Raw genomic sequence first — 41,138 nt, forward strand, 5'->3', positions numbered from 1 at the left:
TGGAACAGGCATCTTGCCTGTTGCTAAAAATGTTAATTTATTGTGGAACAGGCATCTTGCCTGTTGCTAAAAATGTTAATTTATTGTGGAACAGGCATCTTGCCTGTTGCTAAAAATGTTAATTTATTGTGGAACAGGCATCTTGCCTGTTGCTAAAAATCTTGTTGACAAAAGAAATAATTCAAATAAAAGAGATCCAAAATGACAAAAATATAGTAAAATAGTAGATTGTGATTAATCTAAGGATATCAACAGATTATGGCTAAGAAGAGCATGGTCGAGCGCGAGAAAAAGCGCCAGAGACTCGTAGACAAGTACGCCGACAAGCGGGAAGACCTGAAAGACCAGTTTGACCAAGCTACCAATCAGATGGACAAAATGGCGATTCACCGCCAACTACAACAGCTACCCCGCAGCAGTTCGCGGACTCGCTTGCGGAACCGCTGCTGGGCAACTGGACGCCCCAGAGGTTACTATCGTGACTTCGGACTGTCTCGCAACATGATGCGAGAAATGGCTCACGAAGGTCTTTTGCCCGGTGTTGTGAAGTCTAGCTGGTAGCACGAAGAAAGAAGGAAGGCACGACACGGATGATGACACGGATACACGGATGATGTTTTTCTGAAATTGTCGTGTTTCTGGAGATTTATTCTAAAGAAAAAGGAAGAAGGAAGAAGGAAAAAAAACTTATAAATAATCGGCAAGATTATGTTTGGGGTTGATTCTTGTTTCAGACTTATGAGTTAAATTTTCCTCCTTCTTGCTTCACTGGCCACAGCATTTATCGATGCCTAGACTATCGAGTAACAAGTCGCTGACGGCATTGGCGATCGCAAATTCGCCGTAGAAGCTTTTAGAAAAATCATAGGCCTGCATTTCGGTGACGATCGCAATTACGAGGCTGCCCACGTCATTTTCGCCTTCCATACGCTGGCGAACATAGATTTGGGCAGCTCTTTTAGCTATTTGCTGGTTGGCTGCTTCTGGGATAAACTCGGAGTCTAGCCATGCCAGCAGCGTTTGTTGGAGCCATTGGCCTTCTTGTTCGGGGTTTTTGGCGGGCGGTAAGGTAATAGGTTCAATGGTTTCAGACATGATTATTCCTAATTGCTAATGTTGACTTTGAAAAGTTAACTGAGAAATGACAACTGATAAATATATGCAATATGATATACCGACAATTATACAAGGATATGCCCAAGGCTACTTCTTGATGGCAAATGACGGCGAGGAAAGTTTGGGGTGGTATTCCAGCCGACAGCGGGCGCTGATTCCCCTGGATGAAAGATTTACCTATCCGAAATCCCTGCGTCGCCAAATCAATCAAAATCGATTTTCGGTGGCTGTGAACCGCGATTTTGGGGCGGTGGTTGAGGGTTGTGCCGATCGCGAAACGACTTGGATTTCTAAGGAGCTCAAGAAGATTTACTGGGGTTTGTATGAGGCCGGTTGGGCTTACAGCTTCGAGACTTGGTGCGGGGACGAATTGGCGGGCGGTATTCTCGGATTGTCGATCGGCGGTGCGTTTATTGGGGAGTCGATGTTTTACCGAATTCCCGATGGTTCTAAGGTGGCGATGGTGAAGTTGGTGGAGAGATTGCGCGATCGATCTTATCTGATGTTCGATGCTCAAATGAACAATCCGCACTTGGAAAGATTCGGAGCTTATACTGTTAAGGAAAAACTGTATAACACTCTTTTGCAAGCAGCTTTGAAGCGCCGCTGTTTCCTATTTTGAATATTAGGTCAGTAGGGAAATGGCATTGCCATTTTAGGCTCGAATAGTGGGTTCAAACAATAGTATAATTAAGCTCATATACTTCTCGGAGACAACCACAATGCAAGTCACAACCGAAGAAATTATTTATCCATCCAGCGACGGTCAACCAATGGCAGACAGCACAATACAATACAAATTAATTGTCACAATCAAAGAAGGTTGCGAATCGCTGTTTGAAGATGATCCCAACGTGTTTGTAGCCGCCGATTTACTTTGGTATCCGGTTGAAGGTAGACCAGATATTTCTCAAGCGCCGGATACGATGGTGATATTTGGTAGACCAAAAGGCGAGCGACGTTCCTACATACAATCTCGCGAAGATAATATTGCTCCCCAAGTCGTCTTTGAAATTCGCTCCCACAACGATAGTAACACAAAAATGAACAAGAAACTTTCATTTTACTATCGTTATGGAGTCGAGGAGTATTACCTTTACGATCCAGAAAGAAATCAGTTAGAAGGTTGGCAAAGAATTGAAGGAATCTTAGAACCGATTGAACCGATGGAGGGATGGATAAGTCCCAGACTGGGAGTGCGGTTTGAGTTGCCAGAAGAAGGGTTAGAAATCTATCGCCCTGATGGAGAAAAGTTTCTTTCCTATTCCGAAATAAATGCAGAGCGGCTATTAGAGCGACGGCGCGCCGAACAAGAATTTCAGCGTGCAGAAGAAGCCTCGCAGCGCGCAGAAGAAGCCTCGCAGCGGGCCGAACAAGAAGCTCAAAAAGCGGAACGTTTAGCCGCCAAACTGCGCGAATTGAACATCGATCCTGATAGCATCTAAGCTCGAACTAGGAGAATAAACCCGGTTTGTCAAAGAAATCGGGTTTCTGGGGATAGCAGTTATTTACTTTTTTCAGGGCGAACGGGGATATTTGGCCGATCGCCCCCCAGCTCAAATTACCTATACTACAATATATAATACAGATATTCGAGCCAAAATCCTTGGCGCTCAGAAAAATCAGAATCGAAGCCCCTTGAATGTGTAAAAATACTGAAGCAAACATTACTAAACCCTGCACGGAGCAATTGTTGTGGATTCCAGATATAACCCCCAATCCATAGAAGAAAAATGGCAGCAGACATGGGCTGAGCAAAACTTAGACCAGATGCCAGAAGATACCCAAAAGCCTAAATTTTATGCCTTATCCATGTTCCCCTACCCGTCGGGAAACCTGCACATGGGCCACGTCCGCAACTACACAATTATTGATGTAATTGCCAGACTCAAGCGAATGCAAGGCTATCGGGTATTGAATCCGATGGGGTGGGACGCTTTTGGTTTGCCCGCAGAAAATGCCGCCATCGAGCGCGGAATTCCCCCGGCAAAATGGACGTATGAAAATATTGCCCAAATGAAAGGCTTATTTCGCCGTCTCGGCATTTCCTTTGATTGGACAAAAGAAGTTACAACTTGTTCTCCCGATTATTATCGGTGGACTCAATGGATTTTCTTACAATTTTTAGAAGCAGGATTAGCATATCAAAAAGAAGCGGCAGTTAATTGGGACCCGATCGACCAAACAGTCTTAGCAAACGAACAAGTAGATAACGAAGGACGTTCCTGGCGTTCCGGTGCCAAAGTCGAGCGCAAATTATTGCGGCAGTGGTTCCTCAAAATTACCGATTACGCCGAACAGTTATTAAACGACTTAGACAAATTGCCAGATTGGCCAGAAAGAGTCAAATTAATGCAAGCTAACTGGATCGGCAAATCAGTCGGCGCTTACTTAGAATTTCCGATTGTCGGAATGGATGAAAAAATCGCTGTTTTCACCACTCGCCCAGACACAGTTTACGGCGTCAGTTACCTTGTTTTAGCGCCGGAACATCCACTAACTCAGCGCGTGACAACCGCAGACAGAAAAGCGGCCGTAGAAACCTTCATCAAAGAAGTCGCCGCCCAAAGCGAGATCGATCGCACAGCCGAAGACAAACCAAAGCGCGGTATCCCCACAGGCGGCAAAGCAATCAACCCTTTCAACGGCGAAGAAATTCCCATTTGGATTGCCGATTATGTATTGTACGAATACGGCACCGGCGCAGTTATGGGAGTACCCGCCCACGACACGCGAGATTTCAAATTTGCCAATCAATATCAACTGCCAATTAAAGTAGTAATTGTGGATGATGATGAGCTGCCATTGAGCGAAGCTTACACCGAACCAGGAATTATGATTAATTCCGAAAGCTTCAACGGCATGGATTCAATTAAAGGCAAAGCAGCGATTATTCACCATGCCGAAAATGCAGGTTATGGCAAAGCCCGCATCCAATACCGCTTGAGAGATTGGTTGATTTCTAGACAGCGTTATTGGGGCGCTCCGATTCCCGTAATTCACTGTCCCACCTGCGGGACAGTACCCGTACCCGCATCGGATTTGCCCGTATTGTTGCCGGAAAATGTACAATTTACTGGCAAAGGTTCGCCCTTGGCAAAGATGGAAGAATGGGTAAACGTTCCTTGTCCGAGTTGCGGGACTGCGGCGAAGCGGGAAACAGATACGATGGATACTTTTATAGATTCTTCGTGGTATTTCTTGCGCTATCCCGATGCTCAAAATCAAGAGCAAGTCTTCGATACGGCAAAGACAAATGATTGGATGCCCGTAGACCAATATGTCGGCGGCATCGAACACGCAATCTTGCACTTGCTGTATTCGCGGTTCTTTACCAAGGTTTTGCGCGATCGGGGTTTGATCAATTGTGACGAACCATTTAAACGCCTGTTAACTCAAGGCATGGTGCAAGCAATGGCCTATAAAAATCCTGTTACTGGCAAATACGTTCCCCCAGCAGATATAGACCCCACAAATCCCAAAGATCCTCAAACTGGCGAAGCTTTGGAAGTCTTCTACGAGAAGATGTCCAAATCAAAATACAATGGCGTTGACCCCTTGCAAGTTATGGGCAAATATGGGGTAGATACGGCGCGGATGTTTATTTTATTCAAAGCGCCCCCAGAGAAGGATTTGGAGTGGGACGACGCTGATGTGGAAGGGCAATTTCGCTTTTTAAATCGCGTTTGGCGCGTGGTTACAGAGTTTGGTGCACCCCCCCCTGCCCCCCCTTCGCAAGGGGGGGAGAAAGAGGTTTTAAGTAAACCTGAGAAGGATTTGCGGCGGGCGATTCACACTGCAATTAAGGAAGTGAGCGAAGATTTGGAGGGCGATTATCAGTTCAATACTGCTGTTTCGGAAATGATGAAACTCAGCAATGCTTTGAATGATGCTAAATGTAAAGATTCGCCAATTTATGCAGAAGGAATTAACACTTTGATTCGCTTGTTAGCGCCTTTTGCGCCGCATATTGCTGATGAATTGTGGCACAATACTGGTAACAGTGAATCGGTGCATACGCAAACTTGGCCGAGTGTGGATGCTTCTGCGTTAATTACCGATGAAATTACGCTGGTAATTCAAGTTATGGGCAAAACTCGAGGCACAATTCAAGTGCCTTCTGGTGCTGATAAAGCTGCGTTGGAAAAGTTTGCTCGCGAGTCTGAATTGGCTAAGCGTCACCTTGAAGGTAAGGAGATTAAAAAGGTAATTGTGGTGCCTGGAAAGTTGGTTAATTTCGTGGTAGCTTGAGGGTAAAAATCGCTACCTGTAGGCAAGCTATCGTTTCTACACAAACACAACCTAATCCCCTTTAAACACTATCGGGCAACTATTATTTACTATAAGAGTAGACAAGTTGCCCTTTTTTTACTAACTTTAAGGGAATTTTAGGATTGTTTAGCGGCTCGTTTCTTAGCCTCACCTTTTCTTCCCATTCTTTAAATTTAGGTTCCAGCATTTCAGGTGTAAGTTTATAAATCTCTTTGAGAGTTATGCCTTCATACAGTCCAATATACCAAGCTTCTACTCGGCGATACTTGTCAAGTATAATTTCATTCAAATGATGGTGAGTAGTGACCCCACCGCTTCTATTGAGAGCAATATTTATTGTTTTAAGTTCGTATTCTTTTCCTTCAGCATCAATAGCATCGTTTCCTTCACGTCCAGGCGATATCCGCAGCCCTAAAAGAATTAATAACTGTAAAGTCTTTCCCCCGTTATCTTGAAAAATATCCGCAATACCATATTCACTAGCCAGATTTTGCAATTCTTGGATGCTTTTCATAGCATTTTCTAGCCGTTTAGCATCTGAAATGCGTTCTGCTTCCGTGGTAACAGCCTCTTCAACAGGCTCTACAACTGACGGAGAAACTGGTTCAGCTATTAGGGTGTTAATGAGAGCTGTACTTTCGCCGCTTTGGCTAAAACTGATTAAATAAGTAGCGGGTACATCGAGCGCTTCAGCTAGAGCGAAAATAACTTCAAAGGATGGCGATCTTTCACCGCGTTCCAATAAGCTGATATAGTCAGTAGTCTTGTCTATGAGTTCTGCTAACTCGTCCTGTGTCATCCTTTTTTCTCTGCGTAACTGACTTACCTTGACTGCAAATTGTTGTCTGGCTTCTTTGTAATTCATACCCCTCACAATTCATAAAAACGAACTGAAAGTTCGCTTTTTGAATGGTACGAAGAATTTATACACAAAACAACGAACTGAAAGTACGGATTTAGTAACACTGAGAGTACGGATTTTGATATAATGACAGTAGGCTGTGTCTTTTGTACCTTAAACTAATCTAAATTAAGCATGAGTAACATTTTGCCCGCTCCAATTTACACCACCCAATACGGTCAATCTTATTTGGGAGATTCTCTTCATCTCCTGAATAGTCTTGCTAGCAATTCTATAGATTTGGTGATTACATCCCCTCCTTTTGCATTGCAACGCCAAAAGAGTTATGGAAATGAGGATCAAGATTTATATGTTGATTGGCTGCTGGGCTTTGCTCCTGAAATTAAAAGAGTTCTTAAGGATACTGGAAGTTTTGTTATAGACCTTGGAGGTGCTTATCAGAAAGGAATACCTGTACGGTCGCTGTATAATTACCGCGTACTTATTAGGTTATGTGACGAATATGAATTTAAACTTGCTCAAGAGTTTTTCTGGTTTAATCCTTCAAAACTTCCATCTCCTATAGAGTGGGTGAATAAAAAGAAAATCCGGGCAAAAGATTCTGTGAATACTGTTTGGTGGCTTTCCAAAACGAATCAACCTCAAGCGAATATTACTAAAGTCAAAGTAGAGTATTCTGAGAGAATGAAAAAACTTTTGAAAAATGCTGATGAATTTTACACGCCCAAAGAACGTCCTTCCGGTCACAATATTAGCGATCGATTTGCCAAAGATAATGGAGGTGCTATTCCATCTAATTTGCTAGAAATTTCTAATTCTGAAAGTAATTCTCAATACTTGCGTTGGTGCAAAGAGTTTAATGTTAAGGCGCATCCGGCACGTTTTCCCCAAAGATTACCGTCATTTTTTATAAATTTTCTTACTGAACCGGGAGACTTGGTAGTAGATATTTTTTCTGGTTCTAATACTACGGGTTTTGCAGCAGAAGAATTATCAAGAAACTGGATAAGCTTTGAAAAAGAAAAACAATATGTTGCTGCATCAATATTTAGATTTTTGCCTCAAGAATCTTTTGGGCAAGCGGATACAATATACAACCAATTGTTAACTGAGGAAGCATCAGGATTGATTTTACCTCAAAATAGGCTAGTTTTTGAAGTTAATAATTATTGTTTTTAATTTGGCTAAACAGCCAAAATTTTATTTGAGTTACCACAATGCTCGAAATACAAAATAGATACAGACATTGTTTGAAGTTGCTATTTTTAATAGGAAAGATTTGGGCGATCGCCTACATTGCTTCCTGTATACTCTTGTTTTTTCTGCAAACTCGTTTGATCTTTCAGCCAACACCTACAATCGCCAAAACACCGGATGCTTTTAACATCCCTTACCAAGAAGTTTGGTTGCCAGTTAAGGGTCGATCGCGCAAAATTGAAAAACTTCACGGTTGGTGGCTGCCCGCCGCAAATCGAAAATCATTAGGAACTTTATTGTACCTGCACGGCAGGGGTTTGAACATCGGTGCGAATATCAGTCAATCTTACCGCTTTCGGCAATTGGGTTTTTCTGTATTGCTGATTGATTACCGGGGTTACGGCCGCAGTCAAGGCAGTTTTCCGAAGGAATCACAAGTATATGAAGATGCTGAAGTTGCTTATAATTATTTAGTTAAGCAGCGGCAATTGTTGCCTAGCCAAATTTTATTTTACGGTCATTCAATGGGAGGTGCTGTTGCTATTGAGTTAGCAATCAGGCATCCAGAAGCTGCTGGCTTGATTGTCCACAATTCGTTTACTTCTATGGTGGATATGGTGGAAAATAATGCTTATATGCGATTTTTTCCGGTGCGGTTGTTGCTGACGCAAAGGTTTGATTCTCTGGCTAAGGTCAAATCACTGCGAATGCCGATTTTGTTTGTTCACGGGATTGCCGATCGTTTTGTTCCTGCTACTATGAGCAAAAAGTTATATGCTAGTTCTCCTGAATATAAAAAAATTTTGCTAGTTCCTAATGCTAGGCACAATAATGGAGATGCTTTTTTTAATAATCCCGAATATCGCCAAACTATTGTGGATTTTGCCGAAAAAGTAATCGATCGAAAAAAACTATGACTTACGCACTCCGCCTTCATAACCGGGTTTTTCACCGCATCTGCTGGTTACAACAAAGTTTTTTCGTAAAAAACCAGGTTTCCGAGCACCCATGCGTATAGCGGTTCTCAATAAAATGAGGTACACACCGCTCACAACTGATGCCCTATGCCCTATGCCCTATGCCCTATGCCCTATGCCCTATGCCCTATGCCCGCGAGAGCACCTCATGTTACTGAGAAAGGCTATAAGTCCTATTTAATTGTTAGTTTCAAAAAGTAATTGCACGATCGCTCCGCATTCCAATTTTAATACAGATTGAGCGCTGCCGCCATTAACGGCAATTTCTACCCAACCGTCAGAACCAGTTATGGCAATTAAATCGCCCGGTTCGGTGTCGCTGTAGGTTTTACCGCTGGGGATGCGAATTGCATCAGAACTATTGCTAATTGTCAATGACCAATTGTTACCTATAATGCAATTATTCGGGATATTAGTAATTAGATTGCCAAAGCGATCGACATATTGAATGCAGCCTGCTGCACCTGTGGCTGTAACGGCACAATTTGGTATCTCTAACTCTACTAAACTTGCAGGGTCGATCGCCCCTCCCAAGTCTTCCAACGCCACCCCGTTGGCCAAGTGAGCGCCCGCTGCTGCAAAAATATCGCGACCGTGAAAAGTGCTGCTGGGTTGAGGTGTGCGCCAGTATTGAGAATTCGTGAGTTCGACAGAGGATCTCGCACTTTCCCGACTCAACACCCCGCTAAACAACCCGTTATCCGGCCCGACAAGAAAGCAATTAGCACATTTAATCGCAACAGGCCGTCTCTTGCTTCCCACCCCCGGATCGACGACAGCAATATGTACGGTTTCCGGCGGAAAATAAGCAAAAGCAGTCATCAAACAAAACCTCGCCGCCGCAATATTTTGAGAGGGTATTTGGTGCGTAATGTCAATGACTTTTAACTGCGGGTTAATTTGGGCGATCGCACCTTTCATCACTCCCACATAAACATCGCTTAATCCAAAATCCGTAAGCAGAGTTATAATTCTATTTTTAGACATATATCCAAAGGTAAAAATATGGTATCACAATGGGAAAACTTTCTGCAAAACTTGGGAGAATGGCACGGTTCCTTCACTCAGCTATCAACGCGAGGAGAGGTACTTCAAGATACTCCTAGCATTATTTCTCTCGAAGGCTTCAATGACAACAAAACAGTGCGATTGAAACTGCGTCGGTTTTCCCCAAATCCTAGCGGTGTCGGCGAACCGGAAGTCAGCGAACTTGTTCGAGAATATCAAAGTTTGGGACGAGATATCCTATTTTTTGAGAATGGAGCTTTTTCTCAGGGTACTATTCAACTAGCGCCTTTTTCAGAGTGCGGTGCCGAGTTGAGTTTTATCTACAATTATCGTCGGTTGCGCTTCCCTCTGACATACAATACCGACGGCAATTTATCCAAACTTATCTTAATTCGGGAAAAGCAGCTTGATAAAAATGTCCCCGAACGTCCGCCTTTAACTGTTGAAGATTTGCTGGGAGAGTGGGAGGGCGAGGCCGTGACAATGTATCCTGATTCGCGTTCTCCTGACTTTTCTTCTACCAATTTACAATTGCATTTAGAAAGTAGCGATCGCCTAGTGCACAAAATCACTTTTGGCAGTAATGCTAGTGTTATCACTTCTAGCGCCACCATAGACGGTTCAGTTCTGCACTTTAACGAAGGTGCTTCACCCGTGCAAGTTGTGCTCCTTCCTGACGGCGGTTCTTGCACTTTACCTGTCAAGATTGAATCCAGAAAACCTATATTTTTCGAGGCCGGTTGGTTGGTAGAACCTGACTTGCGGTTTCGGATGATTCGCAGTTACAATGAGCGGGGTGAATGGGTAAGTTTGACTTTAGTTAAAGAACGAAAAATTAGTCATTAGTAATTTAGTCATTAGTCATTAGTCATTAGTTAGTAGGGGCGGGTTTTACCCTAAATATTTATAGGTAACTCAGGAAATAGATAAACCCGCCCTTTGGATTTGATGCTCTTCCAGTCCACTTTACGGCGGAGGAAAGTTTATGTAGCAGCTAATTTTATTCGCCGGACTTTGTTTCCTGGGTTTGCGATTGAATCACCGCACTCCAATCATCATTGTTAACAGCCGCTTCCAAATCCTTAGCGCGTTCGCCGTCATTTTTGGCTGCTGTTTCTAACTCTTTGGTAAGACTAGAATCTGCCATTGCTTTACGCAATTTCAGCTTCTTTTCCTCATAAGCTTTTTGTTCCTCAGCAGACATTGCCGATCGCGCTGCTTGGCCTACCGTAGCCGCCCACATTTCGCTTTCAGCATCGTTTCCAGGCGGAATGCTGCCAATTTCTGCTATCCAAGCATCCCGCAAACTTTCCATTTCTTCCCGCTTCGGGAATTTGAAAGTTTGCACGCGCAGGAAAGCACAATTTTCTGCGCCATTTTGGGCGATGTGACCGTTGATTGAAAGCAGGATATTTCGCGAATAACCTACATACTGAGTGTTGCGGGAAGTGTCCATTACAGCGTAAACGCCGGCGACTTTCGCGTTAGTTGCCAAATCGCGCCATGTATCGATCGAGATTACTTGCGTACCGTCATTTTCTAATTCAGAAAGAGTCGCTGCTGCGCTGTGTTCTGAGTCGGAACTGTATAAAAAGTTGTGCAGTCCTTCATGGGCGACAGGTACGTTTTGATGTTCAATTGCTACGTCTCGATCGGCATTCACTTGATTAGCTTCCATTAAACTCAATTCCTCAAAAAATGTCAACTTTACTCATTAAATCTCACTTTCAAGGGCGGGTTTTCCAACCCACCCCACAATAAAGTTCTCTTTGTGGAACAGGCATCTTGCCTGTTCTATTGTTTTTTTTGCCCTTATATAGCAATCCTAAATGAGATGTAGGGGTAGTGCTAAGAGTGCCTACCCCAGCATCATGGGGGCAACCACGGGGGGTTTGCCCCTACAAGAATTACACAAATGATGCGAGGATTGCTATAGCGGTTCTCAAAAAAGTGAGGTATGCCCACGGAGGCCACGGAGGCCACGGAGGCCACGGAGGCCACGGAGGCCATGAGTACCTCATATGAGAGATCGAGAGGCTATATATACTTAACTTACGGCAATTTGTTGCAATTCCTCGTCAGTCAATTTAACTTCGAGCGCCTGCACAGAGTCCTCAATACTCGATACTTTGGTCGCACCGGGAATCGGAACGATGCAAGGCGATTGGGCCATCAACCAAGCTAATACTATACAGTAAACTGAAACGTTTTTTTCTGCTGCTAATTTGGCGATCGCGGGCATATCTTGCAAGCTGGTGACGCGGCGGCTTCCTCCCAAAGGACTCCAGGGAAAAAATGTCAGTTTTTCGGTTTCGCAATATTCCAGAACCCCGTCTGATTCCGGCTGTCTGTGCCACGGATTGTACTGATTCTGCACGGAGACAACTTCTACTGTATCGCGGGCACGTTTGATCTGCTCTACAGAAAAGTTGGACAATCCAATAAATCGAATCATTCCTGCTTCTACTGCTTCTTTTGCAGGTGCTAGGGCTGCTTCGATGGTATAAGCGGGATCTGGCGAGTGGTACTGCCAAAGGTCGATCGGTTCCTTGCCGCCCAATGCTTCAAAACTTTCCCGAATTGTCTTGCGTAAATGGTGGGGGTTGCCATTGCGCGTCCACGCACCTTGAGGCCGCATTAAGCCGCCTTTAGTGGCGATAGTAACGGCGCGAGTATCTCCGGTGTACTGTTCCAAAGCTTTGGCAATCAACTGCTCGTTGTGGTGTTTATCAGATTGATCTTGGCAGTAGGAATCTGCTGTGTCAATTAGGGTGACACCCAAATCGAGGGCGCGGTGAATTACCGCCATTGATTGATCTTCGGGGGGCCGGCCGCTTAAGGACATTGGCATACATCCAAGACCGATCGCGCTGATAGTAAAATTACTGTTACCCAGTTTTTTTCTTTTCATTGGTTTGCCTTCTTGTGCGTGGTTTATTTCCAGTTTACATTTCAAGGATAGGTTGAGATATTACATTTATTTAACTATCTATCTAAGTAAATAGACAAAAATATTTTTTAGATAAGCTGTTTTGCCTTGAAAATGTATATTTCACTTCTCTATTCCCCAGGTGTCAAATCCTCTCCCTCTCAAACATAATAGACAATCTAGATGTGCAGCCGCTTACCTACCTACTTAACTAGCTGGAAGCGCTGGTGTAAAAGCGGAGTGCAAATTGCCAGAAGTAGCGGGAGAAAAATAACAGCCCGATCGCCAATATTCCCGCCCCTGCGATCCAAACGATTTCACCTCTCCCCAGCATGGCTTCTGCAGGCACAGTCGTCAAGAAGGCAACGGGAACTACGAAGGTGAAGAAAAATCGATAAGCTGCGGGATAAGCTGCCATGGGAAATCTACCCGCTTCTAACAATCCTTTGAGGACTTCGGTAACATTGTAAATTTTGACAAACCAAATGCTGGTGGCCCCTAACATAAACCATATACTGTAAAGAGTAATAGTTCCGAAGAACAGCGGTATTGCTGTTAAAAAATAGTTGCCGATTGCTACTCCCAATTTGTTTCCAGCATACAACAGCAATACGATGCCCAAGATTAAATCTGGCATTCCCCAAGGCGAAACTGTGTTTGCAGATAGCCAGAATTGGGAACTGATGGGTTTGAGGAGTACGAAATCGAGAGTACCTTGCTGGACTCGATCGACAATACGGCTGAGATTAGGTGCTAGAAACGTTGACGAAAACCCCTGCAAAACCGTAAAAATGCCGAGTACAACTAAAGCCTCTTCCCATTTCCAGCCCGAAAACGTGTAGCCGGTACGGTAGAACAAAAATAGCCCAAACAAGCTGCCAGTAAGATTTCCGAGGCTGCTGATGGTCGCGAGGACAAAGTTGATTCGGTATTCTAGTTCCGCTGCGATCGCCGCACCCCAGAACATTTTCAGTACGTGCAAATATCGTCCCATGTTTATAGCCATTTTTTGCCGTGTAAATACTTAAATTCCCATATTGTAAAGCTTGTGTGAAGTTAACTGCTGTACTGGCTACTCATTTCACTATAACAATAAATTATTGATACCGCTTGCCTACGTAGTTTTACTGACAAACTGTATTAAGTTATTTAACCAATTTTAAATATAAATTACAATTATTAATTAAAGTCAATCTTAAGCCCATATATTTTGGCAATTATTAAGCCGAATTCATGTCTTCACACAAAGCCTCGCTTGATACATTGGAAATACTAATATGTTACAAGTTTTAATATTATAAATATTTCAAAAACATCTAGCCATACCCAAACGCAACACTTAGGATGGGGCATACGTACTCAAAAGGAATACGTAATCAGGAATGCGTAATTATACGCACAAAAGAGGGATCGAGGAATTGACCTAGCTAACAACACGTAAGGAAAAAAAGACATGGATGCTTTAACATTATCGAGACTGGGCGTCAAGCACACCAAGAGTGCAGTAGCCGAATCGCTGCGGATCAATACAGGATACGACGTGACAAGCCCAGTCACTTTTTACGGGATTGTCAACGAGCGCTGCAATGTTAAATGCCGCCAGTGCGAGTATTGGCGACTCAAAGAATATAAAGACGAAATGACGATCGAAGAATGGCAAAATGCCCTCTTGAGCGTCAAAGACTTTGTGGGCGAATTTTCAATCAACTTTAGCGGCGGCGAACCTTATATTAAAAAAGGTTTTCTAGACTTGCTGGCCTTTGCGAATAAAAATGGCATTCACGCCGGCGTCACCACCAACGGCTATTGCATGACCAGGGAAAACGCAGCCAAAACTGTCGCTGCTCGTCCTTTTAATGTGAATATGTCCGTTGACGGGCCGAACGCAGAACTGCACGATTATTTGCGGGGTCAACCCGGATTGTTCGATCGGCTTTCTAAAGGAATCGGCTATCTGCGCGAAGAACAAGAAAAACAGAACGTCTTGTTTCCGATCAACGTCAAACCGACAATGAACCGACTCAATTTCCGCCACCTCCCGGAAATAGTCACCTGGGCTCAGGGAATTGGGGCGACGACGGTGAACTTCCAATCCGTCAACCGCTGGACGCCAGAAACATACGAGGAATTGTGGATTGAAAAAGAAGACATGGAGGAATTTTCACAAGTAATCGAGCGGCTAATTGAAATGAAGAAGAACGGCGCTCCGATTATGAACAGCGATGAAGTGTTGCGATTGATGATTCCTCACTTTGCCGAAGAAACAGCTCCTGATTCAACTCGTCCTTGTCGCGTTGGACTGCGAAATTACTGGATTGATACGCGCGGCGATGTGAAATTGTGCGATGAGTTTCCGGTGATTGGTAATGTGAAAAACGCCAGCGCCCGCGAGATTTGGTACGGCGAAAAAGCTCAGGAAGTCCGCCGCGATACTTTGAATTGCGGCAAGCTTTGTCTGATTACTTGTGTTTCGCAGAAGACGATTTTGGACAAGGTGAAAATGGGGATGAAGTTATTAAAGAATTGAGGTTTGACCAGTGTTAATATTGCTTCTGTTCATGGTGGCCGGGTTTTATCAGAAACCCGGTTTTTTGTTTAATGAATTGTATTCCTGTTCGGTTGGGCTAAAGGATGCGGGAATGCCGTTTCCCTACGAATACAATGTTTTGTATCAGTCGTAGGGTGGGTGACGGTGAAAAATCATTGCACCGCAGCCCTTTACTAAGCTGTTCTGCATTTAAATTGTCTGTCAAAAAACAATCTAACTCTTGTGGGGTGGGCGTCCCGCCCGCCCTGAATATGCAATTTAAAGGCGCGACAGCTTATTGACTCTCACGCACCGCTTTACCTGGGCAATATTTTTCTTACCAGCCGCAGGATTCTGGGGGATATTTTTCTCGCCAGCGGCAGGCTACCCAGTATCAGCAGGCCGAATATTAAACCGAAAAGCAAACTCCAGATAATCGTCGCGGTGAAGGGATGAAGCGGGAGGGAAAAATCGGGTTGCTATTTAATCGGTGTATCTTTGATTAGGGGATAGCTGACCCAAAAGATTTGTCCGCCGCCGATCGCAGTTCCGACAAAAATATGATATTCTCAAGTTGGCGAGATCGCTTTTTCTCTTTGTCTTCCTTCTTCCTGCCGATTTCCATTTGTTCTCGCTCGCGCTAACATTCCCTCTCTTGCTGCTCCCGGTTCAATTCCACCTGTGCGATTGCCACCATCCCGCGAATTGTGGATGTTGTGTGCTGGAACAAATCTTGATTAGGAATCAGGTAGTTTAAGTATTTTTCAATATCCCTTTCCATGCCAAAAGAGCGATCGACCTTCCCAGACACAATAGCGAGCGCATTGCTTTTACTCAATCAGTATTGAAAACATCCTGCAAGTTACGATAACCACTAATAACGCGCAAAATCTCAATACCATCACCAACTATTTGATAAAAAATGATGTATCCCATCAATGGCACACCACGTAAACTGGGAGAAAATTGTGAATACGATCGCCCCAAATATGGAAACTGTGCAATCTGCTGACATTTTTTACCAAATCCTTCCACAAAGCGCTCTCCTGCATCCACGCTTTGCGCCAAAAAGTAATCGGAAATTTCGGATAAATCTCGACTCGCTTCGAGCGTAATAAGCAAGCGATTCATGCTCTTAATTCTCTGGCTTTTTTCACTTTATCTCTAAGTTGAGCTAATACATCGTCTGGATTGAGCAACTCACCCCGTTGTGCTTGTTCTCGTGCTATATCGATTTTCTTCCCAGTTTCTTGTACCCACGCTAAATAGTTTGGGTTGTTGCCGTCATCGGATAAAGTAACATCATCGATTAATAACAGCAAGGCTGTGTTAATTGCTTCTTCAAGGGAGGGATATTGACCGTGCTTTACTAAAGCTTCAAGGACTTGGGTTTGCTCTTGGCTCAAGGTGATTTGCATTGTTACCTCGGATGGGGGCAAGGGTTGGACAATACTTCTACTGTATCGTATTTTATTACAAAAATGCGTGAAGCGAAGCTATCCCGTAGGGAATCGCTCTTGACTGTGGCAGATAGAAAAAGGCGATCGCCCGCGCATTGAGAAATAGAAATAAAGGATCTCGTCCTTTCCATATCAAAAAGAGCGATCGCCTGGGGGTTGAATTAGTAGGTTAGTCGATCGCACTAGCTCTACTTTTTGCCCAAAAAATGCCATTACCAACTAAAAGTTAAAATCTGTCTCGATCGGCAACTACTTACCGCGCCCTGGCTTACAGTCTGCAAAGCCCAACGCTAAGCGAGTCGATCGAGACAACTGGCGATCGCCATTTCCACGACAGCTTCGATGGGATACTCAATAGCCGCCGCGCGGGTAATGAGGGCGATGCGGATGCGATCGGGTAGGTAAGCGAGGATGGATTGAGCGTCAGCCGGAATTTGGCGGGCTGCTTGCGGTTGTCCGTCGCTCATCAAGATTGGGAGCGATCGCAACTGAGCGCTGCTAATCTGAAGGATGCTATTATAGATTAACAGTTACCAAGAAACTGGGTCTAAAGCCCCGTCCTTATAGGACGGCTTTAATTATAAGTAATATGAATAATTATTAAATATACAGACTTGTAAGTAAAAGTTTTAGCAAAAGTGAGAGACTATTCCAATGATAGTTTTAGAGTTTAAGTTGAAGGGCAAAGCGGAACAATATCGAATCATAGACGACATGATTCGGACGGCTCAATTTGTCCGAAATAAAACTCTTAGACACTGGGTAGACAATCAAGGAATTAAGTTAGTAGACCTGTACAAACAATGCGCCGTGATGGCGAAAGAGTTTGAATGGGCAGGCAAGCTTAATTCGATGGCACGTCAGGCTTCCGCCGAACGTGCCATTTTTGCTATACAACGTTTCTTTGCTAATTGCAAAGCTAAGAAACCAGGAAAAAAAGGCTACCCGCAGTTCAAGAAATACACCCGATCTGTGGAATATAAAACTTCGGGATGGGAGCTTTCTACCGACAAGAAATGTCTAACATTTAAAGACGGCTTTGCTGCCGGAAAATTCAAGTTAATTGGTAGTCGGGATTTGCATTTTTATGCGCCTGGTGAGATTAAACGAATCAGAATTGTGCGCCGCGCCGATGGATACTACGCCCAATTTTGCATCAATGTGGAGAGGAAAGAGGAACTTGTTCCGACTGGTAAAGCCACTGGGATAGACGTTGGGTTAAACCACTTCTATGCTGATAGCGACGGCGAAACAGTTCCTAATCCTCGGTATCTCAGAAAAAGCGAAAAAGCTTTGAAGAGATTGCATCAGCGAGTTTCTCGGAAAAAGAAAGGTTCCAAGAACCGAAAAAAAGCGATTAACAAGTTAGGAAGAAAGCACCTGAAAGTCAGTAGGCAGCGTAAAGACTTCGCCATAAAGACGACGCCCGGCGTGGTAAAATCTAACGATTTTATAGCCTACGAAGACCTTCAGGTGCGGAACATGGTGAAAAACCATAAGCTCGCTAAATCAATTAGCGATGCAGCTTGGTCACAAACTTGATCATTATTTGGAATATTTTGGAAAAGTGTATGGCAAAACAGTTATTGCTGTTCCACCACAGTACACTTCCCAGGATTGTTCAAACTGTGGCAATTTAGTTAAGAAAACCCTGTCAACTCGAACCCATATTTGTGATTGTGGTGCGGTATTAGATCGCGACCATAACGCCGCAAAAAACATCCTAGCAAAAGGGTTGAAGCAAACAAAAATCAATTTAAATACGGTGGGGCACACCGGAATTCACGCTGGGGGACAGACCGATCTCTACTTGCTGGTGGTAGCAAAACAGAGATAAGTTCGACTGGCTGATCCAAGAATCCTCGTGCCTTTAGGCCGAGGAGTGTCAATATGTCTTTATAGGTAAATGACATGAACGCTAAAGAATTGCTCCTTAAAGAAATGGATAATATCCCCGAATTTATATTAGAAGAAGTTTGGGATTTTCTGCAATTTCTCAAAGCAAAGTATGATAAAGATAAGTTAGAAGCAAGCCTGCTGAGTGAATCTTCTTTGCAAAAAGACTGGTTAAGATTAGAGGAGGATGAAGCATGGCAGAATTTGTAAAAGGTGATGTGATAGTTGTTCCTTTCCCATTTTCAGATTTAACACAAGCCAAGCGCCGACGCTCTAGTAATAGCAACTTTGGCAGGAGACGATCTAATTCTTTGTCAAATTACTAGCCAGACGCTCGCCGATCGCTATGCTATTAGCCTTCAAAGTAGTGATTTTAGTGAGGGTGGACTTAACCAAACTAGCAACATTAGACCTAATCGCTTGTTTACCGCTGAGCGAGAAATTATACTTTATAAAGCTGGTAAGCTTAAACCTGAGAAGTTGAACGAGGCGATCGCCAAGATAGTTGAAATTCTTCACCAGTAATTCTCTATTGTCCAGCGTTCCTCAGCTCAAAATGCTGTTTGACTACATTGTGTTGTGCGATCGCCTGCGCGTTGAGAAAAAGACATAAAGTGCGATCGACCTTTCGATGTCAAAAAGCGATCGCACTCACACTCTCAACCAAAGATCGCCCCTCTCATTCCACTCATGGCGATCGCCCCATCACCTATAATTTTAATTAACATCCTGTCCCTCCCTTAAGCAGGGCTGGGGGGACAGGATGGGAGGGGAAACGAGACTTAAAGCGATCGATAAACGCGATAGTTAATTTCAGGGAAAATATTATCAATCTCCTCAACCTTCTCCAACCAACCCGAATCAACTTTCCCTTCTTTCACTTCATCGTAAAGCTTGTGAAAGCGCATTAAGTGCGATCGAGTCCGGCGCACTGCATAGGGCACCATCGTCCCTGTACGCATGATAAATGCCCAGTCAGAAGATTGAGCTAGCAGCACTTCCCGCGCCGCCTGGTTCAAAGCGCGCCACTGCAATTCATCCGCAGGTTCCATGCTTCCCAACTCAATCATCCGTTCCGCAGCTTTGTGCAAGTGCGGGTAAATCCAAGCATTGGTATCGTTGAGCCAATATTCGTGGAAACCCCGGAAACCCCAGCTAGACTGAGACGGGCGGCACACTTGCTGAGTCGGATTTCCCCGCAAATAATCGGCTAAGTGCGTCATCTCGTAGGTATTTTGGTCGTACCAACTCTTGCGGAACAGGTAATCTAAGAACCAAGGCCCTTCGTACCACCAGTGACCGAAAAGTTCGGCGTCGTAAGGCGAAACAATAATCGGCGGACGCTGCATAATCCCGTTGAGGTGTTCGACTTGGCGTTCCCGGTTGAAAGCAAAGTTGCTGGCGTGTTCGGCTGCTTTTTCCCTTGCCCAGTATGGATCGTACAACTGTTTATCGCCTAAACCCAATCCGCGACCGGTGATTTTGTGATATTTAATCCCGGTATTTTTCCGCTGGCCGTTGGGCATTATGTAGGGCTTAATGTAATCGTAGTCAGCTTCCCAGCCCAAATCTTTGTAGAATTCGCGGTATTCGGCTGCCCCTGGATAGCCGACTTCGGAAGACCAAACCTGCTGCGAGGATTCGTGATCCCTGCCGAAGGCTGCGACTCCGCATTCGGTGAAAATTGGGGCGTAGCTGCCGTAGCGGGGACGCGGGCGGGCGTAGAGGATGCCGTGACCGTCTGTGAGAAAGTAGCGGAGGCCTGCGTCGGCTAACATCCGCTCTAAGCCTTCATAGTAGGCGCATTCGGGCAGCCAAATGCCTTTTGGTCGGCGGCCGAAGTTTGCTTCGTAGTTGTCGCAAGCTACTTGAATTTGTGCCCAAACTGCTTCGGGGTACATTTTCATCAGCGGTAGGTAGCCGTGGGTGGCACCGCAGGTGATGATTTCGAGGTTGTTGGTATCTTGGTGTTCTTTGAAGGCTTTGACTAAATCTCGATCGTACTTTTCCCAAAAGTTGCGGACTTGAGAGAAATGGGCGGCGTAATGTTCTGCCAAGTAGCGGAGGTGCCCGTTTCCGCTGTTGTGTTCGATTTCGAGATCCGCTAATTCTTCGAGTTTAGCCAAGTGGTCGTCGAAGCGGTCTTGCAGCAAGGGGTCGCGCAGCATTGCCACCAAGGGCGGCGTCATGCTCATGGTAATTTTAAAGTCGATGCCGTCGCGCTTGAGCCCTTCAAAGACTTGCAGCAGGGGAATATAGGTTTCCGCGATCGCCTCAAACAGCCATTCTTCTTCTAAAACGTAGTCGCTTTCGGGGTGGCGAACAAAGGGCAAGTGGGCGTGGAGAACGAGGGCGAGGTAGCCAATAGTCATAATGATTTGGATGCCGTAGTTATTAACTGACGCCTGTTAGGGACAGCTTTAAAATATTTTAAGATTTTATGCTGAAACGGGACTCACAAAATGCCGTGTTTTTTTAACTCCTCGCTCCTGTTGTCCCCCGCTATAACTGTACCCAGTGTCTTCGGTGGGATGAAAGGCAGGGAGATTGTAGGTACGGAAATCTCCAAATCTTTATTTTTGTAGATATTTTACTGAAATGTTTATAATACAGTAAGGAGGCAATGAGATGCTGCATACTGCTATCAAGGTTCGACTTTATCCAACATTAGAGCAACAAGCCCTACTGTCTGGGCACTTTGGCTGTGCCAGATGGTGGTGGAACTATGGTCTAAATAAGTCAATTGAGACTTATAAAGAAACGGGTAAAAGCCTTGGTCAGTCAGCACTCAATGCCTTTTTACCAAAACTCAAGAAAACCGAAGAAAGACTTTGGTTGTCTGAATGTTACAGCCAAGTTTTGCAAGCAACAACGCTCAACCTCACAACCGCCTATAAAAACTTTTTTGCAGGTCGTGGTAGGTTCCCGCGCTACAAGTCAAAGCATGGTAAGCAATCGATTCAGTATCCTCAAAATGTCAAGGTACTTGATGGGTTTATTCAGTTTCCGGGCAAGGTCGGCAAAGTTAAAGCCAAGTTGCACAGGAACATAGAAGGAACAATCAAAACCGTAACGGTTAGTTTAAATCCTTCTGGGAAATACTTTGCCTCAATATTGACGGAGAGTGAAGGCGACAATCCGACTGTTTCAACGGTCGGCAAAGTAATTGGAATTGACTTGGGATTGACTCATTTTGCTATTACGAGCAATGGCTGCAAAGTCTCTAAGTATGATAACCCTAAGCATCTAGCCAAACACGAGAAAAACCTCAAACGCAAGCAACAAAAGCTAGCTAAAAAACAGAAAGGAAGTAATTCAAGGAACCAAGCTAAAAAGACGGTAGCTAAAGTGTACGAACGGGTAAGTAAATCCCGTCAGGATTTTCTACATAAGCTTTCGAGAAAGCTCGTCAATGAAAACCAAGTTGTCGTAGTAGAGAATCTTAATGTCAAAGGCATGGTACGCAATCACAATTTAGCTAAAGCCATATCTGATGTGGGATGGGGAACCTTTATCAATTTCCTAGCTTACAAGCTAGAGAAAAAAGGTGGCAAGTTGGTTGAAATTGACCGCTGGTTCCCCAGCTCCAAGCTCTGCTCTAATTGCTATTACCAGATTGATAAGTTACCGCTTGATATTAGGGAGTGGACTTGTCCTAATTGCGGTACTCGTCATGACCGTGATGGTAACGCCGCAACAAACATTAGATCCGAAGGCATCAGGATACTACAGACGGATGGAACAGCCGTTTTTGCTAACGGAGGGGAAGTAAGACCAAAGATTGGACGCAAGTCTGTTCTGAGGCATTCCTCTGTGATGTTAGAAGCCCACACTATAATCGTTTCGATTTAGTGTGGGTAGTTCACTGGCCTTTCTCTAACAAACTAAATGTCAGCAAATTCTGATTTTCTGCTTGCTGTCGGATTAGGGCTGCTGCTGTTTGAGAGTCTACTGCCTTTGAGAAAAAGAATCCCTGGGCGTACTCACATTTTAACCCTTTAAGTATAGATAGTTGCGAGGCTTCTTCGACTCCTTCGGCTACTACATCCATGCCTAAATTGTGGGACAAAGTAACGATCGACCGCACAATTTCTGTCGGATCAATGCCTCCTTTACTGAAATCGAACTCACCTCCCATCCTGCTAACAAAAGAGCGGTCTATTTTTAAGGTATTGGTGGGGAAGCGGTGCAGGTAGGAGAGCGAGGAATAGCCGGTGCCGAAGTCGTCAATGCACAAGTGTATGTTTCTGGTTCTGAGCTGCACCAGCATTGCTGTTACTGATTCGGAATTTTCTATGAGTACGCTTTCGGTAATTTCTAGTTTTAAACTGCTGCCGTCGAGGTTAGTTTCTTGAAGAACTTGGTCGATGTATTCGATTAAATCTGGCTGAGAAAACTGTTTGACAGAAATGTTGACGCTAACGCTTAAGGGGGGGTTGCTGGGAAATAGCTGCTGCCACTGGCGGATTTGGTGGCAAGCTGTGCGGAGTACCCAGCGGCCCAGGGGTACGATCAAGCCGGTTTCTTCGGCAATGGTGATGAATTCACCGGGGGAAACTAAGCCTCGTTCTGGATGCTGCCAGCGCACTAGGGCCTCAAAACAGGTAATTGTGTTATTGGCGATCGACACGATCGGCTGGTAGTGAATAATAAACTGGGGCGCTGCGGATAAGGGAGGTAAGGCTGATTCGGGGGATGGGGCCAAGTCTTCTTCTCTGGCCGGGTCTCTAATTGATTCGATCGCCCGCCGCAGGTCGTTTTCTAGCTGCAACAGGCGCAAAGCGTGGGCGTGCATGGAACTGTTGAAAACTTCGTGTCGGGCTCTGCCGAGTTCTTTGGCGCGGTACATTGCTGTGTCGGCGTCGCGCAGTAGGGTTGTCGGTTCCAGGTATTCGCCAGAACTCAAAGCTATGCCGATGCTGGCGGTGATAAATACTTCGTGTCCGTCTAGAAGGAGAGGGGAGGTGATTTTCTTTTGCAGGCGGTTGACAATGGTGGTAGCTTCATTGATGCCCTCGATGTCTTCTAGCAACAGCACAAACTCGTCTCCTCCGAGGCGGGCCACTGTATCTCCGGGCCTCAGACAAGCTTCCAGACGCCGCGCGATCGATACTAGCAGTTGATCCCCGATAGCGTGGCCGAGGGAATCGTTGACTACTTTAAATCTATCTAAATCGAGAAACAGCACGGCAAACAAGTAGTCTTTGCGCCGTTTGGCCAGCCTCAGAGCGTGTTCGAGCCGATCGGTAAATAGCGATCGATTGGGCAATCCGGTGAGGGCGTCGTGAAAAGCATCGTGCAGCAGTTGTTCTTCGGCGAGTTTGCGCTGAGTGATGTCGTGACAGTTAATCACGATTCCCTCGACTGCGGGATCGTACAGCAAGTTGGTGGCTACAGCTTCTACATAACACCAGGAACCGTTGCGGTGGCGGACTCGGTACTCAACTGGGCACTGGCTTCTTTTGGGGTTTTCAATGGCTTTGTGGAGGGTTTCGGTGATCGTGGCGCAGTCGTCGGGGTGAACTATTTCTAAGGCGCTGCGCCCGATCGCCTGGTGGGGCGGGTATCCTAAAATTCGCTTAACCGAAGGGCTGATGTAGCGGAAGATTCCTTCGGCGTCGAGAATGATCGTGATGTCTGTGGCGTTTTCAATCAGCGATCGAAATCGCTGTTCGCTTTGGCGCAGGGCTGATTCTGCTTGTTTGCGATCGCTGATGTCGAGCGCTACTCCGTCTATAATTACGTCGCCATTTTCGTTTTTGGAAAATTTAGCGCTGTCTTGCACCCACTTGACCTCCCCAGATCTCAGAACGATGCGGTACTGGCGATCGCACGGCAAAAGACTCGCTCTCGATGCTGCTACGCCACTGTCAGACGAGCTTTTGTCCTCTGGATGGATGATTTCGGTCAATAGTTCCGGGTGGGAAATCACTTCTTCGGCCGCGAACCCAGTAACCTCGCGCACGCCCGGACTGATGTAGGGCATGGAGATTTTGCCATCTGGATGCAGCACGGTGCGGTAGACTGAGCCGGGAATGTTGGCTGCCATTGTGGCTAGCTGCTGCTGGATGCCGCAGACTTCTGCTTCGGCGCGCTTGCGTTCTGCAAGTTCGGTTTGGGCTTGTTGGTAGAGTTCGGCTTGGTGGATCGCGATCGCGCACTGATCGGCTATGGCTTTGAGTAGTGACAGTTCTTCTGCGCTCCAACAGCGCGCCCGATCGCACTGATAGAGGCTAATTCCTCCCAAAAATGACTGCTGGTAGAGCAGCGGGGCGATCGCGACGGAGCGAAACCCTACCAACCCTGCTGATTCTTGCAGGGACGGGCACAGGGTGGATAATTCGTCGATAATCAGGGTTTCCCCAGCCGCGAGTCCGGATCGGTAGTGCTCGGCCACTTTGCAATTTAGCCCGACAAACCCTTCTCTGTCGGATGCTTTGCTGATGTAGCGAACTCTGATGCCGCCTTCAGCATCTGGCTGCAAGATGGCGCAGGCGCTGATGTCTAGAGCTTCGTGCAGTTGATCTGCAGTGGTTTGGAGCACTTCGTCGAGTACAAGGGTGAAGCGCATGGCTTGGAGGATGCGGTTGACGATCGCTTCTCGCTGAGCTTGCCGCTGAATTTGGACGATCGCTTCTTGTTGCTGGCGCCGCATTTTGTATTCTTGGAGCGATCGTTCTAAGACTGTTGGCAACCTAAACAGCCGCCCTTTTAATACATAATCGGTCATTCCGGCTTTTATGCACTCAACGGCAGCTTCTTCTCCCAAACTTCCCGTTACTAAAATTAAGGGTATGTCTTGCCCTAATTCCTGCATTAATTTCAACACTTCTAAACCGTTGAAGCCGGGGAGGCGGTAATCTGAGAGTACAGCATCGTACTTGCAATTCTGGAGCAGTTTTCTGCACTCTGTTGCTGTTTCTGCCGTCTCGCACTTAAAATTTACCCCCCCCGCTTCTAAGGCGAGCACTATTAATTCCATATCTTCTGCCATGTCTTCGATAATCAACAAGTTTAATGTTGATTCCGCTACCATTTTTAGTAGATAGTTAGTCTGATTTATATCTAACATAAGGTATTGGGTAGGTTTTCAATTGGTTATTCGTGTTTTTGCTAGTAATTATTTAGACGGAATTTGGTGGTTAATTTTATCTCGATATTTTTAGTTATTTTTAGCAAAATCAATTATATACTCTCCTCGCAAGACCTTTATTTAGCACTGCCAGTCGAGGGCTGACCGAACCGATTGGGGATCATCCCAATTTTTAAAAGAGCATTTTTTAGGAGTACGAACATCTTGCACAGCCCGGCCTAGAGCTTTCGCTTCCATGCCTAACAGTGAACACTGCTGTCACACCAAAATTCTGATGCTCTCACCGATTGTGACTTATTTAAGTGTATAAGAGTTTTAAATTTAGAATTTAAAACTCTTATACACTTAACTTACGAATCTATATTACCGTTTGAGATTGTTTGCGCTAGTTTAAAGTAAAACGTGGCTCCTTGACTAGGTAGGCTTTCAGCCCAAACAGTGCCGCCGTGGCGGTGAATAATCCGCTGGACGATCGCCAAACCGATGCCCGTACCTTCAAATTCTCTCTGGGAGTGCAGCCTCTGAAAGGCTCCAAACAGGCGATCGGCATATTCCATCGGAAAACCCACGCCGTTATCCTTGACAAAAATCGTCCCATCAGGTAAACCCTCAATAACTATTGTAGCCGGAGTGCGTCCGCGGCTGAACTTGACGGCGTTGCTAATCAAGTTGCTGAACACCTGTTGCAGCAAGGTTGGATCTCCCATTACTGTCGGCAAATCTCCGACGGCAAATTCAACGCTGTGGGGAGTTTGGGCCGGATCTGCGACGGTTGGTGGTTTAGTCAATTTAATCGCATTTTGTACCAAACGGCTCAGATCGATCGGAATTTGCCTCAACTCGGTGCGAGTCACCCGCGACAGGGCGAGCAAACCGTCAATCAACAGGCTCATTTTTTGGCTACTGTCTTCAATTACTTCCATATAGTGAACTATTTTGCGATCGCTCAAAGCCTCCGTTAATTCTAGCCGCTGTTTCAAGGCTTCTACAAAACCTGAAATGTGTCGCAAAGGTGCGCGCAAGTCGTGGGAAACTGAGTAAGAAAAAGATTCTAATTCTTGATTGGCAGCTTCTAATTGCTCTGTCCGTTCTGACAAAGCTTGTTTTGTCTCTACCAACTCAGTGATATCGCGAGAAGTCCCAATTAAAGCATAAACCTCGCCCTCGATATTTCTCAGGGGAATTTTAAAAGTATCGTAGTAAGTAGTGTCGCCAGATATCACAAATTTATCCTGCAAGTGCAGAGTTTCCCCTGTTTCAAATACCTGCGAATTTTCCCTAGAGAATTTTGCGGCTATTTCTGGGGCGAAACATTCAAAAATAGTTTTGCCCTGCATCTCTTTTCTGCTATTTAATCCAGCAGTTTTGGCCACAGATTGGTTGACAAAAGACAGGCACATGTTCTCGCGCTCTACCACAAAAATGTGATCGGGCAAAGCATCAAAAAAAGTTTCTAATTCTGCGGTACGCTGCGCGACTTGAGCTTCTAAAGTTTCGTTGAGTTCTTTAAGTTCAGCTTCTACTCGTTTGCGTTCGGTAATATCTTGACCAATGCTGATACACCTGCCGTCCGAAAGACGAACATTGGCCCAAGAAGTGTCGATAATTCGCCCGTCTCTAACTTTTGTCTTGAAGTCGCTCCAGTTCGGATTTGCTGCTTCAATTTCATCCCAAACATATTGACGGTCTTCTGGCTGCAGATAAAATTCGGCCAAGATATCCCGGTTTGTGATTTCTGCCAAACTCCAGCCTAGCACTTCTTCCCAGTGGCGGTTTACCCAGTTTATTTGACTGTTTTTGTCCAAGAATGCGAGCATGACTGGCACGTTGTCGAATATAGTTTGCAGCAGTTCTTTTTGCTGTTTTAATGATTCTTCGGCTTGTTTGCGATCGCTGATGTCGAGTACGGAACCGATAAATTGTAAAATTTGTCCGTCTGGGGTTCTTTTGAAAATTTTAGAGCGATCGTGTACCCAGCGCCATTCCCCATTTTTGTGTTTGATTCTGTAGTCTCTGTCATCCGTTTCATAGGGATTCCTGCTGTGTTTGAGTCGCTCCATACCTGTAATTAGCTTTAAAATATCATCGGGATGAACTAAGTTAGCTACAGCGTCTTTACCCAAATCTCGCAATTCTTGGGGAGTGTATCCCAGCATGGCTGTGACCGATTCATTTGCATACATATTTTTGCTGTCAACTGCATCGTAAATGTATAGAAAGTTAGGTATAGTTGTAACAATACTCTCTAAAAGTTGCTGGTGTTTTTGCAACTCCAATTCTGCCTGCTTGCGCTCGCTTAAGTCCAGCACAAAACTGACGCCTAACTGCTTCGTTCCTTCTAAAAATGTGCTGCCCAGCAGCACGGGAACGCGGCTACCATCGGAGCGTATAAATTCTTTTTCAAAGGGAAGAACCGTATTTCTAGCCTTCAGTTCTGCCACTTTTTCTGTATCTAAACGCACGTATTCGGGCGGTGTCATTTCTTGCCAGTTAACTCTTCCGGCAAGCAGCTCCTCCCGCGTATAGTTGACGGTGTTTAAAAAAGCGGCGTTGGCATCTGTAATGCTGCCGTTAAGATCCCAAAAAATTAGACCGATCATGTTAGAATCAACTATGGCTTTAAATTTGGATTCGCTTTGTCGCAACTGATCTTCGACTTGTTTTAGTTCTGTGATGTCGCGGGAGATGGATAAAACTGTTTCTACTGAATTGTCTTCAGCAAATTCGGGAATGACTCGACAGTGGTAATGTTTTATGCCATCGGGAGTGGGAAACTCAAATTCTATGGTTTCTTGTTTGCCGCTACCCAAAACTTTCATAAAAGCCTCATCCCACAGGTCGCACAAGTGTGGTGGCATTCCTGATTCTCTGTTGCTTTTGCCAATCAATTCTGCGGGGGGTTTTCCGGTTGCTGATTCTACTGCGTGGTTGATGTAAATGTGGCGTAGTTTGCGATCGAACCGAGCGATAATATCGGTCGCATTTTCCGCTAGGGTGCTGAAAGCTTGTTCGCGCCGATGCAGTTCTTCTTGAGTGCGGTGGAAATCGGTTATGTCTCTGGCAAAAGATAGAATTGAAACTAATCTTCCCGATTCATCGATTAGGGCAGAATTGTACCATTCGCAGTAAATTACCGAGCCATCTTTGGTATAGTTGCGGTTGTGGCAAACATTGCGGGGTTCTCTGCTTTGTAACAGTTGATTTGTGACGGCGCACACTTGCTCGAAGTCTTCTTGATGAACTATTGACCATTCGTGCCAGTATTTGCCCATTACTTCTGCTGCACTCCAGCCAAATATTTGTTCTGCCATTGGCGACCACCGCACTACCCGAAATTCGCTGTCCCACTCTACCACTGCCATTGGTGAGTTTTCTAGATGAAATTCCCGCCGCGAGTTGGCTTTTTTTATTTGAGTTTGAAGTTGCTGCCGGAGTTGCTTTGCCTCGGCCAAGCGGTCGCTGAGTTCCTGTGTATTTGCTGAGCCCGCGTTGGCAATGTGAGCAATGGTTTCTGCTGTTTGTTTTTCGAGTTCGTTCCAAGCGAGTTCGAGGGCTGATTCCGCCGGCTCTACCTCAGTGATGCTGTTCTGAAACAGTGTGGCACTTTTAACTGGAATTTCACGCATAGTTTTGACACTTAGGCCAGTGTTACTTTGAGAATTCAAAATTAAAGCTTAAAAATTAAAAATATAGAATTTCCTGTTAAATTATACATTTTTAATTTTTAGTCTGTGCGTGGAGCCCGATCGTTGGAGGCGAGCGGCGTTATTAAAGACTGCCAGTAAAAGGATTTGGGGTGTAGATCGATCGGCAATTGTGGTGGATCGATCTAAAACTCTCCTGGGTAAGGAAAGGGTGCGGGCAGGAGCTGACCCTAAGTATATTTTTGCACAGACTTGTTGTTTGAGGGCGATCGAAAGGAGATCGGCGTGGATCGGGGCGTCGATCGCATCGCAACTCTGTAGCAGGGCATTGTGTGTGCCGCACGCTGTCTCTACTAAACGAAAGGCGCTTTTCCCGATTCCGGCAGGGGTTTAAACCAGCCCGAATGCGGGTGTGAGGGGCTTGTTGACACCAATGAAACCGCCCCTACCTACAAATACTCTCCAATCACTTTGGTCAATAAAAAGCTAAAATAAAATCTAAAGTTATTTCAGTCTTTTAAATCGCTTATGACTGCTGCTGCACCCTCTTCGATAAAAAACCAAACTCAGTACGAAGCCATTATCGGTCTCGAAACTCATTGTCAATTGAGTACGAATACTAAAATTTTCTCCAGTTCTTCTACAGAATTTGGCAATGCCCCAAATACTAACATTGACCCAATTTGTATGGGAATGCCGGGAGTGTTGCCAGTATTAAATCAAAAAGTTCTGGAGTATGCGGTGAAAGCAGGGCTGGCTCTCAACTGCTCCATCGCACCTTACAGTAAGTTTGACCGCAAGCAATATTTCTATCCCGATTTGCCGAAAAATTATCAAATTTCTCAGTTCGATTTGCCGATCGCTACTAACGGTTGGCTAGAAATTGAACTCGTGGATGAGACGGGAAATTCTACTAGAAAAAAAATCGGGATCACTCGCTTGCACATGGAGGAAGATGCCGGAAAATTGGTTCACGGCGGCAGCGATCGGCTCAGCGGTTCAACTTATTCAATGGTGGATTACAACCGCGCCGGTGTGCCTCTAATCGAAATTGTTTCGGAACCGGATTTGCGATCGGGCGCGGAAGCTGCCGAATACGGTCAAGAATTGCGCCGGATCGTGCGCTACATCGGTGTTGGCGACGGGAATATGCAGGAAGGTTCGCTCCGGTGCGACGTGAATATTTCGGTGCGCCCGGTTGGCCAAAAAGAGTTCGGCACGAAGGTGGAAATTAAAAATATGAACTCTTTTAATGCCATCGAACGGGCGATCGATTACGAGATCGAGCGGCAAATTCAAGCTGTGGAAAATGGCGAAACCATCATCCAAGAAACCCGGCTTTGGGATGAAAACAAGCAGTGTACTTTCAGTATGCGGATTAAGGAAGGTGCGAGCGATTACCGGTATTTCCCGGAACCGGATTTACCTCCGATCAAAGTTTCAGCCGAGCAATTGCAGGATTGGCAAGCTCAACTGCCGGAATTGCCGGCAATGAAGCGCAATCGCTACGAAACAGAGCTCGGTCTTTCTCCCTACGACGCGCGGGTGCTGACTGACGACAAAGCGGTGGCGGAGTATTTTGAAAAATCGATCGCCGCCGGTGCTGTGGCTAAACAAGCTGCCAATTGGGTGATGGGCGATATTACTGCTTATCTGAAAAATGAAAAGCTGGCGATCGCAGAAATTCCTTTCCAACCGCAGGATTTAGCCGAACTGCTGGGGTTAATTGAGGCCGGCACGATCAGTGGCAAAATTGCTAAGGATATTTTGCCGGAGTTGCTGGCAAACGGTGGTTCGCCTCAGAAGTTCGTTGAGAGCAAGGGTTTGATTCAAATTTCGGATACTGGGGCGATCGATCGGGCGATCGATGCCGTGTTAGCCGCCAATCCCAAGGAGCTCGAACAGTACCGAGCCGGTAAAACTAAGCTGCTGGGCTTTTTTGTCGGCAAGGTGATGAAGGAAACGGGCGGCCGAGCCGATCCCAAACTGACCAATGAGCTGCTGACGGCGAAGCTTAACGCCCCAGGCTAAGCAAGTCGTTAAGGGGATCGTGTAGCGGATACAGCGGCGGGCGATCGGTTTTTCCTGATCTCGCCATTCTCGCGGGATCGTAACTTTATAATTAATCTACATTTCTTTACAACATCTTCACGTTTGGGGGTAACACCCCTCATCCCGGTCGTGTTATATTGTGTTATGTAGATGCACCCTGATGGCAGAGAGAGTTACTTAGGTAGCTCTCTCTTTTTTTTGTCTTTTTTTTTCACGGACGTGAAAATACGGATGGGGGAGAGGGCAGGGCTGTTTCATTCTCAGATCAAAAGGAGGTTTTCTGTAGGGGCAGTGCTAAGAGTGCCTGCCCCAAACCCAAAAGGGGCAACCACGGGGGGTTTGCCCCTACAAGAAAATGAAACCGCCCTGGGGGAGAGGGGGATGGGCTATACCGATTCTCGATTACTGATTACCGATTAGCAATTACCGCTTTGAGTCGATTAATATCAACTTTAGTTATTAACTAATTTTGACAGTATGAGCGAACAAGCTAGCGAGCTAATCAAGCAGGGGATTTCGCAATATCAGGCGCGTCAATTTGAGGCGGCGCTCGGTTCTTGGCAGGAAGCGCTGGGGCTGTATCGCTCAATGGACGATAAGCGCCGATCGGGTGCGGCGCTGGGTAATATGGGCGTAGCTTACGAAGCGCTGGGAAATTATGCTCAGGCGATCGACTGCTACCAGCAACATTTGGTGTTAGCGCGGGAAATTGGCGATCGCCGGGGTGAGGCAAATGCTTTGGGAAATCTGGGCAATGCTTGCTGTGCTCTTGAGGATTTTTCTGGTGCTATTGATTACCAGCAACAGCGTTTGGCGATCGCGCGGGACACTGGCGACGGGCGCTCTGAGTTGGAAACTTTGGGTAATTTGGCGCTAGCTTACGATGCTAAGGGAGATTTGCCTGGTGCGATCGAATGCTATCACCAGCAGTTGTCGATCGCGCGCGCCAGCAAGGACGATCGCATTGAGCGCAATGCTCTCAAGAATTTGAAGGTTGCTTACAAGTATTTAGCAGATTACGAGAAGGCCGACGAGTACCGACAGCAGCAATTGGCGATCGTGCGGGAACTGTTTTTAATTGATAAAAATAAGAGTTTTGTACAACTTGCAGAAACAGTTGGTTTGAATCCGATTGAGGATTTTGCTGGGGCTAATTTAAGCGGTTTTGACTTGCACTACGCTGATTTTAACGGTGCGGATTTGCGCGAAACCAACCTCCGAGGCGCAGATTTGACTTTGGCGGATCTCAGCGGTGCTTTGCTGAGCGCTGCTATTTTAATTGATGCTAATTTGTGCAATGCTAATTTGCGGGATGCTGAACTCAGCAGCGCCAATTTGAGCGGTGCAGATTTGCGAACAAAGCTGCCCAGGGCTAATTTGAGCGGTGCAAATTTAACCGACGCTAATTTGAGCAGTGCTTATTTACCGAATGCGATTTTAGTAAATGCAAATTTGACAAATACTGATTTCAAAAATGCTGATTTAAGTGGTGTTAATTTGAGTGGTGCGATTTTAAACGGTGCTGATTTGACCCGCGCTGATTTGAAAAATACGGTGGTTAAAAATGCGAACTTTTCTGGTTGTGTGGGAATTTCGGAAGCCCTGAAGGTTGAATTGAGGACACGGGGCGGGATTTTTGAGTAGAATTGGAAAGGTTGGTAATTGTAGAGGGTAAGAAAAGCTATGACTGCCGTAACTGCAAAACGATTCTCGATCGCCGAATATCACCGTTTGGGAGAACTGGGATTTTTCGCCCCCGATGACCGAGTTGAATTGATTCGCGGAGAAATTATCATTATGGCTGCTAAAGGTACGTTTCACTCTGTTTGCAACTCGCTATTGCTTAAAAAATTGTACCCACTGCTGGAAGAACGAGCGATCGTGCGCGGTCAAGAGCCGATTATTTTGTCGGCTGATAGCGAACCAGAGCCTGATGTTGTTATTGCTTGCAATCGTTCTGATAATTATTTATCTTCTCACCCGCAGCCTGCTGATATTTTGTTGGTAATTGAGGTTTCTGATTCTACTTTGAAATACGACAGGAGAACCAAGTTATCTCTCTATGCTGAATCGGGAATTTCTGATTATTGGATATTTAATTTGGTAGATATTCAACTGGAAATGCACAGCGAACCTTATCAAAAACAAAGAGGTGGTTTCGATTATCGAGTCAAACGAGTGGTTTTGCCGAATGAGGTTGTGGTAATTCCAGGTTTCCCCGATTTGTCTCTCGATTTATCTGCGGTATTTCCGGCGCAGATGAGTGAGTGAAGGTGAGGAGTGCGTAGGCCGGGGCCGGGGCGTAGCCATCGCCCGGATTGATGATATAATGCACAAGTGCGATTGAACTCTTCACCAAAGTAGCACTATGACCGCTAAAACTCTCGCCCCACCCGAACAAATTGTCCAGCTATCGGGTATCAGTTGGCAAACCTACGAAAATTTGCTTGCCGAAATCGGCGATCGGCAAATTCGACTGACATATAATCGCGGCAATCTGGAAATTAGGGTACCTTCTCCAGAACACGAACGCTTCAAAACAATAATGGGTCGATTTGTGGAAACCTTAGCGGAAGAATTAGAGGTGAGAATTGAGCCTCTTGGTTCCACCACTTTCAAGCGTCCTGAACTTAGCGGTGTAGAACCGGATGAATGTTTTTACATCCAAAATGTTAGTGCAGTTAAAGGCAAAAAAAGAATTGACCTGACTCAAGATCCGCCGCCGGATTTAGTGGTGGAAATTGATATTACCAGCCGTTCGGAAAATACCTTGCAGGTTTATGCGGATCTGGGAGTGCCGGAAGTTTGGATTTATAATGGAGTGCGACTCAGAATCAACAGATTAGAAAATGGAGAATACGTTGAGAGCGAGATCAGTTTAGCATTTCCCAGCTTACCGATATTAGAGATTGTCAGATTTTTGGAACAAGCAGAAACAATGGACTATTTGGAATTAGTGAAAGCATTTCGGAATTGGGTAAAAAGCCAAATTCAGCAAAACCCATGAGGGCGGATATAATTCAACAAAATTTACAATTTAAACCCGCCAAAAAAAGCTGTGTTGCGATCGATTAGAGATGATAAACTAATTTAAATATCAATTACAGGCTGGTAGTGCCAGCAATTCTACCCGATATGCGATCGCTAGAGTCACACAACAAATACCCAGATTGCTTGTGGATGCAATTAGAAGCAATTCCCGTTCCATCGGTTGCACCCCAAACCCAGCAGCTCGACATTCACTTGAGCCTGAATTTTAACGAGCATTGGGAACCCCTGCTAGGTGGTCGCGTCAAGTTTGGTCTGCAAGGCGGGACGCTAAAACTCTATCTAGAAAACTGCGAAATTCCCGTAGCATCACGTCAGTTAGTCGGTTCTTTCAAGCTTTTGCCAATAGAAGAAACCCTGGCCATTCAAAGCAGTGCAGAAATTTTAGCAACCCAAAGTCAGCGGGGAGTTCAGGGCGGGGAGAAGGCGGAAAAAACTCAGGAAACAGAGAGCATATTTTGTCACGTTTCCACAATCAGCGATGATAGAACGCCAGCTTGGATTTTTGCAGTAGAACAGGGCAAATCAGTATTAAAAGGTTTGCTAAAAAGTGCGAAGCTGGGAGAATTAGCTGCCAAAGAATTTCGGATGGCAGCGGCTTTTGAAGTTGCTAAAGAAGATATTAATCTCACAGATGCGGAGGGTTTGTGGCCGCACGAAATCACGCCCAATCAACATTCGATTTTAGAAAGAATCCTGACTATATACCTGCAAGCAAATAAACTCCAACCTGCCCTCAGTTGGGCGCTATTGTCCTACAATTTGCCTCCGGTTGAACCGCGCGAAGTGGAAATTGTGCCGGAAGCTGAATCGGAATTGCAGGAAATGGTCGATCGCATTATCTCTGCTGAAACCGACAACTTTGTAGAGTTGGCCAAAATCGCCAATCTCAACCCAGCACTAGATTTCGCGGGTGGTAGCTTGCGCGGAACGACTTTAAGTGCAGTGGATTTTAGCAGCGCAAATCTCGATCGGGCAAATTTCCGGGGCGCAACCTTAAACGATGCCGATTTCAGCGACGCCAACCTACAAAATGCCAAATTCGGCGGTGCAGATTTGAGTGGGGCTTTCTTAGGAAATGCTGATTTAAGCGGCGCAGATTTGCACAAAGCAAGTCTAGCTTTAGCTAACCTCAGCGGTGCCAATTTGAGCGGCGCAAATCTGCTGGAAGTGAACTTAACAAATACTAATTTCAGTGGTGCGAATGTCGAGTCAGCCAGATTCGGGAATAATTCAGGAATCGATGAGGAGATGCAGGTGAATCTACAGCAGCGAGGCGCAATTTTTGAGGAGGTTTAGTCGCTAAGTGCGAGATCCCTTTTATTCGTCCGCCTCCATTGTGGCACGGGCGTCACGCCTGTGCGATGGAATTTTACCTTAAAACTATCGCCTCTCAAGAAAGTAGCTTCTTAATCCTTAAGTCTGTAACTAAATTTATAGAGGGCGATGAACCGTAGCTGTTAAGAGGGGAAACAGGCATTTCTTGCCAACACTGACGGCAAAACCAGTATACTTGACTGTGGCGAAGGTGACGCAGCATTTGATTCGTGCAGCAAGGACAGCTTGTCATCAAAACCTCTTTTTTATCGACGAAAGTGTATTTATCTTTTGTTGCCAACTGCTGTAAGCTGGGTTGAAGCAGCAACTGTATGAATGTAGAGGTAAAGTCTTAAGAATCCTGCGTCTGCCATACCGGGGAGTGTCAATCATCCCATCCCAACATCTCTGCCACTTTTCCCGGCAGGCTGGTGGGTTCAAATGGTTTGCGAATTACCCCAGCAACACCCATTTCGGCAAAGTTGGCCATATCGCGTGGCATAACTCTTGCTGTCAGCAGAATCACTGGAATCGATCGAGTTATGGGATCGGATCGGAGATGAGCGTACACAGCAAACCCATCCATTCCCGGCATTGATAAATCCAGCAAAATAGCATTAGGTCGTTCTGTTTGTAGGATTTGTAAACATTCTTCTCCTGATTCGGCCACCAGGGTGTTCCATCCCGCGAGGTCTTCCAGGCACAACTGTACCAGTTCGCGGAGGTGTTCTTGGTCATCAACGATGAGAATTTGTTTCCCTTTCATCTTGTTTTCGGGCAGGAGACTGCCATCATAATTAGCTACTTGCAAAGTGTTCATTTTATTTGGGTTGATTAGGAATCAATTTTTTGGTGGTCAATTGGGTTTCAAATACACATCTTTAAGCAATCCCTCAAAGATGTGTATTTGAGAGTTGAATCCGAACTTCTGATGACGGAATTCTCAACTCTTTAGCAAGCTGAATTGTTAAACCATCCGAGTGTATTTCAGTGCCATAGATTTCAGGATGTACGCGGTGGGGCAACGGGATGAGAATTTGAAATCCACCAGGAAGGAAATAACCTTCTACTCCAGCCGCTTCGGTAGGTTGACCTTGGATTAAAACAGTTTCTGGAGTGATTTGGAGATTCAATTTGACAAGATGAATGTCATAAATGTGAACTTTAAGGATAAGTGTCAGATCCTTTTCTTGAATTCTAATACCTGCGATCGGTATTTCCTCTGTCTGAGCAATCCAAAGTGTGGATTGCTGACAACCAGTGGGCAAACGAGAAAATGAACCTGCGAGATCCTGATTTATATCATTCAAAACCTGAAAAGCATTCATTGAGTCTCCTCCTAATGCCAAGAACTGTTAGCTGCATAGCAGGAGAGTAAATAGCAACGGTAAGGAATTGGTAAAGATTCCGTTATTGTTACAAAAATTGACAAAAATGGTGAAAGTCAATCGATTTTCGATTTTCGATTTTCGATTTTCGATTGAAGCATTCACCCCACGGATAAATTCGGGGGGCAAGTTTCATCGGATACAGGTTTTTTATTTCTGCGTCCTGAGTCTGCTTTCGGAATGAATCCGGGGGCTTGTATCCTGGATGCTTGATTGTCAATCCTCCCATCCCAAAATCTCTGCTACTTCTTCCGTCAAGGTGATGGGTTGGATTGGTTTGGCAATTACCCCAGCTACCGCCATCTTGGCAAATTTAGCCCGATCGCTGGGCAAAACTTTCGCTGTCAGCAGAATCACTGGAATCGATCGGGTAATCGGATCGGACTGGAGGGTCTCGTACACAGCAAACCCATCCATTCCCGGCATAGATACATCCAGCAAAATAGCGTTGGGTTGTTCTGTTTGCAGTATTTGTAAACATTCCTCTCCCGATCCTGCCGCCACTGTTTCCCATCCGCCTAAATCTTCTAAGCAGGCCTGCACAAGTTCCCGAAGGTGTTCTTCATCGTCAACAACTAGAATTTGTCTGTCAGTCATGGGATTTTGGATTGGAGATTTTGGATTTGGGATGGATGCTACCGATTAATCTAAGCGTTATTCAATGGTGGGTAAGGGTAGGGTAAAGCAAAATGTGCTGCCTTCACCTAAGATACTTTCCGCCCAGATTTTGCCACCATGCTGCTCAACTATACTGCGACAGATGGGTAAACCTAAACCGGTGCCTCCTTTTTCACGGGAGTCGGAGGCATCGACTTGCTGAAATCGCCCAAAAATGAGTTCTAGTTTATCGGCTGGAATGCCTCGCCCGTGATCGCTAACTTGGAACAGCACAAAGTCTGTCTGGTTTTCGGCACTCAGATGAATTGTGGAATAGGCAGGTGAGAATTTAATCGCATTACTGAGCAAATTTGTTAAGGTTTGGACGATCGCATCTCCTGTTGCCCAGACTTCTGCATCCGTGGGGGTAACGATTAATGAGATCTGCTGTTGAATAGCGATCGCCTGAATGCTATCTACTGCTTGCTGCATCAAATCGGCAGCTTTGCAAACAGTTTTCTCCACAATTGCCCGCCCGGAGTCTAGGCGCTCCAAATCTAAAATATCATTAACCAGGTTCACTAAACGATTGGTATCGAGGAGAGCAATTTCAATCATGCGTCTAGATTTTTCGGGCTTTTTATCATAAACCCCACTTTTTATTAGTCCTAATGACATTTGAATTCCTGTCAAAGGAGTGCGAAGTTCATGGCTGACAATGCCAATGAACTCATCTTTAATGTGTTCGAGCCTTTGTCGATCAGTAATATCTTCCCCAATGCTGATAATTCCAATGATGTTTCCCTCTGAATCTTGCAGAATGGTATTGTTCCACGCAATGAACCGTTCTTCACCCGATTCAGTCAAGATGGCATTTTGATAATAGAGATGATAGTTAGAGGCTAAAACTTCCGAAAAAACAACTTTAATCGATTGTTGGATAGAACGGGGTAAGAAGTTTTCAAACCAATTTTTTCCGAGAACTTCTGGGTGAGTATATCCTGTGAGTTTTAAGAAGAAAGGATTAACGTAATTGACATTTCCCCCTATATCAAGTCCGACAACAATCAACTGCACGTTATCCAAAAGCGATCGCCAGCGTCGTTCGGCTTCTCGGATCGTGGCTTCGGCTTGCTTACGTTCTTGCAGTTCTAGGTGAAGTTGTCGGTAGAGCTTGGATTGCTGAATGGCGATCGACAATTGGCTGGCAATCTGTTCAACTAATTCTATTTCCCACGATTGCCATTGACGAGGTGCCTTATTTTGGTAGATAGCTAACAAACCCCAGAGATTTTCTCTCAAAAATATCGGGAAGACTGCATAACTTTTTGCTTGGAATTGTTCCACTAGCTCGATATGACAGGGTTGAAGTTCAGCGCTGTAAATATTATTAATAACAAAATTTTCATGATTGCGGAATCGACCGCCGTGAGTTTCTTGCAGATAGGTATCTGCACAATTTTTTTGGAGATCGCTTCCTATCAGTTTTACCCAATCCTCACCAACTGACTCCACGATAAAATCACCACTCCAATCAGGATTAAAGCGGTAAATGGTAGTGCGATCCGTTTGTAATGTCTGCCTGATTTCAGTAACAGCAGTATTTAGAACGGCATTCAGATCCAAAGATTGGCGAATCCCTTGAGTAATCCTCCAGAGCAAATTTTCCTTTCGGGATTTCTGTAGTAAGGCTACTGCCGCCTCTTGTCGAAGTTCTTCGAGGTGCTTCGCTACTGTGATATCTTGATGAACTGCCACCAGAACATCGCCATAGTCTGAATGATTGAATACACAGCAAGTCGCACTACACCAAAATGGAGTCCCATCTTTCTTGACATTATGAACTTCATAGCTAAATTCACCCCTTTGTAAAACGGCAGACCGAATGGCTTGATTTGTATCTTCAGGACTCACCGATGCGCTGCCATAGTTGAGAATTGAAACGTGCTGACCGTTGAGTTCGCCAGAGTCATAGCCAAACATCTGCTCAAATTTAGGATTGGCATAGACAATAACTGCATTATCTGTTCTTACTAAACAAATGCCTTCGGCCATGTTGCGGGTAATGACAGCCTGAAGCTCCAGCATTTGTTCGGCTTGTTTAAGCTTAGTCAGATCGCGCAGACTGACGATTACCCCTACAATATTTTCGCCTGCATCACGTAAAGGTATATAAGTAACGCTCAAAAATTGCCTGACTAAATTGGGAGAATCAAACCAGTTTTCATACTGAATTTTTTCGCCCGTCAAACATCTGTCTAACCGAGGTTTTATCATGTTATCGAACACGTCTGCACCCAGGATATTTCTAACAGAATTTCCGATAACTTCGCTTTCAGATTTGTTGCACCAATTCAAATAAGCTTGATTGACTATTTGATAAATATAGTTACGATCCATCAACACAATCCCATCTGTTGTATTGAATACGATGCGTTCATATTGGCGGAATGCTTCTTCTGTACGTTTGCGATCGGTGATATCAAATACGCTAGAACGACTCATCATGAAGTTACCTGCTTCATCATAAATTGCTGTAGCATTTAGGTTGATCCAAATGGCTTTTCCGTTTTTATTCAATATCTGAAACTCTAAGTTATTGATGTATCCTTGTTTTTTAAATAAGGGAAAGTTTTGATCAAAAATATTTTTACTTTCAACTGTAATTAAATCCACAAATTTCTTCTTGTGGACAATTTCATCGCGGGAATAGCCTAACCACTTCAGTTCCGTATCATTAATCATAATTATTGTTCCTGCTGCATCTAGGGAATGATAGCCACAGGGAGCCTTATTATATAGGTCTTCAACTTGAGTGATGTAGTGTTGCAAGCTATCGTTGACTTCAGTGAGTTCGGGTGTCCGTTCTCTGCCTGGTTGTTCGAGTTCAGTATGGAGTTGCTGTAGGGAAATTCCTGCTGGTTGGCGCTCCCTCTGTTCCGTTTGTACTTGAGGAAATAAATCAGCTTGCTGAATGGCAATTCCAGCTTGAGTTGCTAGCTGTCGCATGAGTTCAATTTCTGATGGTTGCCATTCGCGAGGTGCTGCACAGTGATGGGCAATCAATAATCCCCAAAGTTCTTCTCCCTTAAGGATAGGAATAACCAGGTTAGCTCTAACTTGAAAAGTGGTCAGGAATTCCCGGTGACAAGTATCAATTGGGGCAGTATAAATATCAGATTTAGAGGTAAATAAGCCTTGTTTGAAGGGTTCGATATAGTTTTCACCCACGCAAGGATCGTGTATCTGAGTGGATAAGATTGCTGTCCATTCTGAACCAACTGACTCTACCAACACCTTTCCGCTCCAGTCTGGAGCAAATGGGAAGATAATTACGCGATCGCATTGCAGAATGTTTCTGAGTTCCGTTACCGTAGTGTTGAGAATATCTTCTAGTTTGAGGAATTCGGAGAGAGAAAGTGCTATTTTAGCAAGGATTTGTTGTTGCTGTTGTTGCAATTTCCCATTATTCTCATCAGTATGTTCTATCATTAATCTACTTAATTAATTAATTACATTTTTTAGATTGAGGCAGAAACCCGGTTTTTAGCCATCGTGCGTAATACCAATTTAATGTGAAGTTGCACATATCTCGATCCCCCTAAATCCCCCTTAAGAAGGGGGACGAAAGATCGGAATCTTGTCCCCTCCTTATTAAGGCAGGGCGGTTTCATTCTTGGTAGGGGCAATCCCCCTGTGGTTGCCCCCATGTCCCAAACGCCTGTGAAATCGTCTGTGGGTGGGGGCGGGCACGG

The 41,138-nt window shown here is 45.1% G+C and carries 35 protein-coding genes and 1 pseudogene; 18 read left to right on the top strand and 18 right to left on the bottom strand.

Annotation, left to right across the window (positions count from 1 at the left end; genetic code table 11):
* The first annotated feature begins 258 nt into the window (after window positions 1-258).
* Entirely contained in the window at window positions 259-561 is a 303-nt protein-coding gene (rpsN, locus tag QUB12_RS20775) for a 30S ribosomal protein S14 (RefSeq protein ID WP_333055623.1), read from the top strand.
* A 204-nt stretch (window positions 562-765) separates the two neighbouring features.
* Here rpsN and QUB12_RS20780 read toward each other — a convergent pair whose 3' ends face one another.
* Entirely contained in the window at window positions 766-1,095 is a 330-nt protein-coding gene (locus tag QUB12_RS20780; protein ID WP_332953433.1) for a hypothetical protein, read from the bottom strand.
* Window positions 1,096-1,141: 46 nt separating this feature from the next.
* Between QUB12_RS20780 and aat the strand changes: the two genes are divergently transcribed.
* The 3 genes from aat to leuS all read left to right on the top strand — a co-directional run bounded on the left by aat (window position 1,142) and on the right by leuS (window position 5,367).
* Window positions 1,142-1,738 (top strand): leucyl/phenylalanyl-tRNA--protein transferase, encoded by a 597-nt coding sequence (gene aat, locus QUB12_RS20785; RefSeq protein ID WP_445252085.1) that lies wholly within the window; start codon window positions 1,142-1,144, stop codon window positions 1,736-1,738.
* 100 nt (window positions 1,739-1,838) lie between these two features.
* Window positions 1,839-2,561, top strand: a complete 723-nt coding sequence (locus QUB12_RS20790) for a Uma2 family endonuclease (protein WP_333144980.1) — start codon at window positions 1,839-1,841, stop codon at window positions 2,559-2,561.
* Between the two features lie 250 nt (window positions 2,562-2,811).
* Window positions 2,812-5,367: a leucine--tRNA ligase gene (leuS, locus tag QUB12_RS20795; RefSeq protein WP_333144981.1), complete on the top strand. Its 2,556-nt coding sequence runs from the start codon at window positions 2,812-2,814 to the stop codon at window positions 5,365-5,367.
* An 82-nt stretch (window positions 5,368-5,449) separates the two neighbouring features.
* Here the strand turns inward: leuS and QUB12_RS20800 are convergent, their stop codons facing one another.
* The gene (locus tag QUB12_RS20800) at window positions 5,450-6,253 is read right to left on the bottom strand and encodes a helix-turn-helix domain-containing protein (RefSeq protein ID WP_333144982.1); all 804 of its coding nucleotides are present in this window, start codon (window positions 6,251-6,253) and stop codon (window positions 5,450-5,452) included.
* 171 nt (window positions 6,254-6,424) lie between these two features.
* On the opposite strand from QUB12_RS20800, the gene QUB12_RS20805 reads away from it, so the two are divergent.
* Both QUB12_RS20805 and QUB12_RS20810 read left to right on the top strand, forming a co-directional pair.
* On the top strand, window positions 6,425-7,429 hold the full coding sequence (locus tag QUB12_RS20805; protein WP_333144983.1) for a site-specific DNA-methyltransferase: 1,005 nt from the start codon (window positions 6,425-6,427) through the stop codon (window positions 7,427-7,429).
* A 38-nt stretch (window positions 7,430-7,467) separates the two neighbouring features.
* Window positions 7,468-8,364 carry an alpha/beta hydrolase gene (locus QUB12_RS20810; protein WP_333144984.1) on the top strand — a complete coding sequence of 299 codons (897 nt, stop codon included), beginning with the start codon at window positions 7,468-7,470 and terminating at the stop codon, window positions 8,362-8,364.
* Between the two features lie 237 nt (window positions 8,365-8,601).
* Here the strand turns inward: QUB12_RS20810 and QUB12_RS20815 are convergent, their stop codons facing one another.
* A complete protein-coding gene (locus tag QUB12_RS20815) occupies window positions 8,602-9,411 on the bottom strand; it encodes an SAM-dependent chlorinase/fluorinase (protein ID WP_333308206.1) in 810 nt (269 codons plus the stop codon).
* A gap of 18 nt (window positions 9,412-9,429) precedes the next feature.
* Between QUB12_RS20815 and QUB12_RS20820 the strand changes: the two genes are divergently transcribed.
* Entirely contained in the window at window positions 9,430-10,278 is an 849-nt protein-coding gene (locus QUB12_RS20820) for a DUF3598 family protein (protein WP_333144986.1), read from the top strand.
* A 154-nt stretch (window positions 10,279-10,432) separates the two neighbouring features.
* On the opposite strand, the gene QUB12_RS20825 is transcribed toward QUB12_RS20820, so the two are convergent.
* The 3 genes from QUB12_RS20825 to QUB12_RS20835 form a co-directional block, all read right to left on the bottom strand.
* Window positions 10,433-11,110, bottom strand: a complete 678-nt coding sequence (locus tag QUB12_RS20825; RefSeq protein WP_333308209.1) for a GIY-YIG nuclease family protein — start codon at window positions 11,108-11,110, stop codon at window positions 10,433-10,435.
* A 369-nt stretch (window positions 11,111-11,479) separates the two neighbouring features.
* Entirely contained in the window at window positions 11,480-12,343 is an 864-nt protein-coding gene (locus QUB12_RS20830; RefSeq protein ID WP_333144988.1) for an aldo/keto reductase, read from the bottom strand.
* A 229-nt stretch (window positions 12,344-12,572) separates the two neighbouring features.
* On the bottom strand, window positions 12,573-13,367 hold the full coding sequence (locus tag QUB12_RS20835) for an ABC transporter permease (protein WP_333144989.1): 795 nt from the start codon (window positions 13,365-13,367) through the stop codon (window positions 12,573-12,575).
* A 447-nt stretch (window positions 13,368-13,814) separates the two neighbouring features.
* Between QUB12_RS20835 and QUB12_RS20840 the strand changes: the two genes are divergently transcribed.
* A complete protein-coding gene (locus tag QUB12_RS20840; protein ID WP_333144990.1) occupies window positions 13,815-14,888 on the top strand; it encodes a radical SAM protein in 1,074 nt (357 codons plus the stop codon).
* A gap of 502 nt (window positions 14,889-15,390) precedes the next feature.
* Here QUB12_RS20840 and QUB12_RS20845 read toward each other — a convergent pair.
* From QUB12_RS20845 to QUB12_RS20865, 5 genes are all read right to left on the bottom strand, one after another.
* Window positions 15,391-15,513 carry a hypothetical protein gene (locus QUB12_RS20845; protein ID WP_333144993.1) on the bottom strand — a complete coding sequence of 41 codons (123 nt, stop codon included), beginning with the start codon at window positions 15,511-15,513 and terminating at the stop codon, window positions 15,391-15,393.
* A 15-nt stretch (window positions 15,514-15,528) separates the two neighbouring features.
* Entirely contained in the window at window positions 15,529-15,726 is a 198-nt protein-coding gene (locus QUB12_RS20850) for a hypothetical protein (protein WP_333144994.1), read from the bottom strand.
* A complete protein-coding gene (locus QUB12_RS20855; RefSeq protein WP_333144995.1) occupies window positions 15,723-16,019 on the bottom strand; it encodes a type II toxin-antitoxin system RelE/ParE family toxin in 297 nt (98 codons plus the stop codon). The genes QUB12_RS20850 and QUB12_RS20855 overlap by 4 nt, the downstream gene beginning before the upstream one ends.
* Window positions 16,016-16,306 carry a hypothetical protein gene (locus tag QUB12_RS20860; RefSeq protein ID WP_333144996.1) on the bottom strand — a complete coding sequence of 97 codons (291 nt, stop codon included), beginning with the start codon at window positions 16,304-16,306 and terminating at the stop codon, window positions 16,016-16,018. The genes QUB12_RS20855 and QUB12_RS20860 overlap by 4 nt, the downstream gene beginning before the upstream one ends.
* A gap of 332 nt (window positions 16,307-16,638) precedes the next feature.
* On the bottom strand, window positions 16,639-16,815 hold the full coding sequence (locus tag QUB12_RS20865) for a hypothetical protein (protein ID WP_333144997.1): 177 nt from the start codon (window positions 16,813-16,815) through the stop codon (window positions 16,639-16,641).
* A 187-nt stretch (window positions 16,816-17,002) separates the two neighbouring features.
* On the opposite strand from QUB12_RS20865, the pseudogene QUB12_RS20870 reads away from it, so the two are divergent.
* The 4 genes and pseudogenes from QUB12_RS20870 to QUB12_RS20885 all read left to right on the top strand — a co-directional run bounded on the left by QUB12_RS20870 (window position 17,003) and on the right by QUB12_RS20885 (window position 18,969).
* Window positions 17,003-18,185 (top strand): annotated as a pseudogene (locus QUB12_RS20870) (RNA-guided endonuclease InsQ/TnpB family protein).
* Window positions 18,186-18,259: 74 nt separating this feature from the next.
* The gene (locus QUB12_RS20875) at window positions 18,260-18,454 is read left to right on the top strand and encodes a hypothetical protein (RefSeq protein ID WP_333148313.1); all 195 of its coding nucleotides are present in this window, start codon (window positions 18,260-18,262) and stop codon (window positions 18,452-18,454) included.
* Window positions 18,455-18,532: 78 nt separating this feature from the next.
* A complete protein-coding gene (locus tag QUB12_RS20880; protein ID WP_333308211.1) occupies window positions 18,533-18,769 on the top strand; it encodes a type II toxin-antitoxin system PemK/MazF family toxin in 237 nt (78 codons plus the stop codon).
* A 38-nt stretch (window positions 18,770-18,807) separates the two neighbouring features.
* Window positions 18,808-18,969: a hypothetical protein gene (locus QUB12_RS20885; RefSeq protein ID WP_333148309.1), complete on the top strand. Its 162-nt coding sequence runs from the start codon at window positions 18,808-18,810 to the stop codon at window positions 18,967-18,969.
* 57 nt (window positions 18,970-19,026) lie between these two features.
* Here QUB12_RS20885 and QUB12_RS20890 read toward each other — a convergent pair whose 3' ends face one another.
* Window positions 19,027-20,616: a glycoside hydrolase family 57 protein gene (locus tag QUB12_RS20890; protein ID WP_333036521.1), complete on the bottom strand. Its 1,590-nt coding sequence runs from the start codon at window positions 20,614-20,616 to the stop codon at window positions 19,027-19,029.
* A 256-nt stretch (window positions 20,617-20,872) separates the two neighbouring features.
* Here QUB12_RS20890 and QUB12_RS20895 point away from each other — a divergent pair, with 256 nt between their 5' ends.
* Window positions 20,873-22,096 carry an RNA-guided endonuclease TnpB family protein gene (locus QUB12_RS20895; RefSeq protein ID WP_333147021.1) on the top strand — a complete coding sequence of 408 codons (1,224 nt, stop codon included), beginning with the start codon at window positions 20,873-20,875 and terminating at the stop codon, window positions 22,094-22,096.
* A gap of 10 nt (window positions 22,097-22,106) precedes the next feature.
* On the opposite strand, the gene QUB12_RS20900 is transcribed toward QUB12_RS20895, so the two are convergent.
* Together QUB12_RS20900 and QUB12_RS20905 are read right to left on the bottom strand one after the other, a co-directional pair.
* Window positions 22,107-25,316 carry an EAL domain-containing protein gene (locus QUB12_RS20900; RefSeq protein ID WP_333308213.1) on the bottom strand — a complete coding sequence of 1,070 codons (3,210 nt, stop codon included), beginning with the start codon at window positions 25,314-25,316 and terminating at the stop codon, window positions 22,107-22,109.
* Window positions 25,317-25,687: 371 nt separating this feature from the next.
* Window positions 25,688-28,963: a PAS domain S-box protein gene (locus QUB12_RS20905; protein WP_333308215.1), complete on the bottom strand. Its 3,276-nt coding sequence runs from the start codon at window positions 28,961-28,963 to the stop codon at window positions 25,688-25,690.
* A gap of 546 nt (window positions 28,964-29,509) precedes the next feature.
* Here QUB12_RS20905 and gatB point away from each other — a divergent pair.
* The 5 genes from gatB (at window position 29,510) to QUB12_RS20930 (ending at window position 35,380) form a co-directional block, all read left to right on the top strand.
* The gene (gene gatB, locus QUB12_RS20910) at window positions 29,510-31,012 is read left to right on the top strand and encodes an Asp-tRNA(Asn)/Glu-tRNA(Gln) amidotransferase subunit GatB (RefSeq protein WP_333147027.1); all 1,503 of its coding nucleotides are present in this window, start codon (window positions 29,510-29,512) and stop codon (window positions 31,010-31,012) included.
* Between the two features lie 498 nt (window positions 31,013-31,510).
* Window positions 31,511-32,677: a pentapeptide repeat-containing protein gene (locus QUB12_RS20915; RefSeq protein ID WP_333147029.1), complete on the top strand. Its 1,167-nt coding sequence runs from the start codon at window positions 31,511-31,513 to the stop codon at window positions 32,675-32,677.
* 39 nt (window positions 32,678-32,716) lie between these two features.
* Window positions 32,717-33,304, top strand: a complete 588-nt coding sequence (locus tag QUB12_RS20920; protein ID WP_333147031.1) for a Uma2 family endonuclease — start codon at window positions 32,717-32,719, stop codon at window positions 33,302-33,304.
* A 97-nt stretch (window positions 33,305-33,401) separates the two neighbouring features.
* Window positions 33,402-34,040, top strand: coding sequence for a Uma2 family endonuclease (locus tag QUB12_RS20925; protein ID WP_333147033.1), 639 nt, complete (start codon window positions 33,402-33,404; stop codon window positions 34,038-34,040).
* Window positions 34,041-34,147: 107 nt separating this feature from the next.
* Window positions 34,148-35,380: a pentapeptide repeat-containing protein gene (locus QUB12_RS20930; RefSeq protein WP_333147035.1), complete on the top strand. Its 1,233-nt coding sequence runs from the start codon at window positions 34,148-34,150 to the stop codon at window positions 35,378-35,380.
* 403 nt (window positions 35,381-35,783) lie between these two features.
* On the opposite strand, the gene QUB12_RS20935 is transcribed toward QUB12_RS20930, so the two are convergent.
* The 4 genes from QUB12_RS20935 to QUB12_RS20950 all read right to left on the bottom strand — a co-directional run bounded on the left by QUB12_RS20935 (window position 35,784) and on the right by QUB12_RS20950 (window position 40,875).
* Window positions 35,784-36,164, bottom strand: a complete 381-nt coding sequence (locus tag QUB12_RS20935) for a response regulator (RefSeq protein WP_333308221.1) — start codon at window positions 36,162-36,164, stop codon at window positions 35,784-35,786.
* 127 nt (window positions 36,165-36,291) lie between these two features.
* Window positions 36,292-36,726 carry a hypothetical protein gene (locus QUB12_RS20940; RefSeq protein ID WP_333308217.1) on the bottom strand — a complete coding sequence of 145 codons (435 nt, stop codon included), beginning with the start codon at window positions 36,724-36,726 and terminating at the stop codon, window positions 36,292-36,294.
* A 276-nt stretch (window positions 36,727-37,002) separates the two neighbouring features.
* Window positions 37,003-37,383 carry a response regulator gene (locus QUB12_RS20945; RefSeq protein WP_333147040.1) on the bottom strand — a complete coding sequence of 127 codons (381 nt, stop codon included), beginning with the start codon at window positions 37,381-37,383 and terminating at the stop codon, window positions 37,003-37,005.
* 57 nt (window positions 37,384-37,440) lie between these two features.
* On the bottom strand, window positions 37,441-40,875 hold the full coding sequence (locus tag QUB12_RS20950) for a PAS domain S-box protein (protein WP_333308219.1): 3,435 nt from the start codon (window positions 40,873-40,875) through the stop codon (window positions 37,441-37,443).
* Window positions 40,876-41,138: the final 263 nt, after the last annotated feature.

It is taken from the genome of Microcoleus sp. B7-D4, from assembly GCF_036705125.1.
Classification (GTDB): domain Bacteria; phylum Cyanobacteriota; class Cyanobacteriia; order Cyanobacteriales; family Microcoleaceae; genus Microcoleus.

Bases quoted from the DNA above. Each gene is read 5' to 3' on its own strand.
- QUB12_RS20875 (WP_333148313.1), top strand. From the start codon at position 18,260: ATGAACGCTAAAGAATTGCTCCTTAAAGAAATGGATAATATCCCCGAA.
- QUB12_RS20810 (WP_333144984.1), top strand. From the start codon at position 7,468: ATGCTCGAAATACAAAATAGATACAGACATTGTTTGAAGTTGCTATTT.
- QUB12_RS20865 (WP_333144997.1), bottom strand. From the start codon at position 16,815: ATGAGCGACGGACAACCGCAAGCAGCCCGCCAAATTCCGGCTGACGCT.
- QUB12_RS20830 (WP_333144988.1), bottom strand. From the start codon at position 12,343: ATGAAAAGAAAAAAACTGGGTAACAGTAATTTTACTATCAGCGCGATC.
- QUB12_RS20900 (WP_333308213.1), bottom strand. From the start codon at position 25,316: ATGTTAGATATAAATCAGACTAACTATCTACTAAAAATGGTAGCGGAA.
- QUB12_RS20950 (WP_333308219.1), bottom strand. From the start codon at position 40,875: ATGATAGAACATACTGATGAGAATAATGGGAAATTGCAACAACAGCAA.
- QUB12_RS20940 (WP_333308217.1), bottom strand. From the start codon at position 36,726: ATGAATGCTTTTCAGGTTTTGAATGATATAAATCAGGATCTCGCAGGT.
- aat (WP_445252085.1), top strand. From the start codon at position 1,142: ATGACAACTGATAAATATATGCAATATGATATACCGACAATTATACAA.
- QUB12_RS20800 (WP_333144982.1), bottom strand. From the start codon at position 6,253: ATGAATTACAAAGAAGCCAGACAACAATTTGCAGTCAAGGTAAGTCAG.
- QUB12_RS20790 (WP_333144980.1), top strand. From the start codon at position 1,839: ATGCAAGTCACAACCGAAGAAATTATTTATCCATCCAGCGACGGTCAA.
- QUB12_RS20915 (WP_333147029.1), top strand. From the start codon at position 31,511: ATGAGCGAACAAGCTAGCGAGCTAATCAAGCAGGGGATTTCGCAATAT.
- QUB12_RS20825 (WP_333308209.1), bottom strand. From the start codon at position 11,110: ATGGAAGCTAATCAAGTGAATGCCGATCGAGACGTAGCAATTGAACAT.
- QUB12_RS20895 (WP_333147021.1), top strand. From the start codon at position 20,873: ATGCTGCATACTGCTATCAAGGTTCGACTTTATCCAACATTAGAGCAA.
- QUB12_RS20935 (WP_333308221.1), bottom strand. From the start codon at position 36,164: ATGAAAGGGAAACAAATTCTCATCGTTGATGACCAAGAACACCTCCGC.
- QUB12_RS20780 (WP_332953433.1), bottom strand. From the start codon at position 1,095: ATGTCTGAAACCATTGAACCTATTACCTTACCGCCCGCCAAAAACCCC.
- QUB12_RS20855 (WP_333144995.1), bottom strand. From the start codon at position 16,019: ATGAATCGCTTGCTTATTACGCTCGAAGCGAGTCGAGATTTATCCGAA.
- QUB12_RS20835 (WP_333144989.1), bottom strand. From the start codon at position 13,367: ATGGCTATAAACATGGGACGATATTTGCACGTACTGAAAATGTTCTGG.
- QUB12_RS20905 (WP_333308215.1), bottom strand. From the start codon at position 28,963: ATGCGTGAAATTCCAGTTAAAAGTGCCACACTGTTTCAGAACAGCATC.
- QUB12_RS20925 (WP_333147033.1), top strand. From the start codon at position 33,402: ATGACCGCTAAAACTCTCGCCCCACCCGAACAAATTGTCCAGCTATCG.
- QUB12_RS20920 (WP_333147031.1), top strand. From the start codon at position 32,717: ATGACTGCCGTAACTGCAAAACGATTCTCGATCGCCGAATATCACCGT.
- QUB12_RS20840 (WP_333144990.1), top strand. From the start codon at position 13,815: ATGGATGCTTTAACATTATCGAGACTGGGCGTCAAGCACACCAAGAGT.
- QUB12_RS20820 (WP_333144986.1), top strand. From the start codon at position 9,430: ATGGTATCACAATGGGAAAACTTTCTGCAAAACTTGGGAGAATGGCAC.
- rpsN (WP_333055623.1), top strand. From the start codon at position 259: ATGGCTAAGAAGAGCATGGTCGAGCGCGAGAAAAAGCGCCAGAGACTC.
- QUB12_RS20945 (WP_333147040.1), bottom strand. From the start codon at position 37,383: ATGACTGACAGACAAATTCTAGTTGTTGACGATGAAGAACACCTTCGG.
- QUB12_RS20890 (WP_333036521.1), bottom strand. From the start codon at position 20,616: ATGACTATTGGCTACCTCGCCCTCGTTCTCCACGCCCACTTGCCCTTT.
- QUB12_RS20805 (WP_333144983.1), top strand. From the start codon at position 6,425: ATGAGTAACATTTTGCCCGCTCCAATTTACACCACCCAATACGGTCAA.
- gatB (WP_333147027.1), top strand. From the start codon at position 29,510: ATGACTGCTGCTGCACCCTCTTCGATAAAAAACCAAACTCAGTACGAA.
- QUB12_RS20860 (WP_333144996.1), bottom strand. From the start codon at position 16,306: ATGCAAATCACCTTGAGCCAAGAGCAAACCCAAGTCCTTGAAGCTTTA.
- QUB12_RS20845 (WP_333144993.1), bottom strand. From the start codon at position 15,513: ATGGAAATCGGCAGGAAGAAGGAAGACAAAGAGAAAAAGCGATCTCGC.
- QUB12_RS20815 (WP_333308206.1), bottom strand. From the start codon at position 9,411: ATGTCTAAAAATAGAATTATAACTCTGCTTACGGATTTTGGATTAAGC.